40 protein-coding genes (2 of these 40 running past the window's edge) are annotated in these 57,671 nt (G+C 49.8%); 10 read left to right on the forward strand and 30 right to left on the reverse strand.

Annotation, left to right across the window (positions count from 1 at the left end):
* The 3 genes in view from AC0LWM_RS02480 to AC0LWM_RS02490 are tightly spaced (at most 19 nt apart) and all read right to left on the reverse strand, a layout consistent with a single transcriptional unit that may run on beyond the window.
* Positions 1 to 147, reverse strand: partial view of a Ger(x)C family spore germination protein gene (locus AC0LWM_RS02480; RefSeq protein ID WP_474673311.1) — the 5' end (the start) only. It extends 1,041 nt beyond the left edge of the window; 147 of the gene's 1,188 nt are visible here — the first part of the coding sequence; it begins with the start codon at positions 145 to 147; its stop codon lies off the left edge, out of view.
* Positions 148 to 166: 19 nt separating this feature from the next.
* Entirely contained in the window at positions 167 to 1,279 is a 1,113-nt protein-coding gene (locus AC0LWM_RS02485) for a GerAB/ArcD/ProY family transporter (protein ID WP_474673312.1), read from the reverse strand.
* 16 nt (positions 1,280 to 1,295) lie between these two features.
* Positions 1,296 to 2,894, reverse strand: coding sequence for a spore germination protein (locus AC0LWM_RS02490; protein ID WP_474673313.1), 1,599 nt, complete (start codon positions 2,892 to 2,894; stop codon positions 1,296 to 1,298).
* A gap of 244 nt (positions 2,895 to 3,138) precedes the next feature.
* Between AC0LWM_RS02490 and AC0LWM_RS02495 the strand changes: the two genes are divergently transcribed.
* Positions 3,139 to 3,417, forward strand: a complete 279-nt coding sequence (locus AC0LWM_RS02495) for an ArsR/SmtB family transcription factor (RefSeq protein WP_474673539.1) — start codon at positions 3,139 to 3,141, stop codon at positions 3,415 to 3,417.
* A gap of 56 nt (positions 3,418 to 3,473) precedes the next feature.
* Positions 3,474 to 3,857 carry a VOC family protein gene (locus tag AC0LWM_RS02500; RefSeq protein ID WP_474673314.1) on the forward strand — a complete coding sequence of 128 codons (384 nt, stop codon included), beginning with the start codon at positions 3,474 to 3,476 and terminating at the stop codon, positions 3,855 to 3,857.
* Positions 3,858 to 4,348: 491 nt separating this feature from the next.
* Here AC0LWM_RS02500 and AC0LWM_RS02505 read toward each other — a convergent pair whose 3' ends face one another.
* The 17 genes from AC0LWM_RS02505 to AC0LWM_RS02585 all read right to left on the reverse strand — a co-directional run bounded on the left by AC0LWM_RS02505 (position 4,349) and on the right by AC0LWM_RS02585 (position 30,990).
* The gene (locus AC0LWM_RS02505) at positions 4,349 to 6,802 is read right to left on the reverse strand and encodes a glycoside hydrolase family 38 N-terminal domain-containing protein (protein ID WP_474673315.1); all 2,454 of its coding nucleotides are present in this window, start codon (positions 6,800 to 6,802) and stop codon (positions 4,349 to 4,351) included.
* A gap of 20 nt (positions 6,803 to 6,822) precedes the next feature.
* On the reverse strand, positions 6,823 to 7,746 hold the full coding sequence (locus tag AC0LWM_RS02510) for an ROK family protein (RefSeq protein WP_474673540.1): 924 nt from the start codon (positions 7,744 to 7,746) through the stop codon (positions 6,823 to 6,825).
* Positions 7,727 to 9,532, reverse strand: a complete 1,806-nt coding sequence (locus tag AC0LWM_RS02515) for a class I mannose-6-phosphate isomerase (protein WP_474673316.1) — start codon at positions 9,530 to 9,532, stop codon at positions 7,727 to 7,729. Before AC0LWM_RS02515 ends, AC0LWM_RS02510 begins: the two co-directional genes overlap by 20 nt.
* Before the next feature lie 31 nt (positions 9,533 to 9,563).
* The gene (locus tag AC0LWM_RS02520; protein WP_474673317.1) at positions 9,564 to 11,852 is read right to left on the reverse strand and encodes a glycoside hydrolase family 3 N-terminal domain-containing protein; all 2,289 of its coding nucleotides are present in this window, start codon (positions 11,850 to 11,852) and stop codon (positions 9,564 to 9,566) included.
* A 110-nt stretch (positions 11,853 to 11,962) separates the two neighbouring features.
* Positions 11,963 to 14,041, reverse strand: coding sequence for a DUF5054 domain-containing protein (locus AC0LWM_RS02525; RefSeq protein WP_474673318.1), 2,079 nt, complete (start codon positions 14,039 to 14,041; stop codon positions 11,963 to 11,965).
* A gap of 123 nt (positions 14,042 to 14,164) precedes the next feature.
* Entirely contained in the window at positions 14,165 to 15,049 is an 885-nt protein-coding gene (locus AC0LWM_RS02530) for a carbohydrate ABC transporter permease (RefSeq protein ID WP_474673319.1), read from the reverse strand.
* Between the two features lie 12 nt (positions 15,050 to 15,061).
* Positions 15,062 to 15,958, reverse strand: a complete 897-nt coding sequence (locus tag AC0LWM_RS02535) for an ABC transporter permease (protein WP_474673320.1) — start codon at positions 15,956 to 15,958, stop codon at positions 15,062 to 15,064.
* Positions 15,959 to 16,050: 92 nt separating this feature from the next.
* Complete coding sequence (locus AC0LWM_RS02540; RefSeq protein ID WP_474673321.1) at positions 16,051 to 17,721, reverse strand: extracellular solute-binding protein; 1,671 nt, start codon at positions 17,719 to 17,721, stop codon at positions 16,051 to 16,053.
* 84 nt (positions 17,722 to 17,805) lie between these two features.
* Entirely contained in the window at positions 17,806 to 19,491 is a 1,686-nt protein-coding gene (locus AC0LWM_RS02545) for a response regulator transcription factor (protein ID WP_474673322.1), read from the reverse strand.
* Positions 19,484 to 21,253, reverse strand: a complete 1,770-nt coding sequence (locus tag AC0LWM_RS02550) for a sensor histidine kinase (protein WP_474673323.1) — start codon at positions 21,251 to 21,253, stop codon at positions 19,484 to 19,486. The genes AC0LWM_RS02545 and AC0LWM_RS02550 overlap by 8 nt, the downstream gene beginning before the upstream one ends.
* 167 nt (positions 21,254 to 21,420) lie before the next feature.
* Entirely contained in the window at positions 21,421 to 22,716 is a 1,296-nt protein-coding gene (locus AC0LWM_RS02555; protein ID WP_474673324.1) for an ABC transporter substrate-binding protein, read from the reverse strand.
* Between the two features lie 106 nt (positions 22,717 to 22,822).
* Positions 22,823 to 23,839, reverse strand: coding sequence for a galactose/methyl galactoside ABC transporter permease MglC (mglC, locus tag AC0LWM_RS02560; RefSeq protein WP_474673325.1), 1,017 nt, complete (start codon positions 23,837 to 23,839; stop codon positions 22,823 to 22,825).
* A 14-nt stretch (positions 23,840 to 23,853) separates the two neighbouring features.
* Positions 23,854 to 25,374 (reverse strand): sugar ABC transporter ATP-binding protein, encoded by a 1,521-nt coding sequence (locus AC0LWM_RS02565; protein ID WP_474673326.1) that lies wholly within the window; start codon positions 25,372 to 25,374, stop codon positions 23,854 to 23,856.
* A gap of 100 nt (positions 25,375 to 25,474) precedes the next feature.
* Entirely contained in the window at positions 25,475 to 26,473 is a 999-nt protein-coding gene (locus AC0LWM_RS02570; protein ID WP_474673327.1) for a galactose ABC transporter substrate-binding protein, read from the reverse strand.
* A gap of 158 nt (positions 26,474 to 26,631) precedes the next feature.
* Complete coding sequence (locus AC0LWM_RS02575; RefSeq protein WP_474673328.1) at positions 26,632 to 27,612, reverse strand: substrate-binding domain-containing protein; 981 nt, start codon at positions 27,610 to 27,612, stop codon at positions 26,632 to 26,634.
* Positions 27,609 to 29,375 (reverse strand): cache domain-containing sensor histidine kinase, encoded by a 1,767-nt coding sequence (locus tag AC0LWM_RS02580; RefSeq protein ID WP_474673329.1) that lies wholly within the window; start codon positions 29,373 to 29,375, stop codon positions 27,609 to 27,611. Before AC0LWM_RS02580 ends, AC0LWM_RS02575 begins: the two co-directional genes overlap by 4 nt.
* Positions 29,356 to 30,990 carry a response regulator gene (locus tag AC0LWM_RS02585; RefSeq protein ID WP_474673330.1) on the reverse strand — a complete coding sequence of 545 codons (1,635 nt, stop codon included), beginning with the start codon at positions 30,988 to 30,990 and terminating at the stop codon, positions 29,356 to 29,358. The genes AC0LWM_RS02580 and AC0LWM_RS02585 overlap by 20 nt, the downstream gene beginning before the upstream one ends.
* Before the next feature lie 176 nt (positions 30,991 to 31,166).
* On the opposite strand from AC0LWM_RS02585, the gene AC0LWM_RS02590 reads away from it, so the two are divergent.
* Positions 31,167 to 31,382, forward strand: coding sequence for a helix-turn-helix domain-containing protein (locus AC0LWM_RS02590; RefSeq protein WP_474673331.1), 216 nt, complete (start codon positions 31,167 to 31,169; stop codon positions 31,380 to 31,382).
* Here AC0LWM_RS02590 and AC0LWM_RS02595 read toward each other — a convergent pair.
* From AC0LWM_RS02595 to AC0LWM_RS02630, 8 genes are all read right to left on the reverse strand, one after another.
* Positions 31,372 to 32,499: a Ger(x)C family spore germination protein gene (locus AC0LWM_RS02595; protein WP_474673332.1), complete on the reverse strand. Its 1,128-nt coding sequence runs from the start codon at positions 32,497 to 32,499 to the stop codon at positions 31,372 to 31,374. The genes AC0LWM_RS02590 and AC0LWM_RS02595 overlap by 11 nt on opposite strands.
* A complete protein-coding gene (locus AC0LWM_RS02600; RefSeq protein ID WP_474673333.1) occupies positions 32,496 to 33,593 on the reverse strand; it encodes a GerAB/ArcD/ProY family transporter in 1,098 nt (365 codons plus the stop codon). Before AC0LWM_RS02600 ends, AC0LWM_RS02595 begins: the two co-directional genes overlap by 4 nt.
* A complete protein-coding gene (locus tag AC0LWM_RS02605) occupies positions 33,562 to 35,100 on the reverse strand; it encodes a spore germination protein (RefSeq protein ID WP_474673334.1) in 1,539 nt (512 codons plus the stop codon). The genes AC0LWM_RS02600 and AC0LWM_RS02605 overlap by 32 nt, the downstream gene beginning before the upstream one ends.
* A gap of 289 nt (positions 35,101 to 35,389) precedes the next feature.
* A complete protein-coding gene (locus AC0LWM_RS02610; RefSeq protein ID WP_474673335.1) occupies positions 35,390 to 36,085 on the reverse strand; it encodes a histidine phosphatase family protein in 696 nt (231 codons plus the stop codon).
* Positions 36,082 to 39,384, reverse strand: a complete 3,303-nt coding sequence (locus AC0LWM_RS02615) for a putative Ig domain-containing protein (protein WP_474673336.1) — start codon at positions 39,382 to 39,384, stop codon at positions 36,082 to 36,084. Before AC0LWM_RS02615 ends, AC0LWM_RS02610 begins: the two co-directional genes overlap by 4 nt.
* 449 nt (positions 39,385 to 39,833) lie before the next feature.
* Complete coding sequence (locus tag AC0LWM_RS02620; protein ID WP_474673337.1) at positions 39,834 to 41,453, reverse strand: ABC transporter substrate-binding protein; 1,620 nt, start codon at positions 41,451 to 41,453, stop codon at positions 39,834 to 39,836.
* A 28-nt stretch (positions 41,454 to 41,481) separates the two neighbouring features.
* A complete protein-coding gene (locus tag AC0LWM_RS02625) occupies positions 41,482 to 42,369 on the reverse strand; it encodes a carbohydrate ABC transporter permease (protein ID WP_474673338.1) in 888 nt (295 codons plus the stop codon).
* A gap of 31 nt (positions 42,370 to 42,400) precedes the next feature.
* Positions 42,401 to 43,354 (reverse strand): ABC transporter permease, encoded by a 954-nt coding sequence (locus AC0LWM_RS02630; RefSeq protein WP_474673339.1) that lies wholly within the window; start codon positions 43,352 to 43,354, stop codon positions 42,401 to 42,403.
* Between the two features lie 160 nt (positions 43,355 to 43,514).
* On the opposite strand from AC0LWM_RS02630, the gene AC0LWM_RS02635 reads away from it, so the two are divergent.
* From AC0LWM_RS02635 to AC0LWM_RS02665, 7 genes are all read left to right on the forward strand, one after another.
* Entirely contained in the window at positions 43,515 to 45,905 is a 2,391-nt protein-coding gene (locus tag AC0LWM_RS02635; RefSeq protein ID WP_474673340.1) for an AraC family transcriptional regulator, read from the forward strand.
* A gap of 210 nt (positions 45,906 to 46,115) precedes the next feature.
* On the forward strand, positions 46,116 to 47,492 hold the full coding sequence (locus AC0LWM_RS02640; protein WP_474673341.1) for a response regulator transcription factor: 1,377 nt from the start codon (positions 46,116 to 46,118) through the stop codon (positions 47,490 to 47,492).
* Entirely contained in the window at positions 47,489 to 49,219 is a 1,731-nt protein-coding gene (locus AC0LWM_RS02645) for a cache domain-containing sensor histidine kinase (RefSeq protein ID WP_474673342.1), read from the forward strand. The genes AC0LWM_RS02640 and AC0LWM_RS02645 overlap by 4 nt, the downstream gene beginning before the upstream one ends.
* A 150-nt stretch (positions 49,220 to 49,369) precedes the next feature.
* Positions 49,370 to 51,040 carry an extracellular solute-binding protein gene (locus AC0LWM_RS02650; protein WP_474673343.1) on the forward strand — a complete coding sequence of 557 codons (1,671 nt, stop codon included), beginning with the start codon at positions 49,370 to 49,372 and terminating at the stop codon, positions 51,038 to 51,040.
* Positions 51,041 to 51,125: 85 nt separating this feature from the next.
* The gene (locus tag AC0LWM_RS02655; RefSeq protein ID WP_474673344.1) at positions 51,126 to 52,016 is read left to right on the forward strand and encodes an ABC transporter permease; all 891 of its coding nucleotides are present in this window, start codon (positions 51,126 to 51,128) and stop codon (positions 52,014 to 52,016) included.
* A gap of 19 nt (positions 52,017 to 52,035) precedes the next feature.
* Positions 52,036 to 52,929, forward strand: a complete 894-nt coding sequence (locus AC0LWM_RS02660) for a carbohydrate ABC transporter permease (RefSeq protein WP_474673345.1) — start codon at positions 52,036 to 52,038, stop codon at positions 52,927 to 52,929.
* Positions 52,930 to 53,066: 137 nt separating this feature from the next.
* Positions 53,067 to 55,136 (forward strand): DUF5054 domain-containing protein, encoded by a 2,070-nt coding sequence (locus tag AC0LWM_RS02665; RefSeq protein ID WP_474673346.1) that lies wholly within the window; start codon positions 53,067 to 53,069, stop codon positions 55,134 to 55,136.
* A gap of 105 nt (positions 55,137 to 55,241) precedes the next feature.
* On the opposite strand, the gene AC0LWM_RS02670 is transcribed toward AC0LWM_RS02665, so the two are convergent.
* Positions 55,242 to 57,404, reverse strand: coding sequence for a glycosyl hydrolase family 95 catalytic domain-containing protein (locus tag AC0LWM_RS02670; RefSeq protein ID WP_474673347.1), 2,163 nt, complete (start codon positions 57,402 to 57,404; stop codon positions 55,242 to 55,244).
* A 94-nt stretch (positions 57,405 to 57,498) separates the two neighbouring features.
* Positions 57,499 to 57,671, reverse strand: partial view of a type 2 periplasmic-binding domain-containing protein gene (locus AC0LWM_RS02675; protein WP_474673348.1) — the end only. Its footprint extends 1,489 nt past the window's final position; 173 of the gene's 1,662 nt are visible here — the last part of the coding sequence; the start codon falls outside the window, past its right edge; it ends in the stop codon at positions 57,499 to 57,501.

Here is a 57,671-nt window from a genome sequence, read left to right on the forward strand (position 1 = left end):
CGGTGTAGGAAATTTTCCGCGAAGGTGTGTAACCTCGCCCTCTTGCTTTTCGGCTCCCGGGCCCGCCTTGTCAATTGAAACCCCTAAAACGACGGCACGATCTTCGATTTCGAGACGATCCCAGCATCCTGTTAACAGCGGAAACACGATGAGAATGAGACATAGTTTAATCCGTCGGTTTACACTCATCACGATCCCCTCTTTTCTTGCGAAAAATCGCGATCAATAATAACATACCCGGATAAGCGATCGTAATCATAAGCCCAACGCGGCCAACGTTTTGAATGATTTCGTACATATGCATGATGTTTTGAGGGAACATTGCCATGATAAAAACAACCGGAAGAATGAAAAAAGAAAATATCCTATGGTCGCGTAAGCGAAACAATTTGCTCGCCGAGTGAATTGCCAGAAAATAACTGGAGAAAAGGGTGGTAAATACGGCGGTCACCCATACGGCAAGAAAGGCTGCATCCAAACGTTCTAAAATATTTGCAGGCAAGGAGGTCGCCTTGGCTAACTCCAGTGTCGGCCAGAGCAAGAGCTTGATCTCTTCGGCACCGAATACGCTGACTGTCGCCGCGACAATCGTAACGTACAGCCCACCTGCGATCACCATTCCCCATATACAAGCCTTCATCGCCTTCTCCGGTCGACGCATGGCTGGAATAACTGCAGTCACAATGAAGGACCCTTGAAATAAGGCCGCAACCGTAACGGCCCCCTTCAGCATCCCCCCAGGGTTGTTACCCCAAATCGGCTGAAGATTAATCACTTCGGCATTTTTCAACGACAATGCGACGATCAATAATCCAGGTCCCAGGAGAAGAGGAGTATAGAAATAATGAATGTAAGCGAAAGTTGTAATGTCATTTCGTGTCGAGATGGCTGCCAAAAGCAGCATGACAATAACGGTGACTTCCACAGGGGTCCTTGTAAGAACCGATGTAATGACTACTTCGCCAAATTCTCGTGCGGTAAGAGATGTCAACACGGCGAAGAAGGCGATAATGAACACACTTCCGATTCGAGCAAACCATTTTCCTATAATATCCTCGCTGTATTGAATGAAGGATTTAGTCGGAAAACGCATACTGAGCACAGTAATCACCGCGAGTCCCACAAAAGCAAATAATACGCCAAGCAGCGTGACAAGAGGTGCGCCCGAATCGGCTGCCCGAACGGCAAAAAGAGGGAGAGGAAGTACGCCGACGCCAATAATGGTGCTGACAAGAATGAAAGTTGCTTGAAATACGGTAATTTGACGGGGATGCTCCATGATTTAACTCTCCTCCTTACAGCACGTTGTCCGGCGGTTCCTTAAGTTGTTCCGTCATACTGTCGTCCAATCTAGTCTTGTCTTGAGTATGTAGGGACGCAGGTCTGTTTTTCATCAACCATAACGGCCCGCGTATGAGCAAATCTTTCATTCCTTTAAAGCTTCCGGGGACAAGGGGACTCAAGTAAGGGACGCCGAACGATTTTAACGAAAGAAGATGATTCACGATGAGGATCAATCCGATCATTATGCCATAAAGGCCAAAAATTCCAGCCATAATAATGAGCGGAAATCGCAGGAGCCGCAGGGCCAACGCAGCATTGTAGGCTGGAGTTGCGAATGAACCGATTGTTGTAAGCGCGATAATGACAATGGTGATAGGGCTTGCGAAGCCTGCAGCCACAGCTGCTTGTCCGATAACGAGTACGCCAACGATGGATAAAGCGCCACCGACCTGTTGAGGCAAACGGATCGTCGCTTCTCGTAATATCTCCATGGATATTTCTATGACCAGCACTTCGATGATGGCTGGAAAAGGAACACCTGCCCGCCCCCCGGCTACGGCTACGGCAAATTCGGTCGGAATCAACTCCGGATTGAAGGAAATAATCGCAACATATAGGGCCGGGAAGACTAACGAGAAGATTAAGGCTACAAACCTTGCCAGACGAATGGCACTCATCAGGAGAAATCTTTCCGTATAGTCCTCGACAGTTTGATAAAACTGTGCAAAAATCGTGGGTACGATTAAGGCAAACGGCGAACCGTCAACCAGTATGGCAACCCTCCCCTCCAACAAGTTAGCGGCGACTTTATCAGGTCGCTCCGTATATTGAACTTGCGGAAATGGGGATAGATGATGATCCTCAATAAATTGCTCCAGATAACCCGAATCCAACACCGCATCGATATCGATGTTACGAAGACGTTTATTTACTTCCTGTACGAGTTCCGGGTTTGCAATGCCTTCCAAATAACAGACCGCAACTTTCGATTTGGCTCTGCGGCCGAGTTGCATGGTTTGTACACGAAGATCCGTGGTTTGCAATCGATAACGGATCAGGGCGATATTCGTACCCAAAAGTTCGATGAAACCGTCGCGCGGCCCCCGAATCACCTGTTCGGTTGCCGGTTGATCGATTGCCCGCTTCTCTATATTGCGCGTACCGATCAGAAAAGCTTCTTCCATGCCCTCTACCGCTATGACAGTCTCTCCGCGCAGCAAGCCCTCTACCAATGCCGCAAACCGGCTCTCCAATCCTCCTTCGCTGTGATACAGCGTGTCGTAGAGCAGGACATCTTTTAATTGACGGTATTCAATGTTATTTCCATCCAAACGATGAGGCACATTCATGAACGGTTTTAAAATATCGGTGTTAATTATAGCTTGATCGATCATATTGGAATAATAAAACATGACTGCCGGATACTTTCCGAATACGTGGAAGCGACGCATCGCAAAGTCGTCATTCATGCCTAATAAGCGCTGGAAATAATCGATCGTATGTTCCAAATTGCCGTTTATTCTTTCGTCCCCGTGTTGTTCCCATATTTGATCAGGCACTCTGGCAGTCGCCTGTTTGTTTGATTTTTTGAGCCATTTTAAAAACATCATAGGATCACGTCCGATCGTAAGCACTGGGATGTTGAATTACTGGTTAGCTAGTTGCTTTCATTCTTGACATTTATGATGTGGATTAATCAAGGTTTGCACAACGACACAATCCTCATCGAATAGGTATGTTTTTTAAAAAAACTGATCATTTTCATCTCGGCATTTTGATCTATATGACACAAACGTGCAACTCAACAGTTGCTTATTCTTGACAAGCAACCGTAGAGTTGCTTATAATCAAAATATGATTCGGGACAATGACGCTATATTCAAAGCACTTGGCGACTCAACTCGGCGGCTTATATTAGATGAACTAGCCGAACGCAACGAGCAGACGTTGTATGAACTTACGGTACGTCTCATTACGAAGCACGACCTTTCCATTACGCGACAGGCGATAGCTAAACATCTTTCTGCATTGGAAGATGCAGGACTCGTAAAGTCAGAAAAAAAGGGAAAATATCGAGTGATTATTTTCAACAACGAACCACTTAAAAATTTGCTGAAAGGATGGGTAGAGTAATTTAATTAGGTTAGCAGAGCACCAACATCGCAAATATCAAAGGAGGCAAAAACATTATGAAAATCATTGTTACCAGTATATTCGTTCAAGATCAAGACAAGGCATTGGAGTTTTATACAGAAACGCTGGGCTTTGTAAAAAAGCATGACGTTCCCGTCGGAGAATTTAGGTGGATAACGGTTGTTTCTCCCGATGAGCAAGACGGTACCGAGCTTTTACTCGAACCGAATGACCATCCTGCCGCCAAAGAGTATCAAAAGAAGATATTTGCCGATGGCATCCCAGCGACAATGTTTGGCGTTGCAGATATAAATAATGAATATAAACGATTATTGGAAAACGGCGTGAATTTTACTATGGAGCCGACAAAAATGGGTGAACTCACAATAGCTGTCTTCGACGATACATGCGGCAACCTGATTCAGATTGTGCAGAAGTAACTTCATATTGGCAAATTTCATGTTGTCCTGACTTTATTTCGATATTCACTATGGGATGGGCTTATATCCAACCCAAACAACGAATTTGGAATACACTGAGATATAAGTCCAATAGTTATAAGTCCAATTTGCAAGGAGTGAACACAGCGAATGGGATATATACCCGGGCAACCTCCCACGTCTCCCCCGCCATCCTATGTGCCTCAGATGTCGCCGTATGCCGTTGACATTAGGACGATTTCCAGTTGTTTGGATCGGTTCACATTCATATGGCTTAATAATGGGGACAACTTCTGGTTTTATCTAACTTTTGTTGGACGTACATCGGTTCTTGGTTATCGATTTTTCGGCGGAAGATGGAATCACTACACAATTGCGTTAAAAGATATTGTTTCATTTACTTGTATATAATGACGAAAAGGCTGCCGAACATTTTGTCCGGCAGCCCATTTTATTCATTATTTTTGCGGATCAAACAAAACGTTAGCGACTTATGACTCCGCCTTAATGCGCCAGACCGTAAAGCCCGAGCTCATCGCTTGACACTGCCCGATCGCTTGTTCCGCCGAGTGCACTTCCTTGTTCAACTCGACGGAATAGCGGAATTCGTAAAACCCGCCCAATGTCGCCTTGAAGTTCGTCTCCCAATAATTGCTCATCGCCCAAACGTACAGCTGGCGTTCTGTCTCTTCATTTTGCTGCGTATGGAGCAGACGTTTCCCGTGCTCAAGGGAACCTAATTGCACAAGCGGCGTGTCAGGCGTAGCGATCATAAGGGAATGGTTTTCACCTACATAAGCCAGACCCTCTTGAATGCAAGAGTAGTCAAGCAGCGTTCCCGGCAGCTGATCGACCCAAGGGCGGACAGGCGCACCCGCTTTATCCAGCCACAACGTCTCGTCCTGCTGCGCTCCGGACGTAAACGGCAGCGATATATAAACGTTCTCCGCTTCCCATACGCTATCCTTGTGGAAACGAACTGCGACGTCAACTCGGCTGCTCGCCGCGTAAAGCTTAACGAAAAGCGAATAATAGCTCATTCCGCGTGTTTCGAACTGAAGCTCGACGACCCCGTACACCGGCCCGGTGGAGACGGCCTTCGCTTTAACTAGGCGTCCTACGGAACGCTGCACGTTCAGCCCTTTCCGGTTGCGGCCCATCGAAGCGCGCGACGTGAAGATGCTGCTCGGATTTTTCGGATCGGCCGCAGGCGTCAGTTCGTATACCGGCGTGAACGCACCGTGGTTCCGGTCTTTGCGGATCAAATCCTCGCCCGTTTCCTTGTTGATCCAAGAGACGATCCCTTCTTCGGTCCAGCTGATTTTGACGAAAGGAGATTCGGCGGCATGCTGCGATATGACGAAACCATCCTTTGACTCGCCGGACGGGTTGATGTCCTCGATGTCATAAACCTGATCCGCGCCAACCAGTTTGAAATTGCTCGTCGTTTTGGCTTTCGACGTTTTTGCCGGACGAATGAAGTACTGTTTCTGTTCTCCCGGCTGCAAATCTACCATAATCGTAGCACATTGATAGCTGGATTGATGCGGAACGACTTGCCCGCTCTGCTCATCGACGATTTCCAAACCATCTTTGAATCGCTCGTTCTCAAAGCCGTCCCATTCCAAGTCGACAAACTGTCTGGAAGCATTCGGTTCCGTGTTAACGACCCGATAACGGAAAGCGCGTCCCGGATGCAGCAGCGATCCGTCTTTCGCGTTGCGCACTTTATCCAAAGCGCCGTGCGCGAGCCGGCTTGCGTTCGCCGCGTAGGCGAGCTTGCGCACTTCAAGCATCTGGACGTTCCAGTGCCACGGGGAATGGACAGAAGCATGGAATCCCCACGTATGCTCGGCGTACATGACAAGCTGATGCTCGATTTCGGATAGCTCCGCCTTGCTGACGATTTGCCGCTGCGGATCAAGCCGCTTGACTTTACGCAGCGCACGTTGGGCATCCTTGAAAATTTGCGTTTGCATCGGAGTCGAGCCTACGCCGTCCGACCACCAATCCGGCCAGTCTCCGCGATACACCGGAATTTCAACGTCCTGACCTTTCAAATGGGCGAAAAATCCGCTTAACGTGGACATTTCAATTTGAACTTTGTCCCCATGCTCTTCGTTCCACATTTGGATGGCTTTCGCGATATCCCCATTCGGCGAGCCGTTATCCGTAGCGAGGCCCGATATCATGACGGGAACGAAATCGTATGGGTATTGTTCCTCTTCCAGCTTGCTAAGATAGCGCTCGATGCGGGTTGCCATAATTTCTTCTCGGTTGTTCACGATCGCCGGCGTATGGAATTCGTCGCGAATCATGTAGCTGCCTACGCCGTCCGGACACAAGCCAAGCTCGTTGCCGAACATGTAGTGCTCTCCGTTCCATACGAGCAGCTTGCCGCCGTCCGGCGTCTCCCACCAGAACGGAATTTGTTTGCGCCCGAGCGCGAACATGCCGTGATGCGTATGAATACACGAGAACAAATGCTGAACGCCCGCGTCAAGCAAGCTCTTCGCGTAGCCCCAGCTGTAGCCGTTAATGTCGGCCGTCATCGCGGAGTCGACCGAGACACCGATGGAACGTCCGTATTCCGCTGCTTTGGCATGTATTGAATGAAGCAGGTCCTCATCGGCGAGTTCGGTCATGTTGAGATACGTGCCCGACAATTCGATGTCTCCTTGCCGAACCGCTTCCGCAAAATCGTTTTTCTCCTGTTCGGTCGCTTCGTTAAGAAACCGCTCAACCGCCCAGAACGTCTCGCACGTCCATTTGAACCCTTTCCACTCGTCGCGTTTTCCGGATCTCATTTCTTTGGAAATCGCCACGGCCTGACGAATAAAATCGACGTGGTACTGCTCGATTCGCTCCTGTCTTTCCGTGTAGCCGATATCCGTATGCGAATGGTGAATCACGAAGATTCGCCAGTTTCGTGTAAGTTTATTCATCTGGGTACAACCCCTTGTCTTCAAAATTTTTTAACAAGCTGATATGTTCCTTGTAACGCGCTTGCCGACATATCGGAGGTGATCTTGACGGGAACGCCGCCAATCCGGTCCGAAACGAACAGATCCGCGCTTCTCGCGATTTGCCCGCCGATGATTATGGCATTGGGCCGAAACGACTCGATGTAGGGCGTAAGCACCTCCGTCAACCTCTCGCCGAACGTCCGGAACAACTGCACCGGCAGCGACTCGCCGGCGCGGGCGCGTTCCGCCAATCGTTTCACGTCTTCTTCTCCGCCTGCCGCGTCCTCGATTCCCATCTCCTTGGCAAGCCGAACGACTCCCCGGCGGGAGATGTAATCGTCCATGATTCCGTCGCGGTAAGGCAATCGGTACAACCAGCCGTCCTCGGGAACACCTTCTCCCCGTTTGACCAATTGTCCCCTGTTCACGAAAGCGGAGCCGAATCCCGTGCCGATCGTCAAACAAATCGTTTTCGCATAAAGCCGGCCTGCACCGAAGGCGTTTTCGCCGAGCGCAAACAAGGCCGCGTCGTTTTCGATCGCCACAACCGGAGACGTGCTCCATCTTCCTTGCAGCTCCGGTATTGCGGCGATCCTCGCCGTTAATTCTTCCTTGAGATTTAAGCCGTATAACGCTTCAAATTTATTCAAGCCACGTATTAAGCAGATGCCACGCTCATAATCGAACGGGCCGGGGAACGCAAGTCCGACGCCACGGATCGTATGCCAGGCCGGTACTCGCCTCCCTTGCGTCTGAATGATCGTAGTAAAATGTTTCAGCAGCGCTTCCTTCGTATCGCCCGACCGGGCCGGATACGAATCGATGGGTTCCACAATCGTGCCGTCGCTCCGTACGATGCCCGCTTTAATATACGTGCCGCCTACGTCAAAGGCCAATACGCAATCATGCATCTGCATCGGCATCAATCAGGCTTATGTCCCATTTTTTGGACACACCCGCTTTGATCAGTTTGCACGGTGCGCTTCCCCGATTCACAATGGCAAATGCGCCGAACGAAGCCGGTATAATGTACGACTCCGCATAACGGAATTCTACGAAAACCGATTCGTCTATGAGAGAAGCGATGCGCACGCATTCGCCTTCTACCAGATTCAGCAGGACGAACTCGTCGCCGGTTTCATCCTCCCAGCGGTCGGCCAAATGGATGCGGTTGACATAGAAGAGCAGATCGTCCCGCTCGCCAAGCACGTACTCCTCGTTATCGCCTTGCTGCTTCAGAAGCTTCGGTCTAGGAATCAGGTTATCCTGCACCCAATATCTTTTGCGGCTGAAATCGATGTTGTCGAACGCGTAATCGATGTTGATCGGGCGCAGCTTGCCGTCCAAATCTTTGCGAACGTAATCGTAAATTTTGAACGTGAACCACCATGTCGTTGCCGATATTTCTAGCACAAAATTGTTTTTCCCCGAGCAGTGGACCGTGCCTGTAGGAATCAGGAACAAATCGCCCTTCTCGCTATTCCATTCCTGAACATAGTCCGTAAAAGGAATCGGTTCGCCCGTTGCTTGAGACTGTTCGACCGCATGGCGGAACGACTCCGGCGTGCTTTGCTCCGTCAACCCGAGGTACACCTTGGCATCGCCTTGCTTTTCCATGATGTAATACGATTCCTGCTGCTCCATGAATTCGTTGAACTGCTCGCGGATGAAGGCTTGCTTCGGATGAACCTGGCACGACAGGTTGTCGCCGTCCATCGTATCGAGAAAGTCGAATCGGACCGGAAAATAATCGCCGAACAAACGAACGTTGCGCGCGCCGATCATATCCAAGTGCGAATATGCCATAACGAGCAGGAAAGGAAATTCGACAACGTGTTCTCCCTTCGAAACGAGCACCGAATTTTCCGGCGCAATCGGCTCGAAGTTCCAGGCGCAGTTGATCATGTCGGCCGGCAGCCCGGCGATTTGCTTCAAATATTGCCCGCCCCAGATGCCAGGCATTAAGAACGGCTTTACGCGCAGCGGATAACGGGCGATGTCCCGGATGACGGCCATCAGATCGCGTACGCTCATATGAACGGGGCGGCGCGGATCGTTCATGTCCACATACCAATCGAAAGCTCCTAGTCGCTTTTTACGATACGTTTCCAGCAGCGGCCACTCGACGAAATAGGCGATTTTGTATTTTTCAACGGCGTCGATATTCCAGCTGAACCCGAAGTTCAGCAAACTGCCTTTATGGGCGACTTCCTGGTATTCTCGCGAAACGTCGAGAAACAGCGACGCATCGGAGCGTCCGTAGCATAGCCATAAGGCGCCCGGGCCAAATACGACGAACAATGTCCGCTCGCTTGCAGCTTTTGTTAACTCCGCCGCATATTCCGCAAAGTCGCGATGCGCCCCGCTACGGAAGTATGCGTCGATCTTCTGCTCCGCGACGTAGCCGAATGCGCGGTTGTCGGTGATGTTCCGGCGGAAATGGTCCCGCAGCTCCGTTCCGGATTTTAAATAGCCGTACGTGTCCACGGCCGCAAAACGAAATCCGAGTTCTTCCGCATACGGGATCAAGCGCTTCAGCAGCGCTTGGAAATCGGCGCCGTGAGTACCGTCCACAACCAGGGTGAAGACGTTACCGCTTGTGTGCTCCGCCTTCGAAAATACCCGCTGCAGAATCGCCTCGTATCCTTGCTCGATTCCATGCTCAAGATCAGCTTGACGTATCGGATTCAGCGGTCTTGTTTCAAACATTGCTTTCATTCCTTTCTTTTTGTTCCATCCATCACTTTGAGACCTCAAATTCCGCTTTCTGCAGCGCGGATGGGTCGCCTCCGACATAAACCGTAAACCGGCCCGGCTCGATAACCCGTTGCAGCATCCGATCGACGAATTGAAGCTGTTCCTTGCCAAGCGTAAAAGCGACCGTTGCCGTTTCGCCGGGCTCCAGCGTAATTTTCGCAAATCGCTTCAAATCCATGACGGAACGGGTGACCGAGCAAAACTCGTCGCGAATATATAGCTGCACGACTTCCTGGCCCGCCATCTCACCCGAATTGCGTACGTTAACCGTCACGCGAACTTCTCCCCTAGGCGAAATCGTCTCCGGCGTTACCTTGAGATCGGAATAAGCGAAGGTCGTGTAGCTCAAGCCATGGCCGAACCGGTATAACGGCTCCGTATCGGTTTCTTTGTACCGTTTGCCGTTCGTTTTTTTGATGTTGTAGTATACGGGCAATTGCCCGACGTGCTTCGGCACCGATACCGGCAGCTTCCCCGACGGATTGCAGTCCCCGAACAAAATATCCGCGACTGCATGCCCGCCTTCCTGCCCCGGATACCAAGCTTCCAGCACGGCGTCGATATGCTCCGTGATCCACGGCTCGCTCACGGGACGGCCGTTGACGAACACGACGATAACCGGCACGCCGGTCCCATACACGGCTTGAACAAGCTCCAGCTGTACGCCGGACAAAGCCAATTCGGCGCGGTCTACCCCTTCGCCGGTGTCCATGTCCACGGAGCTATCCTGTACGATGCTGGCGCCGGTCACCGGATCGATCGTGTTGTCGCCAAACTGACGGGCGCTCGAGCCGCCGACAACGACAACGGCCGCTTCCGCCCAGCGCGCAAGCTCAACCGCTTCGCCTATGCGGGATCTGTCCGGGTCGCATACTCGGCAGCCTTCCGCGTAACGCACTTCGGCACCGTCTCCCAGCTTGCTGCGAATGCCCTGAAGCACGGTGACGATCGCATCGACCGGCTGGGGCGAAGTATAGTCGCCAAGCTGATTATAGCGATTGTTCGCGTTTGGACCGATAACGGCGATACGCCGCAGCGACTTGGAAAGCGGCAGCAGCTTGGCGCGGTTTTGCAGCAGAACGATGCCTTCCTGCGCCAGTTTGCGGGCGAGCTCGCGATGTTTGCCGCTGCCAGATGTGGCCTCGGCCCTCTCGGGATCGGCATACGGATTTTCGAACAAGCCCAGCTTGAACTTAACGGTCAGCACGCGTGATACGGCGGTGTCCAGCACCTCCATCGGTACCTTGCCGGAATCGACTGCTGCCCGCAGATGCCCTTCGAACACCTCGCCGCACATCTCCATGTCGACGCCCGCTTGAAGCGCGAGTGCTGCCGCAGCCTGTCCGTTCTCGGCAACGCGATGGCCTCCCGCCAACATGCCAAGCGCGCCGCAATCGGTAATGACAAACCCTTCGAATCCCCACTCCCCGCGCAAAATGTCCGTTAGCAACTCACGGTTCGACGTGCATGGAACGCCGTCGATTTCGTTATAAGCCGTCATGACGGACAAGGCTCCCGCTTCAATTGCCTTCTCGAACGGGTATAAATCCTTCTCACGCAGCTCAATCGGCCCGATATGCGCCGGGGCGCCGTTGCGCCCGCCCACGGACGCGCCGTATGCGGCGAAATGCTTCACCGTCGCCGCGATTCCCCGTTCCGGCAGCCCGGCTTGCATACCTCGGACCGCCGCCGAGCCCATCTCGGCGCACAATACGGGATCCTCACCGAACGTTTCCTCCGTTCGGCCCCAACGCGGGTCGCGCACGATATCGAGAATCGGCGAATACGTCGCCGCCCCGCCACGCGCCCGGGTTTCTTCCGCCACCGCCGAGCCGACCTGCTCGAACAGCTCCGGGTTCCACGTGCTGGCGGCGGCAATCGGCACGGGATATACCGTCGCGCCGATCGACATATGCCCGTGGGCGCACTCTTCACCGAACAGGATCGGGATGCCAAGGCGCGAGTTTTCGATCGCGAACCGCTGCACCCGATTCACCGCCTCGGCGCTTTCCTTAGCCGTCAGCCCGGTTTCCAGCGTGACGCCGGTCCACGGATCGGCTCGCAGGAAGCCGTAAAACGAGCCGATCCCGCCACGTCCCAGCTTCTCTTGATATTCTTCGGGAATCGTAATTTCGCCGTCCTTGCGGTCATAAGCCTTCCAGCCGAAAAGCTGGACCAATTGTCCGATCTTCTCGTCGAGCGTCATCCGCCCGATCAAATCGTCAACCCGCCGATCGACCGGCAGCGACGCATCGCGATATGGCAATGCCATTCCAGTCATCCTCCTAAAGGCTTGAAAGCCTAGCTTCATATGCATATGCCGAGCTTCCTTTAGAAAGCCCGGCTTCCATAGCATCGACTTGCAGAGCCATCCGTTTATGATTAGCCTAGCGGATTCGACTGCAGCTTCAATCTAAAACGAAACATCATATCGTCTTCGAACCACATCATAAAATTCGTGCCCCATACATTGTTGTGCAGATTAAAATGGAATCCGCCATCGAGAGGCGCGTACGTATTGTCGAATTGCAGTAACCGCGGTTCGCCCGGGCAAACGAGTGGCGCATCCAGCGTTTCGATCACGGCCGTCCCGTCCGCGCCGTCATAATAAAGACCGGAGCCGACGCCATGCATGTTCCGGTTGCCGTCCTTCACGACGGACAACGACGAAATCCGTTCGCCCAGCTTATCCATAGTCCAGGCGTTCGGATTGTCGACCAGCGGGGCAAACGAAAACCAGCTTGCTTCCGGAAGCCGGCACGCTTGCTTCTCATTCCAGTGCAACGCAACGTCAATCACCGGCTCATGCGCATGAAACGTATAGATCACGGCCAGCTTCCGAGGCGCTCCGTATTGCTCGCAAACGTCCTCCGGCAGCTTCAGCTCTGCGGTCACGATGTCGGAATCGGCGTTTCTCTGAAGGCGCAAAGATCTGAGCGCAGCCACAATCCGCCAATGCTCCGGCCTTGGCTTGACGTATTCGATGCCCGGTTTGCCGAAATCGTTGTCCGCCCAGCTGTGGTGGATGTCCAGATTGGTCAAGTATTCTTTGAAAAACCGATCATAACATTCTTTGCTGAACGTTTCGTACTGGAACGTCCCAAGTCGATGACTGTCGTCCGCCCATCCTTTGCCGGATCGGTCGACCAGCCGGTGAATCGATCCGTCGGCGGCGAAGCTTACCCGAAACTGCCCCAATTCGTAACACTCGTTCGTCTCGAGCACCGTCGTGCCCGCAACCGGCTCCGCGTTTGCAGGGCTCATCCGATCCAGCTTTTGTCTCGCTTCGTTCGCCAGCGCTTCAGGCAGCGCGCACAGCGCCTCTTCGAGATAATTCCGCTGCTCCTGCCACGAGCTTTCATAGTGGCTGTATGATCTGCTCTCTGTCGCCAGCTGGCGCAGATAGTCGTATTTTCTCAGCTTCGTTTCGTTCACGACATCGCGTTTTCTCGCCGCCGCAAAATCGGCTGCGGAATAATTGGCGAAATCGACAAGATAAACCGAATTGTTCAATCCCCATGTATGCTCAGGAATCAACATCAGCCGATTGCAAAATAGTGCATACGCCTCTCCCTGCGGATCTAATAAGCCGGCAGCGGTCCATCGGTCCCTGAGCCGGAGCAGTTCCCGGTAGCGGGCGATTCTCCACGGATCGGAAGCGATGCCGTGAATCCACGAATCCCCGATTTCCTCCCGTACGACGGGCAACTGATGTTTGACCGCAGCAAGCTTCTCGGCGAACGCGTCGAGCGTTGAGGCCATAATCTCAGCCCCGGGATATTGCTCCTGCAATTGCGCAAACAACGCGCGGATTTCTTCCATTGTCGAAGGACCGTGATTGTCTCCCGTGTGGGCGAAATACAACGCATCTTCAAGGCCTTCCATTTGAAAAGGCTTGCCGTAGCTATCGGCATAATTCACGATAATTTCCGAGCCGTCCGCTGCACGCCATACGAATACTTTCGGCACCTTCGGATTTTTGGACACCATATTGACGCCCAGATGCAAATATTGGATGCCGTGCTCTGCCAGCATCGGCACGATCGCGATCGTATGGCCCGGAACGTCGGTCATTTTGGCGGCGATTGTTTTTTTTCCGTACGTGCGGTCGAGGCTCTGCGAAAGCGAAAGGCCGAATTCGAACAGCTTGTCGTCCATAATTTCCGTATGCGTCGTAAAAGGCAAGCCATGCCACACAATTCGCCCTTGCCGGATCGCATCTTCCATGCGTGCACGCATGTCCGGCGAAGCCGTGCGTAAATATTCGTGAATCAACCACGAGCCGGTCGTCCATACGAATTTGACGTTTCCTTCCTCGCTCGCCAACTGTTCGGACAGCGCAAGTGCCTGTGGGATAAAACCGTTCATATACCGGTCGACCACATGCTTCGCCATGTCGGTAAACCCGATGTCCAGATGCGTTTTGAAAATCACATGAACTCTTTTCACCGTTGTCGTCATCGTTATAGCCCCTTCCAAAGACCAGCGCACCTGCGCCGATCTTGTGTAACATTGTACAGAAGCATGACGATCTTGTATTTGCAAGAACGAGTCATCCTTTTGCAAAAAACGGACATCCAGAATTTATTCCTTGACGCTCCCGACGACGATCCCCTTCACGAAATATTTCTGCAGGAAAGGATAAATAAGCAGAATCGGCAAGGAGCCGAGAATGATTTGCGCCGCTTTGGTTGTCCGGTCAGAAATTTCAGACATATGCTTCGCCTGAATCATGCTGATTTTGGAGAAATCCGGTTTAATGATGAGCGATTGCAAATAGGTGGAAAGCGGATATTTTTCCGGCGAATCCATGATCATGAGCCCATCGAACCAGGAATTCCATTGGCCGACGAACGTAAAAAGCGTAATCGTTGCTAGCGAAGGCAGCGAAATTGGGATAAAAATGCGCCAAAGCGTCGTCCAGTGGGATGCGCCGTCGATAAAGGACGACTCCTCCAGCTCCTTCGGCAAGCCGCGAAAGAAATTGAGCAGCAGGATTGCATTGAACACTTGTACGGCGCCCGGAAGTACCAGCCCCCAGATCGAGTCGAGCAGTCCGGTCATCTTGATCGTCATGTACCACGGGATCAGTCCGCCGCTGAATAAAATCGTAAATACAAAAATCCAGGCGTAAACCGTCCGAAAGCGGAAATCCTTCACTTCCTTCGACAGCGGGTACGCGAGCAGCACGGACAGCACCATGCTGAAAGAAACACCCAAAACGACCCGTTCAATCGATATCGCAAACGACTTGACGAACTGGGATTTCTCCAAAATGAACGAATAGGAAGCCGTCGTAAATTCAACGGGCCAAAGCTTGACAAGACCGGCCGAGGCGGCGCTGCTCGTACTGAAGGAAATCGCCAGCACATGCACCATCGGAGCAAGGCAGAACAAGGCCAGCACAATAAGAAACGTGTAGTTGCAGAAGCTGAACACGCGGTAGCCGTAAGACGGTCGATGAAACACGCCGATCCCTCCTTAGAAAATACGATAGTTGGAAAAACGATAGGCCAGCCAATACGAAACTGATATGAAGAGCAGCGATACGACGGATTTGAACAAGCCGATCGCCGTGGATACGCTGTATTGCGCTTCGACGACCCCGGTCCGGTAAACAAGCGTATCGAGAATATCTCCCGTATCGTAGACGGTCGAATTATAAAGCGTAAACACCTGGTCGAAGCCGGCGTTCAGCACGTTGCCGAGGCTGAGCGTCGTTACCAAAATGACGATCGGCATAATGCCGGGCAGCGTAATGTACAAGGTTTGCTTCCAGCGGGTAGCGCCGTCGATGACGGCCGCTTCGTACAAGCTCGGACTCACGCTTGTGATGGCAGCCAAATAAACAATCGTGCTGAACCCGAACTCCTTCCAGATGTCGGAGACGACGAGCACAAACCGGAACCATCGGTTGTCTCCCAGGAAAAAGATCGGTTCGATTCCGAAATAGCCGAGCAGCTGATTGACGATCCCCGTTGTCGGAGACAAAATATCGATCAGAATGCCGCCCAGAATGATCCAGGACAAAAAATGCGGCAAATAAATCAACGTTTGAATTCCGCGTTTGATCATGGAAATGCGTATTTCGTTGAGCAAGAGCGCGATGACGATCGGAACGATAAGCCCAGCCACGATTTTCATGCCGGCGATGATGATCGTGTTCCAAATGACCTGCGCCGTATCCGGTAGTTCGAAGATATACCGGAAATTATCCAATCCAACCCATTTGGATCCGAAAAAACCTTTGACGGGCGAATATTTATTGAATGCGATCACGATGCCAACCATCGGAATATAGCTGAATATGATGACAAGAATAAGGCTCGGCAATATCATGGCATGCAGCGGAAGCTCCCGGAGCCATTTTTTTCGCATTTCGGCACCTTCCTTCAGGCGGTGAATAGTGTTGTGAAAAAAAGAAAGAGGATCGGGGTCACCTCTCCTCTCCCAACATCATGGCGCAACCATTACTTCTGCGTTGCGTACCAATCGTTTACTTCCTTGGTGATTTGGTCGCCGCCCAGCTTGTTCCATTGCTCGACAAACTGATCGAATTCATCGACCGAAGCGGCTCCCATAATGATTTTCGTAAACATTTCGTTCTGAAGCTTATCTAGGACGCCTTTCTTCTCGACCATCGTCGGCGTATTGGCTCCCAAATATTCGGTCGTCAAAATTTTATCCCGATATCCGGCCAGCACCTCGAACGAGGATTCTTTCGGTCCGGCTTGACGATAGGTGGCCCACTGCGAATCATCGCCGTTCATAAACGCCGTGATTTTTTCGTAAAGCGCTTTTTGCTCCGGATTCAGCTTGGCCGTATCCTTCGTTTCCACCGCAGCTTTGACCGCTTCATAATTGTCCGGCACATCCTTGTTCGGAGCGAATACTTGGAACAACGGATATTGGAAAATTTCCGTTCCGTCCTTGGCTACCGCGAACTTCTCCCAGTCTGCGGTTTCGCCGTAAGCGCGCACAAGCCAAAGGTTCAGCATTTTGACAATGACTTCCGGGTGCCCGAAATCTTTATTTGCTACAAAATATTCGTAAACCGGGAATCCGACTCCAGGCCTTGCAGGCTTATCGTCGACCGATACGATCGGGAACGGCTTCCATTCCATGCCCGGATTTTGCTTTCTGGCATCGTTAAACGGCCAGTAGGAGTACCAGTTTGCGCCAAAATAGATGCCGACTTTGTTTTGCGAGATCGATTCGATGACCTTCGAGCCGTCCTTCACCGCAAATTCCTTGTCCAGCAATCCCGCTTTATACAATTGCTGTAATTTGCCCAATGCCGCTTTCATCTCCGGCTGAATGTCGCCGTAGACGAGCTTGCCGGAGGCATCCTTCACCCAAATGCCCGGATAAGCGTGGTATCCGTTGAACAACCCTGTCAAACCGGACAGCTCCTTGCTAACCGCAAGGCCGAACGTATCGGGTTTCCCGTTGCCGTCCGGGTCCTGCGTCATAAACGCTTCGGAAATTTTCATCAAATCATCCATCGTTTTCGGTGGCGTCAAGTTGAGCTTTTGCAGCCAGTCTGTCCGAATCCACAGGATGTCTGCGCTTGTAATATTGCCGCCGAATTTCGGAATCGCCATCAGCTTGCCGTCAAACGTTGCCGATTTTAAAGCAAGTCCACCGTCTTGGTTTGCCAGCTCTTTCAAGGCAGGGGAGGCGTATTTCTCCCATACTTCCGTCATATCCTGGATTTGGCCGGCATCGACCAGCAGGTTCATTTGCTTCGTGCTTGCGCCAAAAACGTCGGGGATTTCGTTGGATGCAATTGAAACATCCAGTTTATTCGTGCTTCCGTTCGGATCGCCGATCCAATCGTAGACCAGCTTAATGCCAAGCGCGCTTTCGTATTCTTTGGTCCAAGCGTTGCTGCTGATCGTATCGCCGTTTTTGAAACGATCGTCAGGCATCCCGTTACGTACCGAGTGAACTTCAATCGGCGGATCATATTTGCCGAGAGGACCGTCGTCGGACTTTTTGGGTTCATCCGTCGTTTGCTGCGTTTCCTCCGTTTTTTGCGGCTCGTCCGCTTTTTTGTCTCCGCCGGAGCATGCGGTCGTCAGCATCGACAAGCCAAGCACGCATACTGCGGCCAAAGACATCCATTTTCTTTTTTCCATTCCAAAACCCCCTTGGCAATGTGGAAAGCTGTCTTGCAATTCGATTATAATCTCGGGAAGTTCAGGACATCTATTCGCCGATATTTACTTTTCATTCGCATCTTTTGACTTTAGCGCGTCTTCCCTGCACTCTTGGGGGGTAAGGCCCGTCGCTTTGCGGAAAAAGCGGTAGAACGATTGCTCCGATAAAAAGCCGACGGCTTTGGATATATCGGCGATTCTCAAACGATTTTCCCCCAGCAGCTCCTTCGCCTTGGATACCCTGGCCGCCATAATATAGTCGGATAAGCCTTCATTCGTGATTTGTTTGTACAATCTGGACAAATAAGACGGGTTGTGGCCAACGACATCGCCGATCCGGTTTAAAGAAAGGTCGCCCGCCAAGTTATGCCTGACATAATGTTGGACTTGCCGGATCACATCGTTCTCCTGAAAGCCTTGCGCAGACATCTTATGGTCGAACAGCAGTTTGGCGAGCACATGGAAGTAATCGACGACCTCCTGCCAATTGCTGCGGAAGTCGAGCATCGTCATTTTGCCAAGATTCGTCTGTTTGCCAATCTCCTCTTGGATGCCCCAGCGATTCAGATAAGACAAAAATATCGAAACGAGCGTAAAATAAATTTCCATTCTTACCGCATGGGATGGCGGGGAACCCTGAGCTGCGCTTTTCATGATCGAGCAATATTCCTGAAAAAACTGCTCCTTATGGCCGTTATCCAGCAGCATCTGCAGCAAGCTGAGCTTGCCGAGCTGCCTGCGGAGATCGCGATCGATCGGAGAAGGATCCAGCTCGGCGCCTTGCTGCTCCAGCAGCAGCAGCTCGTGTCCTAATCCGAGCCCACGGCTGAGCAGCAGCTGCAGCTGCTCGAACTGCTCGGAGACATGAGACCAGTCGCGGTAAGTCGTACCAATGGCAAACGAAACGTTTAGCTTCAGCAGCTGCTTGCACGTCATCTGAATCATCTCGACCGCGCCTTTGACGAACCCGAGCGCACGCTGGCGAACGTCGTCCGGGACACGGTCTGCGCCGCCGCCAAGTTCAGTCTTCGGTTGAATAAACCAAACCAGTCGTGTTTTCTGCGCATAATCGAAGGAAACGAGACGTACGGACGACGATAAATACTCCTCGGCAATGTTTTGAACCGCAAACAGGTACAGCGACTTGTCCACCGAGTTGACGAATTCGCTCCATGCGTCGATCCTCCCGATTACAACCGTCGTTTGTTCCGCGCAGCTTAACGGTATATGCAAGTCCCGGAACTGCTCCGCAAGCGGCCGGGACTCGTCAAAGTCTCCTTGCGCCAGTCCCCACAGCAGCTCCTTCTGCAAATAGGGCTGGATCATCTGCATCTGCTGCCGCGATTTATGAATAAGCTGCTCCATCTCGATCGCATCGGATAATGCTTGAATGGCTTTCCGCACGGCTTGAATAATCGCTTGATTGCCTTCCGTCTTCAGCAAATAATCGACGCCGCCGTTGCGCATCACTTCTTGAATGAATTCAAAATCGTTATAGCCGGACAAAAAAACGACCTTGCACCACGGCCAATGCTTCATAATTTCCCGGTGCAGCTCGATCCCGCTCATGCCTGGCATCCGGATGTCCGTCAGGACGATATCCATTTTGGTGGATTGGAGCAGCTTCAGTGCCTCGCCGGAGGAAAAAGCTCCATACACGTCCAGTTCAAGATCTTCGGTTCTCTGAATCAAATCGATGACGCTTTCCACAATAATCGGTTCGTTGTCCACGACAAGCAATCTATACATGATGATCCTCCTTCTGAATGGCGAGCTTCAATTCAACCCGCAAGCCTCCCCATATTCCCCGGGTCACTTCTAACCCGAATCGATCGCCGTATTTCAATTGCAATCGGCGATGCACATTCAATATGCCGGTAAACTCTTTGGCCGGCTGCTTCGAGCGAAGCTGCTCCTGCAGCGACCACAAATCTTCATCGTGCAACTTTTCGCCGTTATCCTGAACGATAACGAGCAAATATTCCTTCTGCTCGGCAAACTGCACGCTTAGCAGGCCTCCACCCGACTTGTCCTCCAGTCCATGAATATAAGCGTTTTCAATGATCGGCTGCAAGATGAGACGAGGTACGCTGAGTCCGGCATGCGGCTCCGGCACCGTTCCCCATTCGACCTCGATTTGCCCGCCGAACCGCATCGATTGAATTTCCGTATAAGCGCGGGCATGGCTGATCTCCTGCTCCAGCGTGACATGCTCCGTCCCTGTTCTCGTAATGAATTTAAAATAGTCGCCAAGATGCTGCAGCATCGTCTCCGCCGACCAATTATCGTTCATGCGGACAAGCCCTTGCAAAATAAAAAAGCTGTTGTACAAAAAATGCGGATTGATTTGCGATTGCAGCTGTTTGAGCTCCGACTGCTGGGAACGGATCCGTTCCTCGTAAACTTCGCGGATGAGCAAATTCAATTGCCTTACCATCGCGTTAAACTGCTCGTACAAATAATAAAATTCGTCCTTGTTGTGATGGTGGATTTCAACCTGCAAATCCCCTCTTTCCACTTTGCGAAAGGAGCTGACAAGCCGCTTCAGCGGCTGATGGATGAGGCGGAAAATCCAATATGAAAACGCAAGAACCAGCACGGACAAAATCAACGAAAGCAGCCAAAATAGCGCCCTGTATTTGCTCAGCGGACCTAATACCTGCTCCTCGGGAACATAAACGGCCAAATACGTATCAAGCAGCTGCGAATATTCGAAGGTGGCCATATATTTGACTCCTTGCACCGTTACGCTTCCCTGACCGTTCTTGCTCCCCTTGAACCGCGGCTCGGAAATAAGGCCTTGCAGGGCCGCAGTCATCGCATCCCCGGTTTTTCCGTCGGTGACGACCCAGTGCTGCTTCAAATTAACGAATGCCGCGCCGGAATCCTTGACCTGGCTAATTTGATTCAGCGAGTGCCGGAGCTGTTCACCCGATAACTCGACGCCAAGGGCCATCGACAAATTCAAACGATAAATCGGCGGAGGATAAACCTCGCTTAAGTACAAACGTCCGTTCCAGTAGGTAAACGGCGCGCCGTATTTACTCGCCGATTGCTCAAGCGCATTCAGCTCGTCCTTCGGAATATGGTTATCGAAGCTGTTCGCAAATATGCCTCTGTCGAGTGACGAAATATACACCTTGACATCATTCACATAAGGACTGGACGTTTTTAGAAGATACAGCTTGTTTTTCACGCCCAGAATCGTTCGGGAGCGCGTATAATCGTCCATCTCGCCTGCAATCGTTCTCAATTTCAAAAATTCGTCGTCGAAAATGAGCTCCCGGATCAACCTCGTGAGCCGCTGCATCTCCGTTTCAAAGGAGCTTGCATAAAAATGGACGCTCGATACAACCGACTGCGACAGCTCGTTGCGAACGTTATTTTCCGCCGTTTGGTTCATATAAAGGCTGATGCTGTAAATCGGGATCATAATAAGCAGGAGGGAGATGACAAGCTTGGTAAAAATGTTGAAGTGGCGAAAAGCGGACAGAGATAACAGAATGGACATACCTTCTTTCGATGATTTGTTTTCGATTATACATTCGCGATCACCTTATGAAAATAACCCTCTTCTTCCCATTCGAAATAGTCCGTCTAGATAAAAAAAAAATGCCCGCCGAAGCGGACTGGGAATTGGAATTCAGTTCATGATAAGGCTTCTTGATGGACGTCTCATCACCCAGCTTCTGGATTTCCGCCCTTCCGCATCAATCGATTCGCCGACGTCTTCATCGCTTCGGCAAATTGCTCGGGCGTAATTTGCCCCGCCAGCTGTTCGATTCCGCTTTTGCAAATTGTCTCCCACATGCCGTAAGGCAGGTAGGTTCGGTCAAAATAAGGCAGTATCGGCACTTCGGCGTAACAATTGTAATCGTCGCTGAATTCATGCTGCGATGCCGCACCCTGCAACCCTGACGGGATCTTGGTCGCTTCTTCAATCTTGGCCAGATTTTCCGGCTTTGCAAAATAAGACAATAGCCGTTTTGCTTCTTCTTGATGCGTCGAGTCCTTCCATATCCCCATCGTGTTCCGTTCCCCGCCGGAAAAACTTGCGGCGCTTCCGCCGGAAACGGCCGGAATCGGCATAATTCCGATGTTCGTTTCCTTGTTGATCTTGAATACTTCGTCCGCATAGGAAGGAGATGACAAGGAAAACGCTACTTTTCCTTCGGCGAACAATCGGTTTAAATCGCTGTATTTCGCGGTCATCACATCGGCATTGATCAATTTCCGGTCGATAAGCACTTGAAACATGCGGGACAGCTGCGTCCAGCGCGTCCAATCGAAAGAGCCGTCTTGCGGTTTGGCCGTATCCTTGCTCCCGGCAACGAACAGCGAATTCGCGAAATAGTCGAAAAACTGGCCGACCGTCCATTCATCCGTCGCGGCAAAGAAAAACGGGACGACTTCGCCGCCACTTTCCGTTTTAATTGTTTCGGCCGCAGCGATTAACTCGTCATAGGTTCGAGGCACGCCGATACCGTACTTTTCCAGCAATCCCTTATGGTATGTAATGCCGTCCCTGGCTTCGCTGATCGGCAGGGCATATACTTTGCCCGAGCGGTCCGTGACGTATTCCCGAATCGTGCCGGTCAGCCGGGGGACCCAGCTTTCCTCGCGCAAATCCGCGAGATACGGTCCGTAACGCTTTTGCGACCAGCCGTGGGTGTCCATAATATCCGGCAGCCGGTTTTCCTCCATCCACAATCCGAGAATCCGTTCATATTCGAAGCCGGGGAAACGCAGGTTCACCTCGATGCTCGGATATTCCTTCTCGAACGCGTCGACGATTTCGTAATATACATCCTGCACGGATATATCCGTAACGTACATGGCGACCGTCAACGTAACCTTCTCCCCCGGCGGAACAAGCGCGACCTTGCTCTCGGCTTGGCCCGTGCAGCCGCAGATTGCCAACATTAAAACAATGAACATGAACAGCCTCGCGGCCGCCCGTTTTGTCCGCTCCATGAACGTCACCCCCGATTCCATCTTATGTCTCTAAGCCTAACAAATGAATGAACGCAAAAAAAGGGGCTTAGGCAGCCCCCGCGAACTTTAAGCCGAAATGCCGGCGTCATCGCTTCGAGATATATTTCCGGATGTCGAACGCCACCGCGGCAACGATGATCAAACCTTTAATAATCAGCTGCCAATACGGACTGATGCCGATAAAGGTCAACCCGTAGTTGATCACGCTGAAAATAAGTACGCCCGTCAATACGCCCGGCACCGTTCCGATGCCGCCTGCCGTGGAAACGCCGCCGACAACGCAAGCCGCGATCGCGTCAAGCTCATACATGAAGCCGTAGTTGTTGGTCGCTCCTCCCGTCCTTGCCGCCTCCAATACGCCGGCAAGCCCATACAATGCGCCTGCAATGGCGTAAATGCAAATCAAATTTCTCGCGACGTGGATGCCGGAAACGGACGCCGCCTGGACGTTGCCTCCGATGGCGTACATGTTTTTGCCGAGCCGCGTCTTATTGAAGATCACCCAAACGATGAGCGAAACGACGATGGCGATCACGACGATATACGGGATCGAATACGGTCCGCTATAACCGAAGTATCCGCTTCCGAGTTTGCTGAAATCGGACCGCAGCGCTCCGATCGGCTGGGATTGGTTCGGCTTCATGTCGAAATAAAGCGAGTTTACGCCGTAAACGGCCACCATCGTCCCAAGTGTAGCAATAAACGGCGGAACATTGAGCTTGGCGACAATGACTCCGTTCAGCAATCCGACAAGAAGCCCAACGAGGATTGCCAGGACGATCGGAATCCAGATCGACAGCTCGGGCAGGTCAGGGAAAAACTTCCTCGGATAATCCGACATCTGGAGCATGGAAGCCGAAATGACGGCGGAAAATCCGACCACTCTTCCGCTCGAGAGATCGACGCCCCCGGTAATCAAAATGAAAGCCGCCCCCAATGCGATAATCAATCGGGTCGAGGATTGCGTGAGGATGTCTCTGAGTGTAGTGAGGGACAGGAAATTCGTATCCCATAATGCAATTCCGACGATAAGCAGCGCGAGCACGATATAGATGGCGTTTTGCATCACAAACTCTTGCGTTTTTTTTATGTTGGCAGACACAAGGTTGTCCTCCTTCAGGAAGCGGCATGCTGGGCGGCAAGCCGCATGATTTCGTGCTCGGTCGCTTGCTTGCCGTCGACGATGCCCGTTATCGCGCCTTCGCGCATCACCATGACCCTGTCGGACATGCCTAGCAATTCGGGCATTTCCGAAGAGATCATGACGATTCCTTTGCCTTGCTTGGCCAGCTCCGCGATAATCGAATAAATTTCGAATTTGGCCCCGACATCGATCCCTCGCGTCGGCTCGTCAAGCAGCAATATATCCGGCTCGGTCAGCAGCCAGCGCGCGAACAACACCTTCTGCTGATTGCCGCCCGACAAATTTTGGATCAGCGTATGAAGCCCGGGCGTCTTCACCCTCAGCTTCTCCATCACGTCCTTGGCTTCCCGCTTGCGCCTTGCCTCATCCAACAGGAGATACCACGTCTGATAACGAATCAAATTCGCGATCGACGTATTTTCCAAAACCGGCAAAACGGGAAAAATCCCGGTTGACCTCCGCTCCTCGGTAAGCAGTGCCATCCTGTGCCGAATGGCGTCTTTCGGAGTACGTATCGACACTTGCTTGCCGTGAATGGCGATCGTACCCGCGGCAATGCCGCGGAGCCCGAATATAGCCTCGATCAGCTCCGTTCGCTGGGCCCCGACCAAACCGCCGATTCCGAGAATTTCCCCTTGGCGAAGCTCGAAGGAGATGTTCTTGAACGACTGTTTCGCCGAAGCGGTCAAGCCGTCTACCTTCAGCAATGCATCGCCGGGGCGATTGGATCGTTCCGGGAATCGTTGCGTCAGTTCCCTTCCGACCATCTTTTGGATCATCATATCGGTCGTCAGCTCCGAGGCCGCCCACGTTCCGATTTTTTGCCCGTCGCGCATAATGGTGACTTCGTCCGAGATGCGGAGAATTTCCTCCATCTTGTGCGAGATGTAAATCATCGCGACGCCGCGTTTCTTCAGCTCCCCGATGATCGAGAACAGCTGCTCCGCTTCGTTGCCTGTCAACGAGGAGGTCGGTTCGTCCATCACGATAATTTTCGAGTTGTAGGACACAGCCTTTGCGATTTCCATCGATTGTATTTTCGAAACCGATAACGTTCGAACAAGAACCTTCGGCGGAATATCCAAACCGAGCGCGGCAAACAACTGCTCCGTATCGCGTTCCATTTTGGCGTGGTCGACAAATGCGAGCGGTCTGAACCCCTTCATCGGAAAACGGCCTAACCATATATTTTCCATGACCGTGCGCATCGGAATCGGGTGCAACTCTTGATGAATCATGGAAATGCCATTGCGCAACGCATCGTTGGGGCTTTGAATGTCGACTTTGCGTCCCTCGAGGAAGATCTCGCCGTGATCCGGCTTATACATGCCGAACAAGCATTTCATTAAAGTGGACTTCCCGGCGCCGTTTTCACCCATTAAGGCATGAACCGTGCCGGCCCGGACGCGAAGCGTGACATGATCGAGCGCTTTGACGCCCGGAAAAGCTTTCGTTATTTCTCTCATTTCCAGTACCGTATCGGATTCGGGCATCCCGCACCTCCATGATTCCGTATACCGGCAGAGCAAGGGGGCCTGCCGCGCAAGCTCTCCCTTGCTTCGCCCTTCGGAAGCTTTGCTTTGCCATGCGTTCTTATTTCGCGTTATCCTTCGTCACTTTTTGGTACGGAACCCATACGTATTTGCCGTCCACGATGTCATACCCCGTATTGTCCTTGGACGGCGTTTCGCCTTTGGCCAAGGCGGCGGCGATATTCAAGGTCGCTTTGCCCTGATTGACGGCATCGTTCAGCACGGTGCCAAGCAGCGTTCCGTCCTTCAAAGCCTGGATGGCCGGCGCCGTCGCGTCCACGCCCACGACCGGAATAAACTTGTTATCCTTGAAATAACCGGCGGCCTTCAATGCTTCGATGGCGCCAAGCGCCATATCGTCGTTGTTCGCCAGCACGGCTTCGATTTTGTCGCCGTGGGCCGATAAAAACGCCGCCATCTTCTCCTGCCCTTTGACGCGATCCCACATCGCCGTGTCTTCCGCAAGCTTCTCGACCTTGATGCCGGCATCGGTGATCGCCTGCACGGAAAACTTCGTGCGCAGCTCGGCATCCTGGTGCCCCGGCTCTCCCTTCAGCATGACGTACTGCAAGATGCCGTCCTTGTTCTTGTCGGCTTCAGGATGCGCCTTCCAATAATCGACGATCAATTGGCCGGAAATCGTCCCCGATTCCTCCGCTTTCGCTCCGACGTAATAAACTTTATCCCACTTGCCCATGTCCTCCGGCAGCGGCTCGCGGTTAAAGAACACGACCGGGATGCCGGCATTTTTCGCTTTGTCGATAATAACCCCGGCGGCCGTTCGATCAACCGGATTGATCGCCAGCGCATCCGACTTCTTGCTGATGAACAAATCCACCTTGTCGTTTTGCGTAGGCTGCGAATTTTGGCTATCGACGATGTCCACCTTGGCTTTGCCTTCCGCGGCATCCGAGATGGCGTTGCGGACACCCGTCATGAACGTGTCGTCAAATTTGTAGATGGCGACCCCGATATTCGGCTCCCCGCTTTTCGATCCCCCGGAGCACCCCGTTACCGCCAGCATGGCGCCAAAAAGCAAAACTGCGACCGACCTTTTCATTTTAAGAAAACCTCCCCGATTTTCAGCTAGGATTTTTGCGGCCCCACGTTCTGGGGCTTAATCCCATTATGAAAAAATATAAGCCGAAAGCGAATGCAAAATCCTCATGTAAAGTATCGAAATTTTCATCTGTTGCTTGCCGGCTGCCGAACGGAAGTTTATTTCACGAACGGGAATAACAGCTTCTGGTTTTCGGAGGTCAGCATGTTTTCCACGTCGATCATGGTCGTTTCCGTGTCGATCCGTTCGGGAATCGGTATGCCTTGCGCCGCGGAAACGGCGTTTTTCACGGATAGGTAACCCATAATAAAAGGATTGTTGACGATTGTTGCTTGAATGGTCCCCTCCTGCAGCCATTCCAGGACGTCCGGCGTGCTCTCGAACGCTACGAGCTTCACGCGGCCGTCCATCCCTCGTTCATGGATCGCCTTGGCGGCACCTATGGAGGAAGGGGCGTTTAAGGCGACGATCCCTTGAACCGGACCGCGCTTGCCGAGCATTTCGCTTGTCAGCATGGCGGAACGGGCCGGATCCGAGTTCGTATAAACCGTATCCACAACAACGATATCCGGATATTGGGCGAGCAGATCGAATAGTCCTTGTGCCCGCTCTTCCGCGTTTTTGGCGCCTGTGCTGAAATTCAGTACGGTGACGCGCCCCTTCGTCCCGATCAAATGAATGAGCTTTTGCCCGGCCAGCTTGCCTGCGCTGTAATGATCCGCGCCGATATAACTCGTGACTTTGGCCGATCCCACCTGGGCGTCGACCGAAATAACGGGAATATGCCGGCTGCCTGCCCTGTCGATCGCCCCGCCTAGCGCCATATAATCGGCCGCCGCGATAATCAATGCATCCATGTCGCTTTCCAGCGATTGATCGACCAGGCGGACTTGCCCGTCCGCGTCCAGCTCGCTTTGCGTCGCCTTCACCGTCAAACGCGCGTGAAATTCGCCCGCGGCAACCTCCGCGCCCATCTTCATCGTTTTCCAATAATCGCTGTCAAGCGCTTTCAAAATCATCGTCACCTGAACCTGCTTCATACTTTGGCCGGGCTCGAGACCACCCCCGCAGGAAGCCACAAGGCATATGACGATAACGGATACGATCATCATCCGGATTTGTCTTGCCGCTCGATTCATTTCCGATCACCTTTACCTTCCATCATGGGCAGCGTTATGGTCACCGTCGTCCCTTCCTCCAATTCGCTTTGTATGTCCAGCCCGAAATCCCCGCCGAATTGCAGCCGAATGCGTTCATGCACATTCAGCATGCCGACTCCGGAGCCTTGTTTTGAACTGACCCGTCCTTCCTTGATGCCTTGGACGATATGCGGCGGCATGCCGACGCCGTTATCCTTCACCCGAAAGATCAGTTTGTCGTTGTCCTGATTCACCACGCCGATCGAGATAACACCTTCGTCAACCATAGGTTCTATGCCGTGCTGGATGGCGTTTTCGACAATCGGCTGTAGAATCAGCTTCAAGGTGAGGCAGGACAGAACGGGCTCCGGCGCATCGATTTCATAGCGGAATTTATTTTTGAAACGGATATTTTGAATGATCAAGTAGTTTCGGACATGCTCCAGCTCATCCTGGACCGTTACGATGGACTGTCCTTTACTGAGGCTGATTCGGAAATATTTGGACAATGACGTGATCGTGGTCGTGATCTCCTCGGTTTTGCCGATCCCTACCATGCGAACGACCGAATTGAGCGTATTATAAAGAAAATGAGGATTGATTTGGGCTTGAAGGACTTCCAGCTCGCTTCTTCGTTTGGCTTCCTGCTCCGTCTTCACCTGGTTCATCAATTCGCCGATCCGCGCGACCATCGAATTGAACCGCTTCGCAAGCTGCTGCAACTCCCCGTCTCCATTCACGGCTAGAGAAACGCTCAGATCCCCGTATTCTACCCGGGACATCGATTGCTTCAAGCGTTTGATCGGCGCCGAAATTTTGATCGACATTAAAATGCTGACCGAAATGATGACAGCGACGACAAGCCCGATGAGGCCGAATATCCAAGCGCTGACTTCGTTTTTCGTCGTCAAATATTCCTGCATATAGGACACGCCGACGATATTCCAGCCGACGGGATTTACGTTTTGAACCGTCAGCATCCGGTCCTTGCCGTTCCACTCATCATAGTAGGTTCCGAAGGAATAACGGAGCGCGAGGGCCAGATTCTCCCGCTTCAAGTCCAAATAGATGAGCTGCTGCTGAGGATGGTAAACGATATTGCCCGCGGAATCCGCGATAAAAACATACCCCTCTTGCCCCAAGCTGACCCTTTGGCAAAGGCTTTCAATCGTGTGGAAGTTGACGTCCATCACCAGGACGCCGCGCACAATCCGATTTTCTCTGCTGAACGTAATGCCTCTGCTGATCGAAACGACCCACCGGTATTGCCCCTTAAACAAATTCTGAATGTGCGGCGGGGAAAAATGCAGCTCGTCCGGGTTGGCTACGGCGTCGGCGAACCAGTTCTGCTTTTTCAGGTTCGTTAATTTTCGCATGTCGCCTTTCGGATTGGAGACGATGAGCTCGCCTTCGGCGGAAAAAAGCGCCAAAGAAACAATGTCCTCTCGTGACGAAATCAGGGTATCCAGCTGACCCTTCAGCACTTCTTCGGGAATGTCCGACGCTTTGCGGATGTTGTAATCGGCGAGCTCGAACGTTTGCCGCATGCCCCGCAAATAAGATTCGATGTTGTAATTCACCTGCTCGATCAGCTGTTGATTCGTAAGCACGGCATTCGTTTTGGCCGTTTCCGCGAATTTTTCGTACAAGATGATCCCAACGGCGAGCATCGCCAAAACGGTTAATGCAAATGAAACCGTAATGATAAACTGGATGCTCTTGATTCGCAGCAGATCCGCCCATTTACGCAGAAGTCGTTTCATTGCCTTGATTCCTATACTCTTTAGGCGACACGCCTACGGATTTCTTGAAGCAAAAGCTAAAATAATTCGGTTCGGGGTAACCGACCCGCTCCGCAATTTCGAACGTTCGGAGATCCGTCGTCCGCAGCAGCGTTTTCGCTTCTTCCATTCGTACATGCAGTAGATAGTTCACGAACGTCATGCGGACCTCCCGCTTAAAAACGGTGCTGAAATATCCTTGGCTGATATGCAGATGCTTGCATAACGATTGCAAGGAGATGCCGCTGTTGTTATAATGCCGCGCCACGTAGGCCTTCGCCTCTTCGACCAGCGAGCTGCAAGTATCCTGACGGCGCGATGCGATGCCCATCATAATTTTAGCGCACGCTTCGGTAATCCATTGTTTCGCTTCCTGGAGATGATTGAACTTGGGAATGCCGGCGAACGAATTCAGACTCGCGTTCATATGCAACAGATCGTCCAGATTCAAATTCATGTCTTTGGCTGTACCGAAAAGCGAAGTGATCAGCTCAAGCAAACAGACCTGACAATCGATCAGCGAAATGTCCGCTTCCGCCAGCTCGGCGAACAGGCCGTCAAGCATTTCGTTCATCTCTTGGGCCGAACCGACCTTCAAGCAGCGGACGAACGCGCGAAGCTTCATGTCGTCGAAGCTTACCCTCGCCGACCGGGGTTGCTCCAAATCGCCGATGCATATGACGCGGCCCGATCCCAATAACAAACGGTAGTCCAAGGCGTGTTCCGCCCCCTCGCAGGAAATCTTCATGTCCTCCGCTCGCCGGTGAGCGGTCCCAACGCCAACCGTCACAGAAAGCCTTGTGAATCTCTCGACACAATCGCGGATCTCCTCTGCAACCGATAACGTCCGCCGCAGCGCCTCCTCTAATCCCTCTTCCGGGCAAACCGCCAAATATACGACATGGTCCCGACGAAGAAACACGTGCCCCCGATCGTATTTGCGGACAATTTCATTCGCAATGTTCAGTACGGCGAACAGCTTCAATTCTTCGTTTTCCTGAAAAGAATGCTCGGACTGCCCCTCCGTTCGGTCCATGCCGATCAGCGATACGATGAAAGACTGGCCTTGAAAATCAAGCTCATAAAGCGCGCACTTCGACGCGATCTCCTTGACCGCCTCCTTGCCGTCAACGAGGGAAACGAGAAATTGCTCTCGAAGCACGGGCAAGCTTTTCCGGTAATGCTCCCTCAGCGCCTCGACATCTTCCTTCTGCCGGGCCTCCTCCGCCATTCGTTCCTTCACTTTAACAATAACTTCAACCAATTCCTGCGTGGAGAAAGGCTTCAAAATGTACTCGTCGATGTGCAGCTTGACGGCCTTCTGGGCGTATTCGAATTCGTCATAGCCGGTAAGAATGATGATTTTCGTTGCCGGGTACCGTTCCTTAATCCACTCGGCAAGCTCCAGGCCGTTCATAAAGGGCATATTGATATCGGTAATGACGATATCCGGCAGCAATCGGTCTACCGCCTCGGCAGCCTCAAGTCCGTTTTCCGCCGTATCGACCACGGCCAGCCCCAAGCTCTCCCAATCGATTTCCTGGCGCACGCCTACCCGTACGTCCGCTTCATCGTCAACCAGCAATACTTTATACATCCGGTTTCCCCCGCTCGAATGAGTTTGCGAACCTTCTGCAATCGTCCCTGGTGTCCTTTCCATCATCCTTATTTTACCTTATCATACAACATAGCGCTGAAAACTTATGCTCGTGAAAAAAACATCGCCCTCAGTCTGCCGGAAAGCAAACCAAGAGCGATGAACTTGTTCAATTATTGACCGATATCGTCCAAATATTGAAGTCACTGTTTCTTGTATTCGTCCTGGATTTTTTCCAGGCCCGCTTGAAGGAGCTGCTTCGCGGCTCCGAATATACCGTTTCCGAAATCGCCGAAAAAACCGAGTTCACGAACAGCTCGTATTTTTACTGGATATTCAAGAAAAACAACGGCATCACGCCGAACGATTACCGCAAAATAACTAGTATATAATCCCGGTCTTCGTGATTTCAACCTGAACAACAGCGGAAAACTGCACTTTTTGATAGTTGGCGCCCCAGTTTTCCTTCTGTTTCTTCCAAGCCTCAGGATGGAACGCCATGAGTTGTCTGCCGATTCCGAAACCGTCGCATCGGGCTTTTTGCATTTTTTTAAGCGTATTTTTTGCCAGCATGTTCATCTCTTTAGAAAGAGACTGGTTCAACTGCGCAACTACTTTTTTCTCTTCCAAGCGATCCTTCGGGTATTCAACGATGCTCACTTTCCATTTTAAATCGAGCTTGACCTCTATCTGATCGCCTGATTGAACGAGTACTTTCATTTTCCGCTTGGATTTATCTACATCAAAGGTCAAATAGTCATAACCTTTGGGCTGGCCTTTCCGGGCGGCATTTATTTTTCTGGTGAATCTCGCCACTTTCTCCTTGCTGCCTTTCAATAATAAATACATCGTTGATTCATCAGGACTCAGTACGCCTGTGAATTGATGGTTATGAAACATGGCAATACGGGAGACGTTCACCCGCCCCTCTTGTTGCTCAAGGTAAGGGAGAACAAAATCTTCCCCGGGATCCACCATAATCGGGTAAATCGTTTCAAGCGTTACCTTGGGGACCGTAGTCGTTTCTTCTTTGCTCTTGATTAATTCGTCAATTTCTTCTGCAATCAGGACATTCCCGACTTTTTTTAGGGAAAGCATATCGACCGCCGTACCTTTCGCCACGCCGATCCTGGCATTTAAGGCACTCTTCGGATCACGGTAAAAAACATCCAGGATCGGATAAATATCTTTTTTTGCCAGTTTTTCTCCAATAAGAATAATTTTATTTTTATAGGCGCGAAGATGCCGCGAGATCCGATCGTCCGCTTTATCGCGGGTTTCCCTCGGCGTATTGCCGACTGTAGATACAATATCGTTCCTCGGATCCGTTTGCTCGCCTGACGGCATGTCCTGGATGACAAAGGTAGATCGAAGCTTGCCGTTCGGCGCAACATCATACCCTCCCGCATAAAGCAAACGAGCATTCCTTAACAGATCTTGATCCCAACATCCGGTCAGGAATTGGAGGATGAGCATAACCGCACATAATAAACAGGTCCTTTTCATCATATCCTCTTTCTTCTAACAAAGTACGTGATACAGAGCAGGATCAAAGGAAGTCCAACCACGAATGCATAATGGCCAATCTCAATGATTCGATCGAAGAGGTCGGAAATCGACGGGGCTTGTGCAATCATACCCAAAATAAAGAGGATCAGTACCACATAGGGGACGGCCTTTTTATGTTCGTCCCGGTGAAAGAAACGGCCGAGTCCAACCGTTGCCATGTAGAACCAAGACACCAATGCATTGGTAACGATGAAGACCCATAACGACAAAAAGATCAAGTCGATTCTTTGAATAATCTGAAAAGAAAAACCTTTCAGCATGTTGAGGAGAGGTTCGGAAACCGCGGGCATGACCGCCGGACTGAAAATGATTAAACTGGAAAATACCTCAAATGCGTAAAAAAGCGTAATCACCATATTCCCTAAAGATGCCGCTTTTAATTTCCCCCCGCTTTTCCCTTCTACAAAAGGATAAATCACCAATAGTACTTCATACCCGACTAAAGGAAACAATGCCTTATTCGCGGTTTTGAAGATTTCCCCCCATCCCGCTTCCGTAATCGGAAAAATATAACTGAAGTTCGCATTGACATAACCGCTCAAGGATAACACGATCATCACAATGATCGTTAACGAAGAGATGACGAACAATCTGGCAATCACTCGCAGGTTTTCTTTAACCAGATACGTACAGGTGAGAAGGGTGAGAAGCAATAACGCCCATCTAGGCGTTTCTATCAGCACCCACTTCCCCACGACATCGGCAAATTTCGCTACAATCGTTCCTGCAGTAAACAAAAAATAACAAATATAACCGAAGCCAAGCAGGTTCCCGAGAAAATTCCCGGTTATCTTCGGCAAGAATCCGTATATCGTATCGGAAGGGTATCGTTTGCAAAGAGCCCATAGGATCAAAATAACGGCTTGCACGGCCACTCCGGCAATTAAGACGGAAATCCACCCTCCCCCCTTGGCGCTTGCTTGCATTTTATGAGGAAGCGCTAAAATTCCAACCCCTACTTGGGACTGTATAACAAAAAACATGAGTTGGCCTTGCGTAATTCTACTCTTCTCCGGGACCTTTTCCGGGATCATCCTGTTCCCACCCTCTTGAACTTTTATCTTGAACCATTCTTTTCGGATGCGGATCGTGGGGGCGTTGATTCAAACTCCAAATCGGAAAACGCAATAATGCATCCTTCAAATCTTTCATTCGAAGAGGCATGACAGGCGCAAAATAGGGTGTGCCAAAACACTCTAATTTGCATAAGTGAATTAATATGAAGAGCATGCCGAACGTAATCCCGATCAAACCGAACATGGATGCTAGGATCATGAGCGGGAAGCCCAGAATTCGGGTTGCCGTACTTATTTCGTTAGACGGTGCGACAAAAGAAGAAATTGCCGTTAAGGCGACGACGATAACCATCGGATATGAAATCAATCCGGCTCTCACGACCGATTCGCCGATGACCAAACCGCCGACAATGCCGATCGTTTGACCTACCCGGTTTGGCAAACGAACCCCTGCTTCACGCAGCACTTCCAAGGTAAGCTGCATAAGAAGGGCCTCTACAATAGGCGGAAACGGAACCCTGTCTATACTGCTCTTTACCGAAAAAATTAAGTTTTCCGGAAGAATTTCAGGGTGGAAACCGATGACCGCAATATATAAAGCAGGAATGAGCGACGCGATAATAAAGCTTACCAAGCGAATCAACCGAACGAACGATCCGACAATCCACCTCCCGTGATAATCGTCCGGGCTTTGGTAAAAGGCGAAAAAAGTTACCGGCAATATGAGCGCAGACGGGTTTCCGTCCGATAAAATAACGACACGTCCTTCCATGAGATGCGCTGCCGCCCGATCGGGTCTTTCGGTAAGCAAGATTTGGGGGAATATAGAGTATGGGTTATCTTCAATCAATTCGGCAATAAATCCGGGTGAGATCGTGGTGTCTATCGCAATGGAACCGATTCTGCGATCCACTTCCTGAATCAGATCCGGATTCGCCAGATCCTGCATATAGAGAAGAGCCAGCTTTGTATGGGTCGCCTTTCCGATCTGGTAATAACGAACGGCCATATTCGGATTCTCGATGCGCTTCCGAACCAAATAAAGATTTGTCATGAGGTGCTCGATAAACCCGTCATGGGCGCCGCGAACAACCCCTTCGTTCACCGGCTCCGTGATACTCCGTTTATAAACCGCGGCAACATCGGCAATAATAACTTCTGCTCTGCCTTCGAATAACAATAAGCAATTCCCTTGAATTAATGCATAGATCGCATCGCCCAAATCCGTATTTTTCGTTATCATCACGGAAGTAATGACTTCCTCCACATTTCCTACTCTTCTTCCTTCCATAGGCTGGATGATCTCTTGTTGAATTCGCTGTTGATCCGATAGCGACTCTAGAAAAACAATAAGACCCTCCGATTGATTGAACTTCATGCTTCGCCATTTCAGATCACTTGCATGAAGCAGTTGGTTTTCAATATATTCTTTATTTTTTTGTAATGAATGATAAACATTTATTCTTATGGGCGGTTTTTTTTCCGTCCGGTAGTTCGAAAACAATTTTTTTAGAATATCCATCATATTAATCCACCTAAATTAAATCCAATTTTAATTAATTTAACCATTTCTTTGCGCGCTATTCCTACGAGGACCTTGCAAACGTCGGTTCGTATTCTCGATGAGATGCAAAATAAGAAAAACTTCTATTCGAAGCCTACTCCACGATGAATGACCCTGCGTAAGATGAAGCTTTTCTTGCCAAATAGAATTTAGAACACTGCGTTATCTGCGGAAAACTTATAAATTCTATTATGGTAACAAAAAAAAGATCTGCCGTTTCATCGGCAAATCTTTATTATTCTTATCATATTCAAGCATCATTGGCCAAAAGTCCGACTGTCGAAAATTGCAACCCCGCCTCATGCAGATGGCTTATGCTTCCCAGACCAATACAGCGGGGGACCGCCCAATCCCGACTCCTCTCCTCGAACAAAATCGTGGTAACGGAGCTTGGCGGGAGCCAAAATCCGCTCCAGACGAGCGGTAAAGGGATCTCGAGCAAATGGGCCAGCCAGGTGACCCCAAATCCGTGATGGCAAAATACCGCGATGGTTTCGCGGTTAGGCGACACGATGCGGTACCTGCCATCTTCTCTTACATATCCATGCCGCTTTAAAAATACGTCGGAATCCACTATGAGCTTATCGTAATCCTGCACGTAATCGCGATATGGGGCGGATTCCCTCCATGTTCCATGGCCGGGGTAAGGCTGATTGGCCCTCACGGTTTCGCCGGGAATATTCCAGGCCGCGATTTTGCTGCCTTCGAACATAACGGGATTCAAGCTCAATTCACGTGTCCACGGTTCCATAATCGGTTCGATGCCGAGCAATTCGGCGGTATACTGCATCGTATGGACCGCGCGATTTACAGGGGAGCTGTAAATACGGTCGATCCCTTCCTTCTTCAGCCTTTGGGCTAGTGCCTTCGCTTCCATATGCCCCGCCGCCGTAATGGTATCGTTGGGATAATCAGGATCGGCGTGACGGATGATTAAGATTCTCATTCAATGTTCCCCCATTTCTTCGTAGGTAACATTTCCACTCCGTTGATTGCCACTTCAAGCAGGTCAAGGTCAGCGGAGCTGCCCCCGTCCGGGAAGAACAGTCTTACAAATTTGGATCGCGCCTGAACCTCGTACATATCGCAAAAACCGAAGTAAGCATCACCCGACGGAGGAGTAACGGTACTGATCGTATGCCAATCCGCTCCGTCTTCGCTTGTCTGAATTTCTATCGTATTTGGGGTGTTGCAATAATTCTGATTGAGCGAATTAAAATGGATTTCTACGTTATGGATATCTGCGAGATTGTTTAATTCAAACGCAATCCATGATGGGCGATCGCCGGATACGGACCATTTTGAACTGTCAAAGAAAGTGCCTTCGATTAATTTGCCGTCGATGACTTTATCCGGCGAATAGCTGCCTTGGTTTTCGCTCGCTGTTACTTTGGCGCCTTTTGCCAAATTCCTATAGGGATAAAGATCAATAAACACTCGATTGCTCGTGAATGTTTGTCCATCCAATTCAACCTCGGCCCAAACCGCCGCTCGAGTAAGCTCTGTTACAAGTTCAGGAATAGCCTTGCCGCCTGCAAAAGTAAAGATGCCGCTCTCCGTTATCGCAACGGGTTGCGTCATAGTTCCGCCTTTCAGATCGACAATCCCTGATTTCATGGTGATACTTGCCGCTACTAATCCGATTGCGCCGCCTTTTAACGAACGTCCCTCAAGCGAATAATGCAATGCGTCATAACTGGAAAATTGCCCGTAAACCTCCCGATCCTCAATTCGCAGAGAAACGCCGATCATCGTATCTTTCACATAAACTTTGCTGCCCTTTACCGAAACATGTAAAACATCCGACTTCTCCACGCCTTCATAAGCGCCCTTAACAGAAATTGCCGCCGTTCCATCGTGAGCCGCTTGAACCAGTCCATTCCGATCCACCGTTGCGACGTTTGGATTGTCGCTGTTGAATGTGACCGCCCCTTGCTCAAAACGGACCTTCAAGGCAGGGTAAGTCATATATCCTTCGACATTGACTCGCAGATTGTCCGGCGTTATTTGGCTTCCGCTCGCAATCAAATGGGTGAGCTTATATTTTCGTTCAGAACTGTCCGTGACGATCTTCACGATCGTATCCACCTGATCTCGTTCTACGCCGGTCAGGTCAATCGTTACGCTATCGCCGGCTTGCGTGAAATTTAACGGCTTGTCTTCGTTCAACCACAAGACGCTGACCACATGATGCGTCACAGGGTTGATCGTTAGCGAATTCTCACTATACCCTTTTTTGCCGTCCGGACCCACAATCAGATGCAAATAAATATTGTTGTCTCTGGACGTCGCGTAACCCCAATCAGGTCCTTTGCCGCTTTCGAATTCCGGAATATTTCCTTTCCCGTCGTCCGTATATCCGAATCCGCTCAAGTAATAAGGCATCGTCCCTGTGGTTGATTCGTGCCTTTCCGGCTTGCCATCCGGCGCGAACCATGCTGCAAGCCCTTCGCGAACATCGATAAATTGCTGTACCGATTTCGGATACCTTGTCGCAATATCCTCCGGGCTGTTCCAGTTCGGGCCGCGGTCCATCAGGGGCATCTGATCGTTGTTATCCACGAAGCCTCTGCCGGCGTTCATGACCATTTCCTTCGCCACCAGCCTGTAATCATCGCGCCTTGCATAATAAGGCGAGTAGTTATCCATGGTAATGATCGATTTCCATGGCTCCGCGATCGTTCGCTTGGTCAGATTCGAGCCACCGCCGCCCGCAAAAATTTCGCTTGCTTCCGTCGTCCGGAGATCAGGGTCTCCATATTCATCCGTCCAGGCATTGGAATTAATAAGAATTGCGTCGCTGTAATTGCGGACCATGCTGAACATTACGTCATAATTGGCATCCGGCATTGCTTGGGGACCGTCAAAATAAAGATACGCCGGATCATAACGTAAAATCAGATCCTCTACATTCTGCACAAACACGTCGGTAGAAAAATGCTGCAATCCGCCGCCCTCGGTTGCGTAATACAGACCGAATTTCATGCCGTACCGTTTGACCGCTTGCTCAAAAGGCCTTATGCCGTCTTGAACCTTGCCGTTTTCGTCCTTCGGCAAATATACATTTCGGATATGCATCGGATCCGCGAATTTGGACGGCCAATAATAATTTTGCTGCAATGATTCCACTGACACCAGAGAGTGACCCTGCGCCTTAGCGCGCTGCGCCCATAAATCCGCCGAATAATTGGGATCTACGAACCAGTTGTAAATTGTAATGCAATGGCTGAGCGCTGAGACTCGTCCTTCTTCAAACCATTTGTTAGGACGCTCCTTGACCTCAATCGTAAAGGCTTTTGCTGCCGTATTTCCAATAGAATCTGTAACTTTAATCGTAAAAGAATAACTGCCCGGCGCGGCGCCGACGAACCCATCAATCGTTCCGTCGGAATTCAAGCTTAAACCTTTCGGCAGCGCTCCGTTATCCATGCTCCAGGTGTAGCCGGGCTTGCCGCCGCAAGCTAGAAAACGAAAAGGAGAGGCCGATACGCCATGCGTTGTCGTATAGTTTGATTGATTCCAAACATAAGGCCATTCCGTATAACCGATCGGAAGCGCATTTGCCGGCAGTCCTCTGCCCGGTTTCCCATCCGCAACTGTGTCGGCGGCGCTTAATTCACGCGTATCAATGGACAATTCATCGTTATCGCCCGTAACGGAATAGGTTATATTATCTAAGTTATTGCCGCTGCTATCGGTGACGCGGCCGTAAAATCCGAAATAATGAACATCCGCATCCTGTGCAACGGGAACTCCGTTCTCGTTCAAGTCCTCGGTGTAGGTATGCTCCATCTGCAGAAGGATTTTATTCCAGCCCTCTTTCAACTGAACGCTTGCGATTGTCATGTCCTTCTTCACTTCGGAAGGCACTGACGGTTCGGTGATCGCAACATCGTTGACGAACAAACGGTGTTTGCCGCTCGAACCGAACCGAACCTGGACAATTTGGGCAAAGAAGCTATATATGTAGGTGTGAGCGTATACAAATTTGTTGCGGGTATCGACACCTTTTTTTACGGTATAATAGCCGTACAAATCCTGATAATCATCGTAGTTTCTGTTCCAGAGGCGGTCGTCAAAATACTCCCAGACCTTGCCTTCTGCAAAGAGTTTGCCGGCTTTCGGCGTAATATCGACCTTATCGCACATTTCGTCCGCAACCGCCTTATCAAAAGGACCGGACACCAGCCAGCTGTTCATGAACGGCGCATTCCCCGACGCCGGTTGTGCGTGTGATTGCTTCATGATAAATGACTCCCTTCACTGATTTAAATCCAAGCGGATGAACACGAGGCCCCTTAACACAAATCCAATTCAAGGAGGGCATGAACGCGTGTACATTTACTCGTTTCAAGAAGCATTTCTACTTGATTTAGCTTCGCATATAACATACTTGAATGCTATTGGTTCGTCAATAAAAAAACCATATTTACCGCACCCGCTGCACGTTCATCGAAATAAGGAAGGATGGCACGGATGCCATCCTTCGAAAATGTTCGGTTATCGGCAGGCCAATCTTACGCCCCCTGCTTACTTGCAGTTAGCTTTTCTCCACTCGTCGATCTGCTTCTGCTTCTGCTTCTCGGCAATAATGTCGTCGGCTCCGGCATATCGACTAAATCCAGATACGACTGGGAGTAGAGCGCACCGATTCTTTTAGCCTTCCGGTCAAGAACGTAATCTGGAATGCGAGATTACTTTTTGCTTCTCCAAGCATCATATTGGGCTTGTTTTTCTTTGATGATGTCATCTACGCCAGCAGTTTTCAAACGATCGAGGAATTTAGGTACGGCTGTAGTCGGGTCAATCGATCCAGAGCTGATCGCCGGAATCATCTCAGTCGTAACGGAAGAGACATTGGCAATTTGCGTTTTTACAGGAGTCGGGTCAAATACAAATCCTGACAATGGCGAAACTTCTGCTGTTTTATCGTTTTCATAAACGATTGACATCGCTTTTTTGCCCATTTCACCAGCTTCATTTTTGCTATATTCAGCACGGTTGAACGTTGGGCTGTACGATTGACCGATTTGCCAGTCATTCCAATTGAAATTGTATTTTCCTTCAATTGGAGTGAAGTTGCCATCTTTGTCGAATGTGTAGTCAACGTCTTTTTCGCCTAATGTGATCAGTTTGTATAGATCATCGTCCGTGTTAAGAAGCTCAATTAACTGTACAGCCTTTTCAATATGTTTGGAACCTGAATTGACAGCAACCGCTGCATTGGAGCCAGCTCCTGCAGAAATTAGTGTACGAGTAGTCGATACGGATACAGCAGGGGCATCTTGGGCCTTTGTCATGGACATGCCCATCACTTGACCAGGAAGATCGATGCTATCAGGCCAGCCATAACCATACGCAAAGATGATTTTGCCAGCTTTACGATCTGGACCCACATCTTTTACCGTTGCACCATCTTTGCGAACATAGCCTTTATTGTACCAGTCGCGCATAATTTCTGCGTATTGAACGAACTCAGGAGTTTCAAACTGGTTGATCACTTTGTCTGGATCATTAAGATTGATCCAACCAGGAGTTGTCAAATCGCCTACAGGTTCCATATCCCAGTAAAGCGGCTCATTGGCAAAGAAGCTGTGATTAGAGCTAGTTTCCCATCCGATCATATCAGGATGCTTAGCTTTTGCTTCACCAAGGAATGGTCCAACCATTTTGAGAGCTTCTATTGGTGGTTTGCCTTTAACAGCTTTCCAGTCAAATCCCACTTCATTAGCAATATCTTCGCGGAACATAAAGCCATTGCGCTTCGCAACGCCCCATTGCTGATAATTGACAGATGCGTAAATACGACCGTTTACTTTCACACCATCCCATAAACCTTGAGGGACTCGGGAATAAGTTTGTGGCGCAAGTTTAGGAAGAAGGTCAGTTAAGTCTGCATAAGCTCCCTTGGCAGCGTTTTCGAAGAAATTAATTCCACCCCAGAATGCAGTGAAAGCAAGATCCCAGTCGTCGCCAGAATTGATCATCAGATTCATTTTATCTGCATAAGTACTGCCGTCTACATAAATCAAATTCAATTTGGCATTGATTTTTTCACCAATAATTTCGTTAGCTTTCTTCATGATGCGGTCAGACTCGTTGACAGGGCTGTTCATCATATAGAAGTTAAGGGTAACGAGTTCTTCTTTTTTAGCATCAGATTTATCATCCGTTTTATCTTCTTTTTTATCATCCGTTTTAGCATCAGATGGGGGAGCCGTCGTATTGCCTTCAGTGCTTGTCTTTCCGCAGCCGGATAGTATTAGGGTAAAAAGCATCATGATGCTGATCAGGATCATAGAAAATCTTTTCATTGTTATCCCTCCAAGGTTTTAGAATGAACTACTCTTTTACAGCGCCTATTGTCAACCCTTTTTCGAAATACTTTTGCAGGAAAGGATATAGCAATATAATCGGGCCGATGGCAAGTACACAGGTAGCCATGCGTGCTCCTTCACTAGGAAGCATGCCGATCGCGGCTTCCATAGATTTAGAAGCTTGTGCGTTAGCTTGTAAATAGCCAATATTATTCATTAGAGATTGCAGTAAATATTGCAGGGTGTGCAGCTTCGGCGTTTCGATGTACAATGAGGCGGTCATCCAGTCATTCCAGTAGGTAATCGCTGTGAATAGACCTATGGTCGCAAGTGACGGTTTGGAAAGCGGAAGTACAATACTGAAAAACGTACGGATTTCACCTGAACCGTCCATGCGTGCAGACTCAATCAAGGAATTCGGAATCGTTCGGAAAAAGTTTTTCATGATCAGCACATTAATGGCTGATACAAGGTAGACGACAATGAGTACCCAGATCGTATTCTTAAGATGCAGGTATTTCGTGATTAAAATGTACTGTGGGACAAGTCCGCCATTGAACAGCACTGGAAAATACACAAATAAAGTGAGTGCTTTGCGAAATGTGACTTCGGGACGCGTCAACGAATACGACAGCATGGAGGTAACCAACAGATGCAGCAGCGTACCGACAGCTGTTACAAAGATGGTAACTCCGTATGCATTGGCAATCGAGCCTGCTCCGCTAAAAACATATTGATACGCTGCAGTATCGAACACTTTGGGCCAAAAATGATATCCGTCAATCATAAGCGACTTTTCACCTGTAAACGATATCGATACAACCAGCAGCAGCGGAACGATGCAGGCTAGAGCGGATACGATGAAAATGAGATGAATCACAATTTTTGAAACATGAAAATTCCTTATTGCCATGGAACTCCCTTCCTTTCTCTGCGCTGACCGATTAGAACAAGGCGTTGTCGGGGTCTCTTTTTTTAATAATATAGTTAGAAATCAGGACAAGTACGAAGCCAACTACTGCCTGATATAGACCAATTGCAGCCGACATGCCGTAGTCGTTCAGCTTTTTCAGCGAGCGGAATACAAGGGTGTCGATAACATCCGTTGTACTATATAGTGCTCCTGAATCATTAGGAAGGGTATAGAATGCATTCCAGTCGCCTAATCCGCCATTGAACAACTTGCCTACCCATAGCAGAGTAAGGACGATAACAATCGGTTTCAGCAGCGGCAATGTAATATATTTGATTTGCTGCCACTTCGAAGCACCATCCAATTGGGCAGCTTCATAATAATCCGTATTAATCCCTGCGATCGCCGCTACATACAATACGGAATAGTAGCCGATGTTTTTCCACAGAAAGGCAAAGGGAAGGATAAAGCGCCAATATGAAGGCTCACTGTACCAAGAAATAGCTTCTCCACCATTTGATGTGATTATGTTGTTGACAATGCCTCGGTCTACACTGAGCATGCCGAACACAATATACTGGATAACAATCCATGATAGGAAGACTGGCAGTAATATAGAGCCTTTATAAGTGGCTGAGATAAATTTATTCTTTACTTCGCTTAATAGAATGGCCAATACGAGTGCACAGAGAGTAACGGTAACCATTTCTATTATATTGTAGAAAAGTGTGTTGAACGTAACGGTTCTCGCTGTTTCGGATTTAAAGAAAAATTCGAAGTTTTTGAACAGCGGATCCATCCATGCGCTTCCCCATATTCCATCGCGAGCTTTGTAATCCTTGAAAGCGACAATGACACCACCCATTGGGATATAACACATGACTGCAATAAATAGTAGGCCGGGTGCCATCATAAGATAGAACGGCAATTGAAGGCGTGCGCTGCGCAATGTTCTGTTAGGAATTGATTTTGCAATTAATTTCATTGAGTTCCCCCCCTTCCCTTGCATTAAATGTATGTCTTCCTTTATTGTAGGTAGAGGGGATTTCTTCCTCAACAATCAAAGGTATCATTCTCTTCGTTTTTCTACACAAGGCTTCTCTAAAAACTAATGAAATCTTCAAAAAGTCATGAAGGAGGACACCATGAAGTTACCGGGGGTTATAAAAAAAAGCAGTAAGAGCTTTCTGCGCAAGTCGTTTTTCTCCTTTCTGATTATTACGATCCTCATCACGGTGTTGCTTACTGTTCTCCTGACCGTTACTTATTTACGTACGAGTATTTCAATGATTAACCGCTTCAATCACGAGCTGATCGAGCATTACAATTATAGTATTACCTCTCTGGATGAGACTGCAAAAAAATTAGGAAATGCGCTGTACAGCGATAAAGATATCATCCAATTTATTAATATGAAGAAAAACGATGAGCTCGTGGCGATTATGGCAAGCAAGGTCGTTGATAAGCACTTTCTGACACTAAAAGATATCGAGAGCGTTTATCTTTACAATGCGGGGGCGGATTTGTTCTATTCATCAAGGAGCGGCGAACGCCAATCAGCATCCAGGTTTTCAGATCAGGCGATTGTAGCGCTGCTAACCGATAAAAATTTTGTAGCTGAATATCGTGGTCGACCTATTGTGACATCTGTAGATGAAGCAACGCAATCGGCAAATACATGCTCCTATATATTATTCGAACCGGGGGAGACTTCAACCGGCTTGAAAAATGCTATTGTCGTTAATGTCCGTACGAAGGCGCTTACAGAATCTATTCAAGCCATCAAAGGCAATGACCCAGAAACGGAATCGTCTTTTCTCGTCGTTGATTCGAACGGCTCAATTCTAAGTAAGACGCTCACGCCGGAGCTTGAACATCATATGAGTGAAGCGCGCGCATTAAGCCGGCAAGCACAGGAGCTCGATAGCAGCAATAATCAGATACGAGAAGTTGGCGGAATCAGCTATCTAGTGTCAAGCAGTAAAAGTAATGCAAACAACTGGTACATCATGGGACTTACTCCTGTAAAAGAAACATTTAAAGATGTAATTAAGGCATCCATTGTGTCTGGGGGTATCGTCGTTGGTGTATTCGCAATTTGTGCATTAATTTGCCTGTATTTGGCCCGCAGGCTGAACGATCCGGTTCAAGCGCTTACGAAAATGTTGAACGGCGAAGCTCGTGAAAAAAACGACGCCGTCGTATCGAGAACGGAAGAATTTCAATTTATTTTGTCTGTATTCGAATCGATGAAAGTGCATAATCAACAACTTGATAAAATTATCCATGAAGCAGATTATGCCGCCAAACACGATTTTCTCAATGCATTATTAAGCGAGAGTATCACCCACTCCATGGACAAAGTGCTGGATAAGCTGCATGACATTAATCTGGATTATATCGCCTCCAGTCCGTTGTGCATGTGCCTCTTTAAAATTGATAATTACAGTCAATTTGTATCCGTGAACAACCAGAAAGAGCGATGGGCACTACGCTATGCGATTGTGAATATTGCAACTGAACTGGCAGAGGACTATGGTATATGCGAAATATTCAGCAGTGACTCCGACAAATTCGTAGTGCTTATGGATTGTTCCGCAATAACCCAATATAAAGTGCTGCAAGAGAAAGTAGAGCGTTATTTGCGCGAGGTGCAAAGCAATACGCTGAAGTATATCCGTATTTCTCTATCCATGACATACAGCACGATGTTTCAGGGGCTCGAGCATTTGCCCAGCATGTATAACAATATGAAGGGCTCGATTCTGCTGAAAGTGCGCTATGGACATGGCTGTATGATTACTCCTTACATGATGGATGAAATCAATACGGATAATTTTCACGTTCCCGTCAAGAAAGAGGAACAGCTGGTTGAGAAAGTGCTCGAGGGCAATTATGAATCCGCCGCTGCAATCTATCAATCGATCAGCCCAATGCTATATCAACACACGTACGACGAAATTTTGTATTGCATTGTTCATTTGATTTACAGCGTCTACTCCAGTGTGATAAGTAAGGTGCCTGCTGTAAAGGATAGCCAGGATTTAACGCTGCAGGAGTTTTTACGCGGGATTCAAAATGCAGAGGTGGGCGCAGATATGGATCGCGTGATGGATGCGTTTCTACAGAAGCTATGTTATAAGCTAGCAGCCCTCAGAAATACATCCAATAGCAATGACTATCTGATCCAACGCATTATCGAAATTATCGAGCAGGAATATTCCAACCATGAATTATGCCTTAGCTCTATTGCCGAAAAAATACGGCTATCACCGAACTATGTCGGCCATGTATTCAAAACAGTATATGGGAAGTCCATAGCGCAATATATTTTTGACTTTCGAATGCAAAAGCTGGACGATTATATGCGCAACACGAGACTACCTTTACCATCCATTATCGCCAAGGTGGGACTGGAGAGGAACAATTACTTTTACACTCGATTTAAAAAGCATTTTGGCATGTCTCTCAGTGAGTACAGACTGCAGTTAGGGCAGGACATTGATAGTGATCATGATATTACAGTTCAATATTAGCTTCGTTCTGAAGAGCCTGATTCCAGTGGATATTGGGCTCTTTTTTGCGTCATAAGCCTTGAGTTGTCGCCCCCGCTAAGGTATCACCAAAAAATGAAGATAGCTCTAATTTCTATATACATCACTCCTATTCACCGAAATAAAATGAATTGCTATGGTATAATAACAACCACAATTCCTATATAAACGGAAATCGAGGCGGTGGACAACATGTTGAATGCATTGATCGTTGACGACGAAAGGCTTGTGCGCAAAGGGCTCATTTCCACGATGCCATGGGATCAATACGACATCCGCATTGTCGGAGAGGCGGGCAACGGCCGTGCTGCGCTCGATTTCATGGAGCAGCAGCAAGTCGACCTGCTGTTCGTCGATTTGACCATGCCCTCGATGAGCGGTTTTGAACTCATGAAGACCGTGCGCGTTAAGTATCCGATGACCAAGTTTGTTGTCCTCACTTGCCACCAGGATTTTGAATATATCCAAGAGGCGATGCGTGCGGGAGCGATCGATTATGTCGTCAAAACGCAGCTGGACAAGGAAAGCATGGACGATATTCTGCTTCGCATTGTCCAAAGAATCGAATTTGAGCGATCGAGTCAAGCGGCTGGAACGATCGTTTCCAATCCCGTTGCAAATATAAGACCCATGTTGTTTATTGCCGGACGCGAGCCGGCGGCGCCTTGCGGCATTCATGAAATTTTGCAAAATGCAGGTTTTCATGAAGCGGCAGCCATAGGTGAAAATATATGGTCGCTCCCTTCAACCGTACACGAATCCGCGATCCGGCAGTTCATCGAGCGGACGAGTGATTTCGTCCTTCTGAAGGCGGAAGGCCGTAAGCAACTTTCGGTATCGGACATCCGGCAATATCTGTTTTACGAACTCGAACAGCATCGGAACGTATACGATCTGCAGCAGCCGCTAACGGCACCGGAGGATAAGCTAGCCTCGAATGACCGTAAGACGCTGAACGAATTGTGGTTCTCATTCCATTGGCTTTATGACGAGAAACTCTGGACCGAACTGCTCTTATGGATTGAACGGACGAAACCCGGCATCGGGTACTTGTCGGATGTGCTGCGTCATTCGTTGCCGATCTGGCGCGAGTTGTTCCCTGGCGGCGAATTGGACTTGTACGATGGGACGCTGCTTTCTTTCGGAAGTTGGAGAGAATATAAACTTAAAGTTGGCGAAATGCGAAACCAGATTCGGTACTTCATGAAGCAGCTCGATTATTTCGGTGAAATTGTCATCGCCATTATGAAAGCGCTTCATATGATGAGGCAACTGGACGATTTGAATATGAATCGCGATGCGATCGCGGCCAAAATCAATATGAGCAGCGGTTATTTCAGCGAATGCTTTAAAGTGATTACCGGAAAAACGTTTGGCGAATATATGAAAATTTTGCAGATCGACAAGGCAAAAGCTTTGCTCGAAACGACAACGTATCCGATTTACCGCATTGCGGAGCTGTCAGGCTATAAGGATGATAAATATTTCAGCAAAATATTTCGCGAGCGGGTTGGCTCAGGCCCAGCAGAATACCGGAAAGCGCACGAGAGGAGCGGACGCACCCCATGATCTTCGATTGGTCTTCCTTAAAAACGCGGCTGGTCGCCACCCTCTTGATGAGCACGTTGATTCCGCTCCTTCTGCTGGGAGCGATTTCTTATTTGGCCTTGCAAAATGTATTTCAACAAAAAATCGAAAACGGCATTCAGAACACGCTGGAGCAAACGCGCATGAACCTCGAAAATACGCTTAGCAACATGGAGTACGCATCCCTGCAGCTTTCGCAGGAAGGAAGCGTCGGACAATCGTTGTCCAAGCTGCTCTCGTCCCAAAGAGTATTCGAACAAATGCAGCTTACGACAGAGATCCAGCGAAACATGAACTTGGTCAACTTCACGAATCCATACTTGGGTGTCATGCTCTATTATTTCTCCGATCAGAAGGAGATCCGGTTTCAGAACAGGGATATTCGCAAAGATTTTGCGATCGAACCCCTCCCTCTGTTATCCCGAGTAAAGGGTGCGTCGTTTTTCGGCCCCCACCTGACTGCCTACAACTACAGTCACAACACCGTTTTTTCCATGGCCAGACCGATCAATGTGCCCGGGATGAAACCGCAGTCGGTATACGTTTATCTCGAAACGAATCTGCTCCTGTTTGAAAATATTATCCATAAGAAACAATACGGCATGGCCGCCTCGCACATTCTATTGAACCAAGACGGAAAAATCGCCTACAGCGACGATCCGAAACGGTTCCCGCACCTTTCCGATTTTTCATCGGTCCATGCCGCCGGCGACTATTTGTTCAAAGAAAGCAGCGAGCAAGGCTGGAGTATCGTCGTTGCGATTAAGAAAAGCGATTTTGAACAAGAGTTTCGCGCCTGGCTATTGAAATACGGGGGCCTCAGCTTGGCAAGCGTCGCGATGAGCATCGCGCTTGCATTGTTGGTATGGCGAACGGTGTACCGGCCGATCCGCAACATTCTGAAGGAAATTCGCCTGATGTCCGGCAGCAAATTTAATTCCAAGCTCAACCCGACTCATATTCGCGAATTTGACACCGTATTGCATGAGTTCGATCGGATGCGTTCGAGCATCACGGAGCTGTTCGCCGAAATCGAGCAAAAGGAGCGGATGAAAGCACACCTGGAAGTGGAAAAGCTGCTTCATCAGATTAATCCGCATTTTATTCACAATACGTTGAATACGATTCAATGGATTGCCCGCATGAACGGGCAGGACGAAATTGATCGGCTCGTCTCGATTTTTACCCGAGTTCTTCATTACAATCTCGGCAAAGAAGGCGCGATCGTCACACTGCATGAGGAGCTCGGAGCACTGAAGGATTATGTCGCTTTGCAGCGCATTCGATACGACTACCAATTCGAAGTACGTTACGATATCGACGAAGCGCTGCTGGATCAAACCCTGCCGCGTTTCATCCTGCAGCCAATTGTTGAAAACGCGTTATATCACGGGCTTGGCGATGAATCCGGGGTCATCGAAGTCATCATCGCTGCAGAAGACGGCTATATGAACATTCAGGTGAAAGACAACGGAGCCGGCATGTCGGAAGAGGAAATTTCGCGGCTGCTCTATCATGAAAACGGGACCCGTAAAGCCGGACTTGGCATCGGACTGAATTATGTGCTGAGAATGATCAACGTCCATTACGGCGAACAGGGCCGATTCCGGATTGAAAGCCAGATCGGGCAAGGCACGGCGATGACGCTCCGGCTTCCGACAGCCCAGCGAACAGACGAGACATTCGGAATTCGGTCGGTGCAGGTATGAATGCCGTCACCAGTTGAACTTCTCCGGGTGGTGCCTTCGGATCGTTTTCACCCTGTCAATGACCGGATTCTCTCCCTGCCGGAACATGCCGCACGATACAATCGAGATGCAAAGTGATTTTACATTATTGGCCAAAGAGGGGGAAACAGAATGAAACTGAAATTGATTGCAGCATGCCTCGTGGTGCTCATGCTTCTCGCAACGGCATGCGGCAAAAGCGACACCGGACAAAGCTCGGGTCAAGACCAAGACAAGACAGCGGAAACGAACGACACGGATAAGGCGCCTGAAGGCGGTAAAGATGATCCTTTCGGCAAGTATGGCGAGCAGATCACGCTCAGCTTGGGGAAATCGGTCAGTACGAAAAACACCAATCTGCCGAACGGAGACACCGTCGACAACAACGAATACTACAGGTTTATCGAGAAAAAGCTGAACGTCAAAGTCACGCATGAATGGCAAACCGAAACCCAAGACGCCTACCAGCAAAAATTGTCCGTATCGATCGCAAGCCAAGACCTGCCTGATGCGTTCATCGTCAACGAAAAGCAGTTGAAGCAGCTTGTCGAGGCTGACCTGATCGCCGATTTGACAGACGTGTACGACAAGTATGCAAGCCCGCAAATCAAAAATTATTATGATTCATACGGCGACCGTGTGTTGAAAAGAGCGACATTCGACGGGAAACTGATGGCATTCCCAAGCACGGAAATTGGCGGACAGCACAGTATCACCTGGATTCGTCAGGACTGGCTCGACAAATTGGGGCTGCAGCCGCCAAAAACACTCGATGAGCTGATCGCGGTGGCCAAAGCATTTACCGAAAACGATCCGGACGGAAACAACAAAAAAGACACGTATGGTTTCACCGGAATTCCGACATTGGCAGGCTGGAACACAGTCAACGGATTCGATCCGATTTTCGGCGCGCTGCACGCCTATAAAGGCCAATGGTTGAAAGACCAGGCAGGCAATGCGGTATACAGCTCCACCCTGCCGGAAATGAAAACGGCATTATCCAAGCTTCATGAATTGTACGCGGCCGGGATCATTGATAAAGAATTTCCGGTTCGCAAAGATTCGGCTGAATTGATCGCAGGCAACAAGGTCGGCATTGTGTTCGGCCCATGGTGGATTCCGTATTGGCCGCTGCCGGATTCGGTCAAGAACGACCCGAAGGCCGAATGGAAACCGTACACCGCTCCGCTTGATGCGGACGGAAAATTCAATACGTATGATCAAAATCCGACGGGTTCGTTCCTGGTTGTCAACAAAGATTACGCGCATCCGGAAGCGGTCGCCAAAGTTCTCAATGTGGAATATGAAGGCATTCGCAAGCTGGATCCGGAATCCAAAGATATTTACAAAGACTTGAATGTAGGCTGGTCCATCTGGCCTTTCGCTTTGCAAATCGATACGGAAGACGCTGCCTATAGATCCCATCTGGAATTAAAAAAAGCATGGGATGCAAAAGATGCATCGAATGAACGCGATGAAATCAAAATGTGGTACGATAACGTGAAGAAAAATGCCGAAAATCCGAAAAAAGACCTTGCCGCTTGGTCGGACGCGATGGCGCGAATGGACGGTTCGGCTGAAATCGACCCGAGCAAGCTTACGGTCATCCGCAATGTTTTCTTCGGGCAGACCAAAACCATGGAACTGAAGTGGGCCATCCTCGAGAAAATGGAAAACGAAACGTTTCTGAAGATCATTCTCGGCGAAGAACCCGTAGATAAATTCGATTCGTTTGTTCAGGAATGGAAGAAGCTTGGAGGCGACGAAATCACGAAAGAAGTGGATGAGGCATCCAAGAAATAACCGGCAGTTGCTTTATCGAGATCAAGGGGGCGCCGAGGTGTCATACACCTTGCGCCTCCTCTACTTCTTGCGAGGGTGCGTGAATATGAAGGACAAAAAAACGTTGTTTCACTATCATCTGATGTTGTCTCCCGGCATCCTGTTGTTGTTTGTATTCAGCATCGTTCCGATGTTCGGCATCGTCATGGCGTTCCAAAATGTCATTCCGGGCAAAAAAATCTGGAAGCAAAATTGGGCCGGATGGGACAACTTTGCATTTATGCTGCAAATTCCGGACATCAAGCAAGTGGTGATCAATACGGTTCTGATCGCTTCGATGAAAATTGCCCTCGGCATCATCATCCCGGTTACCTTTGCCCTTCTGCTGCATGAAGTTCGGCTTCGCTGGTTCAAGCGCACCGTGCAAACGATCGTCTACTTGCCGCACTTTATGTCATGGGTTATTTTAGCCGGCATCATGATCAATATTTTATCGCTGGACGGCATCGTCAATCAGATCGCCGGATTGTTCGGGGTGGAGCCCGTCATGTTCCTGGCGAGCAATACATGGTTTCGGCATATCATCGTATGGAGCGACGTATGGAAAGAATTCGGCTTCGGCACGATCGTCTACTTGGCGGCGCTCACCGGGATCAATCCATCGCTCTACGAAGCGGCCGAAATGGACGGCGCAAGCCGGCTGCAGAAGCTCCGCTACATTACGATTCCCGGCATTATGCCGACGATCGTCCTGCTCACGACATTAAGTTTGGGCAACGTGCTGAACGCAGGCTTCGATCAAATTTTCAATTTGTACAACCCGCTCGTCTATTCGTCCGGCGACATTATCGATACGTATGTGTACCGGCTTGGTCTAGTTCAGATGCAATACGGCCTCGCCACTGCCGTCGGTTTGCTCAAATCGGTCGTTGCGATCGTGCTGATTGCAATATCGTACCGACTCGCCTACAAATTCGCCAACTATCGAATCTTCTAAGCATGAAAGGAGGGCGGCTATGGTCAGGTCGCAAACATTATCGAGCCGTTTCGCTGACGGCGCCATCTTGCTCGTATTAACCGTCATCGCACTAACTTCCCTTTATCCGCTATGGTATACGATTGCTCTCTCCTTCAGCGATCAAGCCGCGGCGAATGCAGGCAAAGTGACGGCATGGCCGGTCGGTTTCAACCTGACATCCTATCAGATTATTCTGGATGACGAAAAGTTTTTTCGGGCATTCGGGGTGTCTATTAAACGTGTTGTACTCGGAGGAGCGCTTAACTTTTTATTAACCGTCGTGATGGCTTACCCTCTGTCTCGCAATCCCAAACAATTTCCCGGCAGAAACGTTTATATGTGGCTTCTCGTCTTCTGCATGTTGTTTTCCGGAGGCTTGATCCCTTTATATATCACGATAACAACGCTTGGGTTGCAAAATACGATCTGGTCGCTCGTCCTCCCGGGGGCGGTGCCGATCTTCAACGTCATTCTGATTATGAATTTTTTCCGCAGCTTGCCGAAAGAATTGGACGAAGCGGCCGTCGTGGATGGCGCAGGGCCATGGTATTCGCTCTTGCGCATCTATATCCCGCTCTCCGTTCCCGCCATGGCCACGGTTACCCTGTTCAGCATCGTCGGGCATTGGAATTCTTTTTTCGACGGATTAATCTATATGAGCAAGCCGCAAAACTACCCGCTTCAGACCTACATTCAACAACTGGTAGTCAATATAACGCCGGATTTGATGAAAGAGATGACGACAGAGCAGTTGATCGAATTGATGAAAGCCTCGAACAAAACGTTAAATGCCGCAAAACTGATGGTCGCCATGATCCCGATTCTGTTGATTTATCCGTTTTTGCAGCGTTATTTTGTCAGCGGCATCGTGCTCGGGTCGGTTAAAGAATAAAGAAATAATCGAATCGCCAAGCAGGAAAATGCGACCACTTCGCGTATCTATATGAGGAACCCATCAGATTGATCAAGCACAAGCGGGCGAAAAACCGATGCTCAAGCACGAGCATAAACGATAGGAGACAAACCGTCATGACAAATATCAAAAGAGTGCACGTCATATTCAAAACGCACCTGGACATTGGCTTTACCGATTTGGCGAAGCATGTGGTTGATCGGTATATGAACCAGTTTATCCCGCAAGCGCTGGATTTGTCCGAGCGTCTTGCCCAGGAAGAAGGAAATGCCAAATTCGTATGGACGACCGGCTCTTGGCTGATTTACGAATTTTTGCGCACGTCGTCTCCGGATTCGCGCGCCCGTATGGAAGAAGCGATACGGCAAGGGCGGATCGCTTGGCATGGACTTCCGTTTACGACGCATACGGAATTGATGGATGCCAAGCTGTTCGAGTTCGGCCTTTCCCTTTCGCAGGAGCTTGACCGGCAGTTCGGGAAAACAACGATCGCGGCAAAAATGACGGACGTTCCGGGCCACACGATCGGCATCGTGCCGATGATGGCGAGAAACGGCATTCAATATTTGCATTTGGGTGTCAATCCGGCGTCCACAAAACCGAATGTGCCTGAAGTATTCGTATGGCGCGCCGCCGACGGCTCGGAAATCGTCGTGAATTATGCCTCGGATTACGGCAAACCGCTTGAAATCGAAGGGCTGGAAGATGTGCTCTATTTTGCCCATACCGGCGACAATCACGGTCCCTCCGACATCGAGGCTGTGCGCGATTTGTTCGTTCGGCTGCAGCTTGAATATCCGGGCGCGGAAATTATCGCATCAACGTTGGACGCGTTTGCGGAGAAGCTTGTGGCGCTCAAGGATCGTTTGCCGGTCATCCGCGAGGAAATCGGCGATTCCTGGATTCATGGTGTCGCTTCCGATCCTTTGAAAGTAGCTCGGTACCGGGAGTTGCTGCGGCTGAGGGACGAATGGGTCTCTTCCGGCGCGCTCGACCCGGAAAGTGACGCATACTCCTTATTTTGCAACCGATTGATGCTTATCCCGGAGCACACTTGGGGGCTCGACGAGAAAATTTATTTGGGCGATTATAGCGCCTACGCCGTCTCCGATTTCGCCGCTGCACGAGAAAACGAAAACATTCAAGAAGCTATGTATAAATTTGCTTATTTGCAGTATGCCAAGCCTGATCGAACGTTTCGTTTTTTCGAAAGCTCTTGGCAAGAACAACGCGCGTATATCGACCAAGCTTTATCTGCATTGCCTCTGGAATTGGCTAACGAAGCGAAAGCCGCGTTCGAACGGATGGCTCCGGAAGATAACTTCGGCAAGGAGCAAGATACACTGCTGCTTGATTGGAATGGAAGCTATGTCTTGGGCTTGTTCCACGTAAGCTTCGCTCCGGACGGATCGATTCGCAAGTTAACCGACTTGAATGGAAAGGCATGGGCAAACGAAACTCACCGGTTAGGCACTTATCAATACGAAACGTTCAGCAAAGAAAATTATGACCGATTCTTCAAAGAATATGTCGTCAATCAAAAGTCGACCCATGGCTGGGCGGATGCCGATTTCGGCAAACCCGGCATGGAATATGCAGAACCAAGATCGGAGCATATGCAGTACCGGGCTACGGCAAACGCGTTGCGGTTCGTGAAGCAAGTGGATCACGACGTCGTTCAAATGGAGCTGACAGTGGACGCAGAGGCACGCAACGACTATGGCGCCCCCCGGAAGCTGATCGTTACTTATGCTTTTCATAAGCGGGCGCCGCTCATTGACGTGGAGCTCCATTGGTTCGGCAAACCGGCTTGCCGGCTGCCGGAAGCTAGCTGGTTCTCCTTTGCGCCGCTCGTCGATAACCCGAACCTGTGGCAAATGGATAAGCTAGGGCAGCTCGTTTCCCCGCTATCCGTCGTGAAAGACGGCAACCGCAACATGCATGCCGTAGGCACCGGGCTTCATTACGAAGGCGCGGACGGAAGCTGCACAATCCGTACATTCGATGCGCCGGTTGTATGTCCGGGAGAAGGAAGGCTGCTTCAGTTCGACAATACGTTTGCAGCGCTTGATGGCGGATTCCATTTTAACCTGCACAATAACGTATGGGGCACCAATTTCAGAATGTGGTTCGAAGACGATATGAAGTTTCGATTTCAACTGGAGTTGAGGTCGTTCGGCGGGTAGAAGAAGCGCTGTCGATAAGCAACCCCATTATGAGTAAAGGACTGCCGAGTGATTTATCACCCCGGCAGTCCTTTTGTGTGATTATTGCCCCCTGCTGATCATGAATCAGTCAACCTGACAACTTAAGGAATAACACTTGCCTGCTTCCGTAGCAAAAGTAATGACGTCCCCTGACAACTGCCAGTCGATTTGCTTCTGTCCATCCCCGTCCGTTTCCAAAATGTTTACTTTTCCGCCGACCCATGGGTTTATGATGCGGCACATTCTACCTTTTTCACTTTTAATATGGATATAGGTAACATTGCCATTCGAAAACTCACTCGAAACAAGAAAGGCCCCAACGGCTCGCAGGTCTGTGAAACGAGCATTCGTTTCACGAGGCCAAACAGGGAATAACCGGATGACATGCTCATGGCTTTGCAGCAGCATCTCATTGATTGCCGAAGGTACGCCGCTGCAGCATTCGATGCCGCCCCCACCGAAAAAGATAAATAAGTTCGGGTAGCTATGTTCAAGACACTGACGACGCAGCTCGCGCAAGATGACTTCGGGATCATATCCAACCCGCGCCGCGCTTGTAAATATCGTTGGAAATCCGTTATAATCCGTCCAGCGATTGATAACCGTGATCGTATCTTTTGCAATTTCAAGGAGTTTGGGATCTGAATCAAGTCCGATCGCTCCTGCCGGCCATATATGCTGAATGGCCAGCGTATTATCATTCCACCAGTCTCTTCCTTGCTCCGTTAACCGGAAAATCGTTTTTCCGTCACGTTCAAACGTTGGAAAGTCGCTTATATGCTCGAGAATATGTTCCCACTTCTCACGTCGCTCGGCATCGAGATTCAATTCTTTGGACATATCGAGCAGCCCTTTGAACAATGTCCGGATAACGCCTAATGAAAGGAGGGGATTCATGTCCTCGAACTCTTGCAGCCATTCATCATCGGGATGTGATTCCGCCCACGTGGGGACTTCGTGAATCGCATCCCGATAGATGACGTAACGGTTTTCTTCGAACACCAAATAATTTTCCCAGAAATTGGCGACCTCAATAAGAAACGGGTATGCCACCTGACTGGCGTATTGCATATCATAAGAATAGTAATAACGCATCAGCATATTCACTGCACTAAGAGCCGCATTACTTTTCTGCCCTAAGAACAAATGGCCATGCTCGTACTTTAAGCTTGCGTCTGTAGTGGACAGGACGGTAGGAAACCCTTTGGGCCCTATGCCTACATCGTAGTAGATCCCGCTTTGCCCCAAATATTGTTCGGCATACCTGCGGCCATTGTCCATATATTCAAGCAGGGGCGTGTCATACGGCTCGCTTAATTCGATATGATTGGACGAATAAACTCCCCACCATGGGGCTTGATAATTGTAATTCAAGTGATAATCTCCGGCCCAAGCGGGGCTGTCCGTCGTGATCCAATTGCCGAACAATCCGGGCGCAAACGCTTTATTGCGACTGCAGCAAGCCATGATGTAATGGGAGCCGTACCAAAATTTTTCCAATAGCTCGTCGCCGATCTCAATCGATGACTTGGCCCAGAACTGGCTCCACCAGTTTTCATGCTCGGAACGAAGCGAGCCTACACGACTCTCGTCGATAAGCTCCGCTCTTCCAATCGTCTCTTGTAAATAGTCTTGCTCATCGTGATTCGTCGACACATAAGCAACGATATAGGTCTTCTTGCCAGGCTGTAATTCGAATAAATTGCCTCCACTGCCCAAGCAGCGCATGGCCACGGCGCCTTCCGTCGGCCAGTCCAGATCGGCGCCGGCAAATTTCCGCGAAGCCCAAGTAACGTCGCCATGTTGCCCATGTTCCGTTTCGGATTCATGCCCCTGCTGTACCCACAAATCCAAGTTTACCGGAATTGCTGTATGTCCTTCGCAAACCAGCTCGACAATCACCGCATTCTCTGTAGCCGAGACCCAAGAGGTCATCGTGACAAGCATTGAGTCTGTGCGAAATGTCGACACGACATTTGCTTCATGAATCCGCTGCTCGGCATCATACGAAGCGTTCGCCAACGCGGGAATATGAATGTCAATTCCTCCAAGCAAACATGGACTTCCGTTCGGGTAAATCCGCTTCGTTTTCCAGAAGTCAACCTTCGATATCCATAAACGCTGCCGTTCAGGCAACCCGCTAAGGACAACGCCAACATCGCCGTTGCCAATTAACGGACCGTCAACGACTTTGTCCGAAGGCACCTTTTGGGGCGGTTCCTTAAAAATCCCTTTATACTTCTCCATCTTTTTCCTCCTGTTTTTCGGATCTTTACTCCAAATCGGACATAACTCGCCATATTCCCATGGAAGGGATATAGCGAGCTAAAAGTCATTTCATTTATTTAGCTGCTGCGCTTCTTTCTTGATATCGCTTCAGTGCATCATTGTAGATCAGCAGCACTTTATCCAGATCGCCTGTTTTTTTAATCTTATCCTGGAAGGCCGACCAGTTGTCGAAGCTTTCTTTGCCATTAATAAATTTATTTTGCATTTCGGCTACGTACGTTTTAA

The organism is Paenibacillus sp. sgz302148 (assembly GCF_056120465.1).

Bases quoted from the DNA above. Each gene is read 5' to 3' on its own strand.
- AC0LWM_RS02515 (WP_474673316.1), bottom strand. From the start codon at position 9,532: ATGTTTGAAACAAGACCGCTGAATCCGATACGTCAAGCTGATCTTGAG.
- AC0LWM_RS02610 (WP_474673335.1), bottom strand. From the start codon at position 36,085: ATGAGAATCTTAATCATCCGTCACGCCGATCCTGATTATCCCAACGAT.
- AC0LWM_RS02550 (WP_474673323.1), bottom strand. From the start codon at position 21,253: ATGTCCATTCTGTTATCTCTGTCCGCTTTTCGCCACTTCAACATTTTT.
- AC0LWM_RS02565 (WP_474673326.1), bottom strand. From the start codon at position 25,374: ATGCCCGAATCCGATACGGTACTGGAAATGAGAGAAATAACGAAAGCT.
- AC0LWM_RS02660 (WP_474673345.1), top strand. From the start codon at position 52,036: ATGGTCAGGTCGCAAACATTATCGAGCCGTTTCGCTGACGGCGCCATC.
- AC0LWM_RS02605 (WP_474673334.1), bottom strand. From the start codon at position 35,100: ATGATGGATATTCTAAAAAAATTGTTTTCGAACTACCGGACGGAAAAA.
- AC0LWM_RS02555 (WP_474673324.1), bottom strand. From the start codon at position 22,716: ATGGAGCGGACAAAACGGGCGGCCGCGAGGCTGTTCATGTTCATTGTT.
- AC0LWM_RS02510 (WP_474673540.1), bottom strand. From the start codon at position 7,746: ATGCCGATGCAGATGCATGATTGCGTATTGGCCTTTGACGTAGGCGGC.
- AC0LWM_RS02580 (WP_474673329.1), bottom strand. From the start codon at position 29,375: ATGAAACGACTTCTGCGTAAATGGGCGGATCTGCTGCGAATCAAGAGC.
- AC0LWM_RS02520 (WP_474673317.1), bottom strand. From the start codon at position 11,852: ATGGCATTGCCATATCGCGATGCGTCGCTGCCGGTCGATCGGCGGGTT.
- AC0LWM_RS02625 (WP_474673338.1), bottom strand. From the start codon at position 42,369: ATGGCAATAAGGAATTTTCATGTTTCAAAAATTGTGATTCATCTCATT.
- AC0LWM_RS02500 (WP_474673314.1), top strand. From the start codon at position 3,474: ATGAAAATCATTGTTACCAGTATATTCGTTCAAGATCAAGACAAGGCA.
- AC0LWM_RS02585 (WP_474673330.1), bottom strand. From the start codon at position 30,990: ATGTATAAAGTATTGCTGGTTGACGATGAAGCGGACGTACGGGTAGGC.
- AC0LWM_RS02645 (WP_474673342.1), top strand. From the start codon at position 47,489: ATGATCTTCGATTGGTCTTCCTTAAAAACGCGGCTGGTCGCCACCCTC.
- AC0LWM_RS02665 (WP_474673346.1), top strand. From the start codon at position 53,067: ATGACAAATATCAAAAGAGTGCACGTCATATTCAAAACGCACCTGGAC.
- AC0LWM_RS02525 (WP_474673318.1), bottom strand. From the start codon at position 14,041: ATGACGACAACGGTGAAAAGAGTTCATGTGATTTTCAAAACGCATCTG.
- AC0LWM_RS02505 (WP_474673315.1), bottom strand. From the start codon at position 6,802: ATGAATAAACTTACACGAAACTGGCGAATCTTCGTGATTCACCATTCG.
- AC0LWM_RS02485 (WP_474673312.1), bottom strand. From the start codon at position 1,279: ATGGAGCATCCCCGTCAAATTACCGTATTTCAAGCAACTTTCATTCTT.
- AC0LWM_RS02595 (WP_474673332.1), bottom strand. From the start codon at position 32,499: ATGATGAAAAGGACCTGTTTATTATGTGCGGTTATGCTCATCCTCCAA.
- AC0LWM_RS02545 (WP_474673322.1), bottom strand. From the start codon at position 19,491: ATGTATAGATTGCTTGTCGTGGACAACGAACCGATTATTGTGGAAAGC.
- AC0LWM_RS02490 (WP_474673313.1), bottom strand. From the start codon at position 2,894: ATGATGTTTTTAAAATGGCTCAAAAAATCAAACAAACAGGCGACTGCC.
- AC0LWM_RS02630 (WP_474673339.1), bottom strand. From the start codon at position 43,354: ATGAAATTAATTGCAAAATCAATTCCTAACAGAACATTGCGCAGCGCA.
- AC0LWM_RS02655 (WP_474673344.1), top strand. From the start codon at position 51,126: ATGAAGGACAAAAAAACGTTGTTTCACTATCATCTGATGTTGTCTCCC.
- AC0LWM_RS02535 (WP_474673320.1), bottom strand. From the start codon at position 15,958: ATGCGAAAAAAATGGCTCCGGGAGCTTCCGCTGCATGCCATGATATTG.
- AC0LWM_RS02600 (WP_474673333.1), bottom strand. From the start codon at position 33,593: ATGATCCCGGAAAAGGTCCCGGAGAAGAGTAGAATTACGCAAGGCCAA.
- AC0LWM_RS02635 (WP_474673340.1), top strand. From the start codon at position 43,515: ATGAAGTTACCGGGGGTTATAAAAAAAAGCAGTAAGAGCTTTCTGCGC.
- AC0LWM_RS02540 (WP_474673321.1), bottom strand. From the start codon at position 17,721: ATGGAAAAAAGAAAATGGATGTCTTTGGCCGCAGTATGCGTGCTTGGC.
- AC0LWM_RS02620 (WP_474673337.1), bottom strand. From the start codon at position 41,453: ATGAAAAGATTTTCTATGATCCTGATCAGCATCATGATGCTTTTTACC.
- AC0LWM_RS02495 (WP_474673539.1), top strand. From the start codon at position 3,139: ATGATTCGGGACAATGACGCTATATTCAAAGCACTTGGCGACTCAACT.
- AC0LWM_RS02615 (WP_474673336.1), bottom strand. From the start codon at position 39,384: ATGAAGCAATCACACGCACAACCGGCGTCGGGGAATGCGCCGTTCATG.
- AC0LWM_RS02670 (WP_474673347.1), bottom strand. From the start codon at position 57,404: ATGGAGAAGTATAAAGGGATTTTTAAGGAACCGCCCCAAAAGGTGCCT.
- AC0LWM_RS02575 (WP_474673328.1), bottom strand. From the start codon at position 27,612: ATGAATCGAGCGGCAAGACAAATCCGGATGATGATCGTATCCGTTATC.
- AC0LWM_RS02650 (WP_474673343.1), top strand. From the start codon at position 49,370: ATGAAACTGAAATTGATTGCAGCATGCCTCGTGGTGCTCATGCTTCTC.
- AC0LWM_RS02570 (WP_474673327.1), bottom strand. From the start codon at position 26,473: ATGAAAAGGTCGGTCGCAGTTTTGCTTTTTGGCGCCATGCTGGCGGTA.
- AC0LWM_RS02640 (WP_474673341.1), top strand. From the start codon at position 46,116: ATGTTGAATGCATTGATCGTTGACGACGAAAGGCTTGTGCGCAAAGGG.